Source organism: Streptomyces sp. NPDC002265, assembly GCF_040296125.1.
Taxonomy (GTDB): domain Bacteria; phylum Actinomycetota; class Actinomycetes; order Streptomycetales; family Streptomycetaceae; genus Streptomyces.
In genome coordinates this window covers 1-40,679 of sequence record NZ_JBEOWS010000046.1, presented here as the reverse complement: position 1 = coordinate 40,679, position 40,679 = coordinate 1, and the positions used below count along the sequence as shown (strand labels likewise).

46 protein-coding genes are annotated in these 40,679 nt (G+C 71.3%); 14 read left to right on the top strand and 32 right to left on the bottom strand.

Features of this window, described 5'->3' with window-relative positions; genetic code table 11:
- The first annotated feature begins 616 nt into the window (after positions 1-616).
- The 3 genes from ABT085_RS11510 to ABT085_RS11500 all read left to right on the top strand — a co-directional run bounded on the left by ABT085_RS11510 (position 617) and on the right by ABT085_RS11500 (position 4,466).
- A complete protein-coding gene (locus ABT085_RS11510; RefSeq protein WP_351604755.1) occupies positions 617-2,254 on the top strand; it encodes an AICE element replication initiation protein in 1,638 nt (545 codons plus the stop codon).
- 251 nt (positions 2,255-2,505) lie between these two features.
- Positions 2,506-2,745, top strand: coding sequence for a helix-turn-helix domain-containing protein (locus ABT085_RS11505; protein ID WP_351604753.1), 240 nt, complete (start codon positions 2,506-2,508; stop codon positions 2,743-2,745).
- A gap of 485 nt (positions 2,746-3,230) precedes the next feature.
- The gene (locus ABT085_RS11500; RefSeq protein WP_351604751.1) at positions 3,231-4,466 is read left to right on the top strand and encodes a tyrosine-type recombinase/integrase; all 1,236 of its coding nucleotides are present in this window, start codon (positions 3,231-3,233) and stop codon (positions 4,464-4,466) included.
- Between the two features lie 67 nt (positions 4,467-4,533).
- Here ABT085_RS11500 and ABT085_RS11495 read toward each other — a convergent pair whose 3' ends face one another.
- Positions 4,534-5,295: a phosphoglyceromutase gene (locus ABT085_RS11495; protein ID WP_351604749.1), complete on the bottom strand. Its 762-nt coding sequence runs from the start codon at positions 5,293-5,295 to the stop codon at positions 4,534-4,536.
- 219 nt (positions 5,296-5,514) lie between these two features.
- On the opposite strand from ABT085_RS11495, the gene ABT085_RS11490 reads away from it, so the two are divergent.
- A complete protein-coding gene (locus tag ABT085_RS11490) occupies positions 5,515-6,855 on the top strand; it encodes an MDR family MFS transporter (RefSeq protein ID WP_351604747.1) in 1,341 nt (446 codons plus the stop codon).
- A 9-nt stretch (positions 6,856-6,864) separates the two neighbouring features.
- Here the strand turns inward: ABT085_RS11490 and ABT085_RS11485 are convergent, their stop codons facing one another.
- Entirely contained in the window at positions 6,865-7,338 is a 474-nt protein-coding gene (locus ABT085_RS11485; RefSeq protein WP_351604745.1) for a DUF2000 family protein, read from the bottom strand.
- Here ABT085_RS11485 and ABT085_RS11480 point away from each other — a divergent pair.
- Complete coding sequence (locus tag ABT085_RS11480; protein ID WP_351604744.1) at positions 7,337-8,170, top strand: AraC family transcriptional regulator; 834 nt, start codon at positions 7,337-7,339, stop codon at positions 8,168-8,170. The genes ABT085_RS11485 and ABT085_RS11480 overlap by 2 nt on opposite strands.
- A 58-nt stretch (positions 8,171-8,228) precedes the next feature.
- Here the strand turns inward: ABT085_RS11480 and ABT085_RS11475 are convergent, their stop codons facing one another.
- Entirely contained in the window at positions 8,229-8,756 is a 528-nt protein-coding gene (locus ABT085_RS11475) for a type III secretion system chaperone family protein (RefSeq protein ID WP_351604743.1), read from the bottom strand.
- The gene (gene mshA, locus ABT085_RS11470) at positions 8,749-10,089 is read right to left on the bottom strand and encodes a D-inositol-3-phosphate glycosyltransferase (RefSeq protein WP_351604741.1); all 1,341 of its coding nucleotides are present in this window, start codon (positions 10,087-10,089) and stop codon (positions 8,749-8,751) included. Before mshA ends, ABT085_RS11475 begins: the two co-directional genes overlap by 8 nt.
- A gap of 192 nt (positions 10,090-10,281) precedes the next feature.
- Here mshA and ABT085_RS11465 point away from each other — a divergent pair, with 192 nt between their 5' ends.
- The 3 genes from ABT085_RS11465 to ABT085_RS11455 all read left to right on the top strand — a co-directional run bounded on the left by ABT085_RS11465 (position 10,282) and on the right by ABT085_RS11455 (position 14,123).
- Entirely contained in the window at positions 10,282-11,094 is an 813-nt protein-coding gene (locus tag ABT085_RS11465) for a class I SAM-dependent methyltransferase (RefSeq protein WP_351604739.1), read from the top strand.
- A gap of 201 nt (positions 11,095-11,295) precedes the next feature.
- Positions 11,296-12,393: a C40 family peptidase gene (locus ABT085_RS11460; RefSeq protein ID WP_351604737.1), complete on the top strand. Its 1,098-nt coding sequence runs from the start codon at positions 11,296-11,298 to the stop codon at positions 12,391-12,393.
- Between the two features lie 401 nt (positions 12,394-12,794).
- Positions 12,795-14,123 (top strand): PP2C family protein-serine/threonine phosphatase, encoded by a 1,329-nt coding sequence (locus ABT085_RS11455; protein ID WP_351604735.1) that lies wholly within the window; start codon positions 12,795-12,797, stop codon positions 14,121-14,123.
- A 50-nt stretch (positions 14,124-14,173) separates the two neighbouring features.
- Here ABT085_RS11455 and ABT085_RS11450 read toward each other — a convergent pair whose 3' ends face one another.
- From ABT085_RS11450 to ABT085_RS11440, 3 genes are all read right to left on the bottom strand, one after another.
- Positions 14,174-14,524 (bottom strand): DUF2516 family protein, encoded by a 351-nt coding sequence (locus tag ABT085_RS11450; RefSeq protein WP_351604734.1) that lies wholly within the window; start codon positions 14,522-14,524, stop codon positions 14,174-14,176.
- A gap of 123 nt (positions 14,525-14,647) precedes the next feature.
- Entirely contained in the window at positions 14,648-15,298 is a 651-nt protein-coding gene (locus tag ABT085_RS11445; RefSeq protein ID WP_351604732.1) for a hypothetical protein, read from the bottom strand.
- 77 nt (positions 15,299-15,375) lie between these two features.
- Positions 15,376-15,894, bottom strand: a complete 519-nt coding sequence (locus tag ABT085_RS11440) for a helix-turn-helix domain-containing protein (RefSeq protein WP_351604730.1) — start codon at positions 15,892-15,894, stop codon at positions 15,376-15,378.
- A 127-nt stretch (positions 15,895-16,021) separates the two neighbouring features.
- Between ABT085_RS11440 and ABT085_RS11435 the strand changes: the two genes are divergently transcribed.
- A complete protein-coding gene (locus ABT085_RS11435; protein WP_351604728.1) occupies positions 16,022-16,882 on the top strand; it encodes a GNAT family N-acetyltransferase in 861 nt (286 codons plus the stop codon).
- A gap of 48 nt (positions 16,883-16,930) precedes the next feature.
- Here ABT085_RS11435 and ABT085_RS11430 read toward each other — a convergent pair whose 3' ends face one another.
- From ABT085_RS11430 to ABT085_RS11400, 7 genes are all read right to left on the bottom strand, one after another.
- Positions 16,931-17,428, bottom strand: a complete 498-nt coding sequence (locus ABT085_RS11430) for an HAD domain-containing protein (protein WP_351604758.1) — start codon at positions 17,426-17,428, stop codon at positions 16,931-16,933.
- A 178-nt stretch (positions 17,429-17,606) separates the two neighbouring features.
- Positions 17,607-19,646, bottom strand: coding sequence for a HelD family protein (locus tag ABT085_RS11425; RefSeq protein ID WP_351604726.1), 2,040 nt, complete (start codon positions 19,644-19,646; stop codon positions 17,607-17,609).
- Positions 19,647-19,814: 168 nt separating this feature from the next.
- Positions 19,815-20,426: a TetR family transcriptional regulator gene (locus ABT085_RS11420; RefSeq protein ID WP_351604724.1), complete on the bottom strand. Its 612-nt coding sequence runs from the start codon at positions 20,424-20,426 to the stop codon at positions 19,815-19,817.
- A gap of 51 nt (positions 20,427-20,477) precedes the next feature.
- Positions 20,478-21,554, bottom strand: a complete 1,077-nt coding sequence (locus ABT085_RS11415) for a phosphotransferase (RefSeq protein ID WP_351604722.1) — start codon at positions 21,552-21,554, stop codon at positions 20,478-20,480.
- On the bottom strand, positions 21,544-22,269 hold the full coding sequence (locus ABT085_RS11410; RefSeq protein WP_351604720.1) for an HAD family hydrolase: 726 nt from the start codon (positions 22,267-22,269) through the stop codon (positions 21,544-21,546). Before ABT085_RS11410 ends, ABT085_RS11415 begins: the two co-directional genes overlap by 11 nt.
- The gene (locus ABT085_RS11405; RefSeq protein ID WP_351604718.1) at positions 22,259-23,578 is read right to left on the bottom strand and encodes a phosphotransferase family protein; all 1,320 of its coding nucleotides are present in this window, start codon (positions 23,576-23,578) and stop codon (positions 22,259-22,261) included. Before ABT085_RS11405 ends, ABT085_RS11410 begins: the two co-directional genes overlap by 11 nt.
- 64 nt (positions 23,579-23,642) lie before the next feature.
- Positions 23,643-24,503: a GntR family transcriptional regulator gene (locus tag ABT085_RS11400; protein ID WP_351604716.1), complete on the bottom strand. Its 861-nt coding sequence runs from the start codon at positions 24,501-24,503 to the stop codon at positions 23,643-23,645.
- Between the two features lie 175 nt (positions 24,504-24,678).
- Here ABT085_RS11400 and ABT085_RS11395 point away from each other — a divergent pair, with 175 nt between their 5' ends.
- Positions 24,679-24,870 carry a hypothetical protein gene (locus ABT085_RS11395; protein ID WP_351604714.1) on the top strand — a complete coding sequence of 64 codons (192 nt, stop codon included), beginning with the start codon at positions 24,679-24,681 and terminating at the stop codon, positions 24,868-24,870.
- Positions 24,871-24,892: 22 nt separating this feature from the next.
- Here ABT085_RS11395 and ABT085_RS11390 read toward each other — a convergent pair whose 3' ends face one another.
- The 3 genes from ABT085_RS11390 to ABT085_RS11380 are packed head-to-tail and all read right to left on the bottom strand — an operon-like array spanning position 24,893 to position 27,435.
- Complete coding sequence (locus tag ABT085_RS11390) at positions 24,893-25,639, bottom strand: HAD family hydrolase (RefSeq protein WP_351604712.1); 747 nt, start codon at positions 25,637-25,639, stop codon at positions 24,893-24,895.
- Entirely contained in the window at positions 25,636-26,499 is an 864-nt protein-coding gene (locus ABT085_RS11385) for a GntR family transcriptional regulator (RefSeq protein WP_351604710.1), read from the bottom strand. Before ABT085_RS11385 ends, ABT085_RS11390 begins: the two co-directional genes overlap by 4 nt.
- A 60-nt stretch (positions 26,500-26,559) precedes the next feature.
- Positions 26,560-27,435 carry a GntR family transcriptional regulator gene (locus ABT085_RS11380; protein WP_351604708.1) on the bottom strand — a complete coding sequence of 292 codons (876 nt, stop codon included), beginning with the start codon at positions 27,433-27,435 and terminating at the stop codon, positions 26,560-26,562.
- A gap of 277 nt (positions 27,436-27,712) precedes the next feature.
- Between ABT085_RS11380 and ABT085_RS11375 the strand changes: the two genes are divergently transcribed.
- Positions 27,713-27,904 carry a hypothetical protein gene (locus tag ABT085_RS11375; RefSeq protein ID WP_351604706.1) on the top strand — a complete coding sequence of 64 codons (192 nt, stop codon included), beginning with the start codon at positions 27,713-27,715 and terminating at the stop codon, positions 27,902-27,904.
- Positions 27,905-27,939: 35 nt separating this feature from the next.
- On the opposite strand, the gene ABT085_RS11370 is transcribed toward ABT085_RS11375, so the two are convergent.
- Positions 27,940-28,854 carry a winged helix-turn-helix domain-containing protein gene (locus ABT085_RS11370; RefSeq protein WP_351604704.1) on the bottom strand — a complete coding sequence of 305 codons (915 nt, stop codon included), beginning with the start codon at positions 28,852-28,854 and terminating at the stop codon, positions 27,940-27,942.
- A 156-nt stretch (positions 28,855-29,010) separates the two neighbouring features.
- Between ABT085_RS11370 and ABT085_RS11365 the strand changes: the two genes are divergently transcribed.
- Positions 29,011-29,196, top strand: a complete 186-nt coding sequence (locus ABT085_RS11365; RefSeq protein ID WP_351604702.1) for a hypothetical protein — start codon at positions 29,011-29,013, stop codon at positions 29,194-29,196.
- 147 nt (positions 29,197-29,343) lie between these two features.
- Here ABT085_RS11365 and ABT085_RS11360 read toward each other — a convergent pair whose 3' ends face one another.
- Entirely contained in the window at positions 29,344-30,600 is a 1,257-nt protein-coding gene (locus tag ABT085_RS11360) for a GNAT family N-acetyltransferase (protein WP_351604700.1), read from the bottom strand.
- Between the two features lie 54 nt (positions 30,601-30,654).
- Complete coding sequence (locus ABT085_RS11355; RefSeq protein ID WP_351604698.1) at positions 30,655-31,245, bottom strand: RsiG family protein; 591 nt, start codon at positions 31,243-31,245, stop codon at positions 30,655-30,657.
- A 207-nt stretch (positions 31,246-31,452) separates the two neighbouring features.
- On the opposite strand from ABT085_RS11355, the gene dtd reads away from it, so the two are divergent.
- Positions 31,453-31,878 (top strand): D-aminoacyl-tRNA deacylase, encoded by a 426-nt coding sequence (dtd, locus tag ABT085_RS11350; RefSeq protein ID WP_351604696.1) that lies wholly within the window; start codon positions 31,453-31,455, stop codon positions 31,876-31,878.
- A gap of 6 nt (positions 31,879-31,884) precedes the next feature.
- Here the strand turns inward: dtd and ygfZ are convergent, their stop codons facing one another.
- The 6 genes from ygfZ to ABT085_RS11320 form a co-directional block, all read right to left on the bottom strand.
- Positions 31,885-32,850: a CAF17-like 4Fe-4S cluster assembly/insertion protein YgfZ gene (gene ygfZ, locus ABT085_RS11345; RefSeq protein WP_351604694.1), complete on the bottom strand. Its 966-nt coding sequence runs from the start codon at positions 32,848-32,850 to the stop codon at positions 31,885-31,887.
- Positions 32,851-32,860: 10 nt separating this feature from the next.
- A complete protein-coding gene (locus ABT085_RS11340) occupies positions 32,861-33,307 on the bottom strand; it encodes a Fur family transcriptional regulator (RefSeq protein WP_351604692.1) in 447 nt (148 codons plus the stop codon).
- Positions 33,308-33,325: 18 nt separating this feature from the next.
- Positions 33,326-33,901: a heme-binding beta-barrel domain-containing protein gene (locus ABT085_RS11335; protein WP_351604690.1), complete on the bottom strand. Its 576-nt coding sequence runs from the start codon at positions 33,899-33,901 to the stop codon at positions 33,326-33,328.
- A 222-nt stretch (positions 33,902-34,123) separates the two neighbouring features.
- Positions 34,124-35,071 (bottom strand): hypothetical protein, encoded by a 948-nt coding sequence (locus ABT085_RS11330; RefSeq protein WP_351604688.1) that lies wholly within the window; start codon positions 35,069-35,071, stop codon positions 34,124-34,126.
- Positions 35,068-35,934 (bottom strand): hypothetical protein, encoded by an 867-nt coding sequence (locus tag ABT085_RS11325; RefSeq protein WP_351604686.1) that lies wholly within the window; start codon positions 35,932-35,934, stop codon positions 35,068-35,070. The genes ABT085_RS11330 and ABT085_RS11325 overlap by 4 nt, the downstream gene beginning before the upstream one ends.
- Positions 35,931-36,821 (bottom strand): hypothetical protein, encoded by an 891-nt coding sequence (locus ABT085_RS11320; RefSeq protein WP_351604684.1) that lies wholly within the window; start codon positions 36,819-36,821, stop codon positions 35,931-35,933. The genes ABT085_RS11325 and ABT085_RS11320 overlap by 4 nt, the downstream gene beginning before the upstream one ends.
- A gap of 132 nt (positions 36,822-36,953) precedes the next feature.
- Between ABT085_RS11320 and ABT085_RS11315 the strand changes: the two genes are divergently transcribed.
- On the top strand, positions 36,954-37,316 hold the full coding sequence (locus ABT085_RS11315; RefSeq protein WP_351604682.1) for a DsrE family protein: 363 nt from the start codon (positions 36,954-36,956) through the stop codon (positions 37,314-37,316).
- Between the two features lie 40 nt (positions 37,317-37,356).
- Here ABT085_RS11315 and ABT085_RS11310 read toward each other — a convergent pair whose 3' ends face one another.
- The 6 genes from ABT085_RS11310 to ABT085_RS11285 all read right to left on the bottom strand — a co-directional run bounded on the left by ABT085_RS11310 (position 37,357) and on the right by ABT085_RS11285 (position 40,464).
- Entirely contained in the window at positions 37,357-37,734 is a 378-nt protein-coding gene (locus tag ABT085_RS11310; RefSeq protein ID WP_351604680.1) for a VOC family protein, read from the bottom strand.
- 37 nt (positions 37,735-37,771) lie between these two features.
- Positions 37,772-38,032 (bottom strand): DUF3099 domain-containing protein, encoded by a 261-nt coding sequence (locus ABT085_RS11305; RefSeq protein ID WP_351604678.1) that lies wholly within the window; start codon positions 38,030-38,032, stop codon positions 37,772-37,774.
- 103 nt (positions 38,033-38,135) lie between these two features.
- The gene (locus tag ABT085_RS11300) at positions 38,136-38,423 is read right to left on the bottom strand and encodes a DUF1416 domain-containing protein (RefSeq protein WP_152885624.1); all 288 of its coding nucleotides are present in this window, start codon (positions 38,421-38,423) and stop codon (positions 38,136-38,138) included.
- A 42-nt stretch (positions 38,424-38,465) separates the two neighbouring features.
- A complete protein-coding gene (locus tag ABT085_RS11295) occupies positions 38,466-39,308 on the bottom strand; it encodes a sulfurtransferase (protein ID WP_351604676.1) in 843 nt (280 codons plus the stop codon).
- A 117-nt stretch (positions 39,309-39,425) separates the two neighbouring features.
- Positions 39,426-39,506, bottom strand: a complete 81-nt coding sequence (locus ABT085_RS11290; RefSeq protein ID WP_350751515.1) for an Ms5788A family Cys-rich leader peptide — start codon at positions 39,504-39,506, stop codon at positions 39,426-39,428.
- Between the two features lie 220 nt (positions 39,507-39,726).
- Positions 39,727-40,464 (bottom strand): LmeA family phospholipid-binding protein, encoded by a 738-nt coding sequence (locus ABT085_RS11285; protein WP_351604674.1) that lies wholly within the window; start codon positions 40,462-40,464, stop codon positions 39,727-39,729.
- Between the last annotated feature and the right edge of the window lie 215 nt (positions 40,465-40,679).

Sequence of the window (40,679 nt, the reverse complement as noted above, 5' to 3'; positions counted from 1 at the left end):
GCTTCCGGCGAGTCGGGCAGTCTGTGGACCTGCCCGTTAAAGCACGACGTTGGGGCCATGATCTTCGAGGCTCGCCCCATGGTGGCTGCCTAAAGTCTCGGAGCCAACCGGCCCCGCCGGCGTCTGTGCGGGAGCTCCCTCGTGCCTCCGGACTTCTCCACGTGGGCGCGCGTTGGCGCAGCCCGCCGGAGCGGAGCGGAGCCAGGAGCGCGCCCGGCGGAGCGGAGCGCAGCCGGGGCTTGATGAGGTAGAGAACCACCTGTGTGACGACCTGCGTCACGCCCGCCGTCACACTCCGCGTCGACGCTGGATCGACGCCCGTCAACCCGACCCTCGACGCGGAGTCGACGCCCGTCAACCCGACCGTCGTGAACACCTTCCTGTTCACGTGTGCCCCTGGCATCTGGCGCCTACTGGCTCGACTTGCTCATGCCCACCACCCGGTGTTCACCGCCGTGTGGTCAGCCGACTCCGACGGCGGACAGTCGACCTCTGAGCTGCATGAATCGACCCGTCCCGCCTGCCCGGCGCGGCGGCCGTCGGCCCGACCCGACTGCCTACGAGCGTCCCGCCCCGTGCGGCTGTGTTCAGGGTCGACCGGAAAGGCGGTCCCCGCGTGAACACCCGCGTGAACGGATCGACCCGACCGGTGAACACCACGCCCGTACACCCGTCCGCCCGGACGGATCGGGCACCCGCACGTGCGGACCGCGCGCCCGCACGGCCGCCGCACGGCGGCTCAGGAGAGGACAAGAAGCCGCCCGCTGCGGCCCGGATCGTCGCCATCGCCCGCGAGCAGTACCGGTTCGTGATGTCCACCGACGCCCGTCCTTACGCGGTCGCCCTGGACGGCCCGAACATCGTGCTCCCGCTGCGAGGCAAGGCGGGCCTGCGGCAGCGTCTGGCCCGTGTGTTCGCGGACGAGTACCCGGGCGAGGTGGCCTCCCAGTCCGCCCTCGCGGACGCCATGACCGTCCTCGAAGGGATTGCGGAGGACACCGACCCCGTCACAGTGAATCTTCGGGTGGGCCGTGACCCGGCCGGCGCGATCGTGGTCGACCTCGGCAGCACGGACGGCCGCGCGGTCGTCGTCTCCGGTCTCGGCTGGCAGATCGTCGACCGGGCCCCGGTGCTCTTCCGCCGCTCCGGCGCCATGGCACCGATGCCCGAACCGGTGCTGGACGGGGACGGGCTGGCCAAGCTGCACGCGCTGCTCAACATGGACCAGTCAGCGTTCCGCCAACTCGTCGCATGGCTGGTCGCAGCCTGGATTCCGGAGATCCCGCACCCGGCGCTGGTCTGCAAGGGCGAGCAGGGCACGGGCAAGTCGAAGGCCGCGCAGATGTTCATCAACCTGGTCGACCCGTCCCCGGCTGCCAAACGGAGCCAGCCGCGCGACGAGAAGGCGTGGTCGCGGCAGGCGTTCAGCTCGTGGGCGCTGTGCCTGGACAACGTCAGCACGATCCCGCCGTGGCTGTCAGACACCCTATGCAAGGCCGTGACCGGCGACGGCGTGGTCGACCGCGCTCTGTACACCGACGACGACGTTGTCGTGCTCACCTTCAAACGGGTGCTGGCCATGACCACCATCGACGCCGGAGCTCTCGCAGGCGACCTCGCGGAGCGCGTGCTGATGCTGGACCTGCAGCTCATCGACTCCAACCGGCGCCGCTCCGAAGAGGAACTAGACGCTACCTTCGCGGCGGTCCGCCCAGCCGTGCTCGGGGCGCTGTTCGACGTGCTGGCCTGCGCGCTGGCCGTGCTCCCGTCGGTGCGGCTTCAGTCCATGCCGCGCATGGCCGACTTCGCCCGCGTCCTCGCCGCGGTCGACCAGACCCAGGGCTGGAACACCCTAGGCGACTACCTGGCCACGTCCGCGAACGTCGCCATCGATGCGATGGAAGGCGACCCGTTCGCGATGGCCATCGCCCGCCTGGTCGACCAGGTCGGGTTCTGGCAGGGCACGGCCGGGCAGTTGCTCGAAGTGCTGCCCGTGCCGTTGATGAGGCCGAAGAACTGGCCCGTGGACCCCACCCGCGCGGGCGGCAGGGTTAAGCGGCTCGCCCCGCTGCTGCGGTCGATCGGCATCACGGTGGACGACACGCAGCGTAGCCGGGACCGGGACCGGCATCGGCTCCTCACGCTCGCCCGCGCGGCGCCGGAGGACGAGTCAGTGTCCGCACCCGAACAGGCCTCTCTCTGGCCGGAGGTGGCCCCGCTCGGGGTGGGAAGAAACCGTCCTGAACAGCACTGACGTAGCCGGAATGCCTGCCGGGCCGGGCCGCACACCAGCGGCCCGGACACGTCGAAGCTGCGGACGCTACGGCCGTCCAGCGTCCACAGCGTCCGCGCAAGCGTCCACAGCCCTAACCCATGCTGACCTGGGCAGACTCAATCGTGCGGACGCTGGGACGCTGCGGACGCTGCGCTGCACCAACTCTCTGGGACGGCGACCGGCACCACTCCCACGCACCGCCACCACGGACACGAGGAGTCACCACCTCCATGACCAACACCGAGACCAGCGACGCGCGCCCCGCCCTGCGCGGTGGCCTCCCGGACCGCTACCTCACCCCGGAAGACCTGGTCACCATGTTCAGCCTCCCGAGCGTCGAAACGGTCTACCAGTGGCGCCGTAAGCGCATCGGACCGCCCGGCTTCCGCGTCGGCCGATACCTCCGCTTCAACCCGGCCTCCGTCCGCGGCTGGGTAGCCGAACAAACCAACCTTGACGACGCGGCCTGAGCCTCGCTTGCGCAAGCGACCCCGCTAGCGACCCGATCCGCCTCTGTTCAGCAGTGAAGCAGCAAGCAACCCGTCCACCGGTGCCCCAGAAACCGGGCCGGAAGAGCGGGGAGGCAGGGAGGCACGCCCCGCCGGCCAAGGGAGGGAGGGAGAACTCCCTGCTCCCCTCCCTTACTCACCTCCCTCTGTCTGATCAGCGCAGATGGCCTCTCAGGGAGGCAGGGAGGCACGCCTCAGGTGCACCCGAAACCCCCCTCTGGAAGGCACCTGAGACCCCCTGTCTCAGCCTCCCTGAACCCCTGCCGGGCCCTGCCACCGGTAGCACCCGCACCCGCTACCGGTAGCAACCCCGCTAAGCACCCCGAACCCCAAGTGATCAGGCCTGTAGCGAGTAGCAGGCCTGGCTCAGCACACCCCAGAACCGCCCGGACAGCCGCTCCCTTGGCTCTCCCCGTCCCTGCTACCGACCGAAGGAGACAGCCCTCATGGCTGGCCACATCTTCGACCGCTGGATCAAGACCACCACCGACGCCGAGGGCAAGGCCATCCGCGTCAGGACCGACCGTTACGGCACCGGGATGCGTTACCAAGCCCGCTGCGTCACGCCCGATGGCAAGCGGAAGAACAAGTCCTTCCCCGACGGACAGAAGCGCATCGCCGAGCAGTGGCTGAGCGGCATGCAGGCAGACGTGGCCCGCGGCGACTTCATCGACCCGAACGCGTCCCGTGTGACGTTCCAGGAGTTCGCGGAGCAGTGGCTCGCGAGCCAGAGCGGCGACCCCAACACCCGTGCATCGATGGAGTCTCAGCTCAAGCTGCACGCCTTCCCGCGCATCGGGTCGCGTCAGCTTGGGTCGTTCCAACCGAGTCACATCCGCGAGTTCGTGACACAGCTCGAAGAGACCGGCATGTCCGGCTCGTACGCCCGCGTCATCTTCTCCAACGTCCGCGCCGTACTCTCCGCCGCCGTAGAGGACGGATGCCTACGCCGGAACCCCTGCCACTCGCGCACGGTGGCCCCGCCGGCCATGGGCGCGCGTCGCGTCGTCCCCTGGGAGCCTGAGCGCATCTTCGACGTCCGCGCCGCCATGGTCGAGCGCTTCCGGCCGATGGTCGACGTGGGCGCCGGATGCGGATTACGGCAAGGGGAGATCCTCGGGCTGTCGGTCGATGACATCGACTTCGCCAGCGGCACCCTGCACGTGGTGCAGCAACTCAAGCTGAGCCTGAGCAAGGCCGTGTTCGCGCCCCCGAAGGGCGGCAAGCTCCGTGACGTACCGCTGCCCGACCCCGTGGCAGAGGCACTGCAGGAGCGCATCAAGCGGTTCCCGCCCGTGGAGATCACACTCCCGTGGATGCGAGCGAATGGCCAGCCGGTGACCCGGCGGCTCATCTTCACGGGCCCCAACGGTGGGCACGTCTGGCGTACGTCGCTGAACGAGGACCACTGGAAGCCCGCGCTCGCGAAGGCGGGCGTCATCCCCAGGGCCAGGAGCCGCGAGCACGCCGCAGCCCGCGAGCACGGCATGCACGCCCTCCGGCACTTCTACGCGTCCGTGCTCCTGGACGCCGGAGAGAGCATCAAGGCACTCGCGGAGTACCTCGGCCACTCCGACCCGGGCCTGACGCTGAAGGTGTACGCGCACCTCATGCCGAGCAGCCGGGACCGGGCTCGGAGGGCTCTCGGGCAGGCTCTCCGGCCGCAAGATCACACGGGCTGAGGTTCCAGAGCACGAAAACGCCTCCCATCCGCGCCGTATGCGCAGGTGGGAGGCGTGATCGCTATCTCTACTTCTTCTTGCCCTGGTTCTTGACCGCCTCGATGGCTGCTGCGGCCGCTTCCGGGTCGAGGTACTTTCCGCCCGGGTTGACCGGCTTGAAGTCGGCGTCGAGTTCGTAGTACAGGGGGATGCCCGTGGGGATGTTCAGGCCCGCGATGTCGGCGTCGGAGATGCCGTCGAGGTGCTTGACCAGGGCGCGCAGGCTGTTGCCGTGGGCGGCGACGAGGACCGTGCGGCCGGTCAGGAGGTCGGGGACGATGCCGTCGAACCAGTACGGGAGCATGCGGACGACGACGTCCTTGAGGCACTCCGTCTGCGGGCGCAGCTCCGGCGGCAGCGTCGCGTAGCGCGCGTCGTCGAACTGGGAGTACTCGGCGTCGCGGTCGAGCGGCGGGGGCGGGGTGTCGTACGAGCGGCGCCAGAGCATGAACTGCTCCTCGCCGAACTCCGCGAGGGTCTGCGCCTTGTCCTTGCCCTGGAGGGCGCCGTAGTGACGCTCGTTCAGGCGCCACGAACGGTGGACCGGGATCCAGTGGCGGTCCGCCGACTCCAGGGCCAGCTGCGCGGTGCGGATCGCGCGCTTCTGGAGGGACGTGTGGACCACGTCGGGCAGCAGGCCGGCGTCCTTCAGCAGCTCACCGCCGCGGACCGCCTCCTTCTCACCCTTCTCGTTGAGGTTGACGTCCACCCAGCCGGTGAACAGGTTCTTCGCGTTCCACTCGCTCTCGCCGTGGCGGAGGAGGATCAGCTTGTACGGTGCGTCGGCCATGCGTATGAGCCTAATCGAAGGCCTTGAGGCGGGGCGTTCCTGCCCACGGAACGGACTCCGGACAGGGGACCGGACGTACAGCGAACGGGGAGGAGTGGGTGGAGGCGGGCGCGGGGCGGCGACAGTTGACTGGATCTGTTAATTGAGTGGTCTGCCCGAGGCCCGCGATCGTAAGTTGTGCCCACCGCCTGAGCCGCTTACAACCGTGGGAGTACCTCCATGTCCGTCACCGCTCTGAGGCGCACCGCCCGCGAGACCCTCTCCGGGCTGCCCCGCGAGTTCTGGTGGCTGTGGACCAGCACTCTCGTCAACCGGCTCGGGGCGTTCGTCGCCACCTTCATGGCGCTGTACCTGACGCTCGACCGCGGCTACTCCGCCTCGTACGCGGGTCTGGTCGCCTCGTTGCACGGGCTCGGCGGTGTCATCTCCTCCCTGGGCGGGGGCGTGATGACCGACCGGCTCGGGCGGCGGCCCACGATGCTGATCGCCCAGGTGTCCACAGCCCTGTCGGTGGCGCTGCTCGGGTTCATGCACGATCCCGTCGCCATCGCCGGCGTCGCCTTCCTCGTCGGCATGGCCAGCAACGCCTCCCGGCCGGCCGTGCAGGCGATGATGGCCGACATCGTGCGGCCCGAGGACCGGGTGCGGGCCTTCTCGCTCAACTACTGGGCCATCAACCTCGGCTTCGCCGTCTCCTCCATGGCGGCCGGCTTCATCGCCGAGTTCAGCTACCTCGCCGGGTTCCTGATCGAGGCGGGGATGACCCTGGCCTGCGCGGTCGTCGTCTTCCTGAAGGTCCCGGAGTCCCGGCCGCAGCGCACGGCGGCGGAGAAGAAGGCCGCGGACGAGGTCGGGCTCGGGACCGTGCTGCGCGACCGGCGTTTCATGAGCGTGGTCGGACTGTCCTTCCTGGTCGCGGTGATCTTCCAGCAGGGGTCGGTCGGACTGCCCGTCGCCATGGGCGCGGCCGGGTTCACCCCGGCCGACTACGGCCTGGCGGTCGCCGTCAACGGTTTCCTCATCGTCGCTCTCCAGATCCCCGTCACCCGGTTCATCGAGCACCGGGATCCGCGACGGCTGCTGGTCGTCTCCTCGATGCTCGCGGGGTACGGCTTCGGGCTCACCGCCTTCGCCGGGTCCGTCGGCGTCTTCGCCCTCACGGTGTGCGTGTGGACGCTCGCCGAGATCGTCAACGCGCCGACGCAGACCGGCCTCGTCGTCCGGCTCTCCCCGGTCCACGGACGCGGGCGCTACCAGGGCATGTACACCATGTCGTGGTCGGTGGCAGCCCTGGTGGCCCCGCTGATGTCCGGTTTCGTCATCGACCGGTTCGGCGCGGAGTGGCTGTGGGGGCTCTGCGCGGTCGTCGGAACGGGGGCCGCGGCCGGGTACGCGGCGCTGATGCGGACGCTCGCCGCGGACGAACGAACGGCCAACGAGCAGGCGGCCGGCGAGCAGGCGGCGGACGGACGGGCGGCGGACGGACGGGCCAAGGCTTCGTCCGACACCTCGGCCACTGCCTCGGCCGCTACCTCGCCCGAGGCTGCCGCCAAGCCGTGAACCTCGGGCTCAGGGGTGCATACGGGCACCCTTGAGCACCTTGTCCACCGCGTTGCGCGGGCCGTACACCGCGAGTCCCACCAGGTCCAGCGCCGCCGTCGGCACCGCGCGTACGGCCGCCCGGTTGTCGTGGTCGTTGCCGGTGGCGAAGAGGTCGGAGGTGAAGAGCGCGCGGGGCAGGGCGCGGGACAGCGCCCGGGTGTGGGCCGCCGTGAGCGTCTCCTTCGTGCCTTCGAGGACCAGTACCGGCTGGCGGAACATCGGCAGGTGGACGACGCCGTCCGCGTCCTCGTAAAGGTCGCCGATCACCTCGGGTACGACCGTGCCGAGGCCGCTGGTGAGGAACGCGGTGACGTTCAGGCGCTGCCAGGTCTCCAGATCCTCCCGCAGCAGGACGGCGATCTTGGTGTCGAATCGGGGCTGCTCGCTCATGCCTCGAGACTGCCGAACGCCGCCCGGCGTCGTCTTGTACGTTCTTTGCATGGCCACCTCGCGCGACGACGGCAACCACGTCTCCGCCTGGCGCCCGCGCGTGCCCGGTGTCGTGGAGGTCCTCCATGCGCGTTTCACCGAGTACGCCTATCCGATGCACGTGCACCAGGCGTGGACGGTGCTCATCGTCGACGCCGGGGCCGTACGGTACGACCTCGACCGGAACGCGCACGGCACCCCGCACGACACCGTCTCGCTGCTGCCGCCGCACGTTCCCCACAACGGCTCCCCCGCCACCTCGGACGGCTTCCGCAAACGGGTCCTCTATCTGGACAGCTCACGGCTGGGCGAGCATCTGATCGGGGCGGCGGTCGACGGGCCCGATCTGCGTGATCCGGTGCTGCGGCTGCGGGTCGGGCAGCTGCACACCGCGCTGACGCGTCCCGGCGACGAACTGGAGGCCGAGAGCAGGCTGACGTTCCTCGGAGAGCGGCTGCGGACGCTGCTGCGGCCCCGGGACGCCGTGCGGGTCCCGCGCCGGGACCCCGACGTCGCCCGCAGGCTGCGCGAACTGCTCGACGAGCGCGTGGCCGATGGCCTCACCCTGGACGAGGCCGGCGGGCTCCTGGCCGCCCATCCCGCCCATCTGGTGCGGGCGTTCAGCGGCGCGTACGGCATCGCCCCGCACCAGTACCTGATGTCCCGCCGGGTCGAACTCGCCCGCGGTCTGCTCCTGGAGGGACAGCCGCCGGGTGAGGTGGCGGCTGTGGCCGGCTTCTACGACCAGGCCCATCTGACCAGGCACTTCAAGCGGCTGGTGGGGGTGACGCCGGGCCGCTACCGGGCCGGGGCGTCGTCCCCGTACGGACGCAGCGCTTCCTGAACCGGCGCCGTCCGCCGCGGCTGCCCGCCCCCGGCCGTCCGCCGGACCGGTCGACCGGTCAGTCGCCCTGGCGCCGCGTCAGGTGTGCGAACGCGTCCAGGTTGCCGGTCGGCTCGCCGCGGGAGACGCGCCAGGCGTACTCCTTGCGGATCGCCGAGGCGAAGCCCAGTTCCAGCAGGGTGTTGAAGGCGCCGTCGGCGGCCTCCAGGACCTGGCCGAGGATGCGGTCGGTCTCGTCGGCGGTGACCGTGGCGAGCGGGAGGCGGGCCGTGACGTAGACGTCGCCGAGCGGATCGACGGCGTAACTCACGCCGTACAGCTTGAGGTTGCGTTCCAGCAGCCAGCGGTGGACGCCCGCCTCGTTCTCGTCGGGGTGGCGGATGACGAAGGCGTTGAGGGAGAGGGAGTGGCGGCCGACGACGAGCGAGACGGTCGTCCTCAGTTTCCGGGTGCCGGGCAGCTGCACGACGAAGGAGCGGGGTGCGGGGCTCTCCCACTCCAGTCCGGCGTCCGCCAGGAAGCCCTCGACGGCCCGGGTGGCCCGCTCCGCTTCGGTCCGGTGAGCGATGTCAGCCTTGTCAGCCATGGTGGGAGCGTACGCGACGCCGGTGCGACTGCACCGCGGCCGTGTACACGTCCGCGGTGGCCGCGGCCGCGGTGTCCCAGCCGAAGGACCGGGCGTGCCGGGCGGCGGCGGGTCCCATCCGGGACAGCAGTTCGGGGCGGTCGGCGAACTCGGCCAGCACACGCGCGTAGGCGGCCGGTTCGTGGCCCCGCACCAGCACGCCGGTCTCGCCGTCGCGCACGGCCACCGGCAGGCCGCCGACCGCGGCGGCGAGCACCGGGGTGCCGACCGCCTGCGCCTCGATCGCGACCAGACCGAAGGACTCGCTGTAGGAGGGGACGACGAGCACGGACGCGGCCCGGAACCAGTCGGCGAGCCGGTCCTGGCCGACCGGCGGGCGGAACCGTACGACATCGGTGACGCCCAGGCGCGCGGCCAGTTTCTGCAGGCCCTCCGGCTTGGCCAGACCGCTGCCGCTGGGGCCGCCCACGATCGGTACGACGAGGTTTCTGCGCAGGTCGGGGCGCTCGTCGAGGAGTACGGCGACGGCGCGCAGCAGGACGTCGGGGGCTTTCAGGGGCTGTATGCGGCCCGCGAAAAGGGGGATCAGGGCGTCCTGCGGGAGGCCCAGGCGGGCGCGCGCGGCGGCGCGGCCGTCCGCGGGACGGAAGCGGTCGAGGTTCACCCCGGGGTGGACGACGGCGACCTTGTCGCGGTCGGCGGCGTAGTGCCGTACCAGTTCGGCGGCTTCCTCCGTGGTGTTGGCGATCAGGCGGTCGGCGGCGCTGACGATCTGCGTCTCGCCGATCACCCGGGCCGCGGGCTCGGGCGTGTCGCCCTCGGCCAGGCTGGCGTTCTTGACCTTGGCCATGGTGTGCATGGCGTGCACCAAGGGGGCGCCCCAGCGCTGGGCGGCGAGCCAGCCGACGTGCCCGGAGAGCCAGTAGTGCGAGTGGACCAGGTCGTAGTAGCCGGGGCGGTGGCCGGCCCAGGCCTGCATCACGCCGTGCGTGAAGGCGCACAGCTGGGCGGGCAGCTCCTCCTTGGCGAGACCCTCGTACGGGCCCGCGTCGACGTGCCGGACGAGGACGCCGGGGGCCAGCTCGACGGCCGGCGGGAGGGCGCCGGTGGTGGCGCGGGTGAAGATCTCGACCTCGATGTTGATCGCGGCCAGACGCTGCGCGAGCTCCACGATGTAGACGTTCATGCCGCCGGCGTCGCCGGTGCCGGGCTGGTGCAGCGGCGAGGTGTGCACGGAGAGCATGGCCACCCTGCGAGGCCTGCGGTGCGGCAGCCTGAGCCGGGACGGCGCTGCCCCCGAGCGCCGCCCGAGCCTGCTGACGTACTGGCTCACGTGGCGTTCCTCCTCGCTTCGGGCATGCCGTGCGGGGACGCAGCGCGCCCTCCAAGGGGGTGAAACACCGGAGGAAGGCATTCCCATTCCGCGCGGGGTGGTTTTTGCCGAGTCATTACCGAGTGTCGCTCAACCGTTCGAGCGCAGACCGCGTGCGCCTGAGGGCGGACACGGGCGCATACCCTCATAGGCATGACATCCCGCGCCTCCGCCCGCCCCGTGGGCACGGTCACCCGCGGGACCACCAACCCCAACCGGCTGCGCCGCATGGACCGCTGGATCGTGGCCGCGTACGGCGACCGGCTGCGCCGCGCCGCCGACCCGGTGGCGGTCGACCTCGGATACGGGGCCGCCCCCTGGACCGCCGTCGAACTGCTTCAGCGCCTGCGCTCGGCCGTGCCCCACGCACGCGTGGTGGGCGTCGAGATCGATCCGGCCCGGGTGGCCGCGGCCCGGCCCTACGAGCGTGAGGGTCTGGTCTTCCGGCACGGCGGTTTCGAGATCCCCCTCCCCCAGCGGCCGCACCTCGTACGGGCCGCCAACGTCCTGCGCCAGTACGACGAGAACGAGGTCGCCGCGGTCTGGCAGCGGCTGTGCTCCCGCCTCGCCCCCGCGACCGCCGACTCGCCCGGCGGACTGCTCGTCGAGGGGACCTGCGACGAGATCGGCCGTCGGCACGTCTGGGTCGCGCTCGGCCCGGAGGGGCCGCGCACGGTCACCTTCGCGACCCGGCTGGGCTCCTTGGAGCGCCCGTCGGACCTGGCCGAGCGGCTGCCCAAGGCGCTGATCCACCGCAATGTCCCCGGCGAGCCCGTGCACGCCTTCCTGCGCGACTTCGACCGCGCCTGGGCCGCCGCCGCCCCCTACGCCTCCTACGGCGCCCGGCAGCGCTGGATCCGGGCGGTCCGGGACCTGACCGCGGACTGGCCGGTGACGGACGGACCCGTGAGGTGGCGGCAGGGTGAAGTCACGGTGAAGTGGGAGGCGTTGGCGCCGCGAGGCTGATCCGGGGCCGCCCGATCCGCTTCCACCTGCACGGAACGATCCTTGTGAGTCGTTCGTCACAGAGGCGGGGAGATCGTCATGCCGGGCCGGGATGAGGGGGAGTGAGGGGGAAGCAGTTGCTCTGTCGTTTTGCGCGTCGCCGTGGCACGATCCCCCGGAAGCCGTAAGTTACTGACGGGAAATCAACTTGGGGGACGGCGTATGGGTACGGGCAAGCGCACGCTGATCGCGGCGGCCGTCACGGTGGTCTGCGCGCTCACCGTCCTGGCGGTGCCGTGCACGGCGTTCGCGGCCCCCAGCCCCACACCGACCCCGGCCACCACACCGCCCGCCGCCGCGACCGGCACCGTGACGCCTCCGCCCGACAAGGACCTGGAGGCCGTCCGCGAGCAGCTCGACCGGCTCTACCACGCGGCCTCCGTGGCCACCGACGCGTACAACGCCGCCGAGGAGAAGTCGCAGCAGCAGTCCGCTGAGATCGTCCAGTTGGCCCGGAAGATCGTCGATGGGCAGGAGCGGCTCGACGACCTCAAGGACCGGGCGGGCGCCGCGGCCCGCGCCCAGTACCGCGGCGGCGGCCTGCCGGACGAGGCCCGGCTGATGCTGAGCGACAACCCGCAGCAGTTCCTCGACGGAGCGGGCCGGGTGATCCAGGGCGAGCGGGCGACCAAGGGCCTGCTCGGCGAAATGACCCGCACCCAGCAGGACTTGAAGCAGTACGCCGCGGACGCCTCCGCCCAGTGGCGGAAGCTGGAGGCGAACCGCCGGGCCAAGGCGGCCGCCCAGAAGGACATCGAACGGCAGATCAAGGCGGCCAAGACCCTGGAGTCCCGGCTGGAGAAGAGGCAGAAGGAGCGCCTCGCCAAGCTGGAGGAGGAGGCCGCGCTCCGGGCGCAGACCGCCTGGCTGGACTCCGGCATCCTCGACGAGATCGACGGCAAGGCCTCCGCGCAGGGCAAGAAGGCCGTGGCGTTCGCGACGGCCCAGATCGGAAAGCCGTACGTGTGGGGCGCCGAGGGGCCCGATTCGTACGACTGCTCGGGGCTGACCTCGCAGGCCTGGGCGAACGCCGGCCACGGCATCCCGCGCACCTCGCAGGAGCAGTGGAAGCAGCTCGAGCACGTCGACATCAAGGACATGCGCCCCGGCGACCTCATCATCTACTTCGGCGACGCCAGCCATGTCGCGATGTACGTGGGCGACGGCGCGATCATCCACGCCCCGCGGCCGGGCCGCACGGTGACCCTGGCGGGCGCCGGGACGATGCCGATCCTCGGGGTGGTCCGGCCGGACGCATGACCGGGACCACGCGACCGCGGACGGACATCCGGGGACGCATGACCGGGTCTCCATGCCCCCGTACGCACGACCGCGGGCGCATGACCGGGGTCACGTGACCGCAGCCACGTGATGGCGGGCACGTGACCGCACCCACGTGGCACGGCACACCAACTGCGGTCACGCGGGCCGTCGTACCCGCGGCGGCCGCCGAACTCCCCGTGGACGTGACGTTCGTCATCCCCGCTGCACACCCCGCCTGCCCAACTGCGGTAGGTAAAGCGGCATATGCCAGAGGCCTCGGACCAACCTGGGTGTCGTACACCATTCCGCTGCGGCGCCGACACCCGCTATGGTCCCCGTCGGTGGATGGAGTCCCTCTGTCCGCCGTGCCCTCGGGGGGAGGGAAGGAACCCGACACGATGCCCGTACCCGTGCCCCGGCAGAGAGCAATCCCGGCCGTGGAGTGTGGTCAGGCGCAGGCCGCGCCCCAGGCCGGCCCCTCGAAGGAAGAGACCCCGCGCAAGGAAGCCACGGTCGTCGACGCCACTGCCGCCACGCACCCGAACGCCACCGCTCACGCCCCTCTCACACTCCTGCTGATCGAGGACGATCCGGCGGGTTCAGCGATCGTGCCCGACCTGCTCGACTCGGCCGGCAACCCGATCCGGGTGCGCACCGCCCGCAACCTCACCGAGGCCGAGCGGCTGCTCACCGACGACGTCCAGTGCATCCTGCTGGACCTGGCGCTGCCGGCGTCCGGCCGCTCGTCCGGCGAGGACGAGCTCGCCGTGCTCAAGCACGTGCTGCGGCTCGCGCCCCGGCACGCCGTGCTCGCGCTCACCGCGTCCGGCGACGCCGAGCGCGGCGCGGAGGCGGTACGGGTCGGTGCCCAGGACTATCTCTTCCGGGACGAGCTGGACGGACGGCTGCTCAGCCGCGCGATCCGGTACGCCGTGGAGCGCAAGCGTTCCGACACCGCCGAGCGACGGCTCGCCGAGGGCAGACTGCGTGCCCAGGAGAACGCCCGGCTGGAACGCGGCCTGCTGCCGACCCCCCTGCTGGAGGGCTCGACGCTCCGCTTCGCCGCGCGCTACCGCCCCGGCCGCTCCCGAGCACTGCTCGGCGGCGACTTCTACGACACCGTCCGCATGCCCGACGGCACCGTGCACGCCATGATCGGTGACGTCTGCGGGCACGGTCCGGACGCGGCGGCGCTGGGCGTGGAGCTGCGGATCGCCTGGCGTGCGCTGACCCTGGCGGGCCTGTCGGGCGACGAGCTGCTCGGCACGCTCCAGCAGGTGCTGGAGCACGAGCGCGACGACGACGAGATCTTCGCGACGCTGTGCACGGTGGACATCGCCCCGGACGGCCGCCGGGCCGGTCTGTGCCTGGCGGGCCACCCGTCCCCGCTGATCGCCCGGCCGGGCGAGCCCGCGGAGCTGCTGCCGTACGACGACAACGGCCCCGCCCTCGGGCTGCTGCCCGGCGCGCGCTGGCCGCGTATGCAGGTGGAGCTGGGCGCCGAGTGGAGCCTGATGCTCTACACCGACGGCCTGATCGAGGGCCACGTCGGCCAGGGCCGGGAGCGGCTCGGGCAGGACGGCATGGTGGAGATGGTCCGCCGCCAGCTCGCCTCGGGCCTGTACGGCGAGCAGCTGCTGCGCGCCGCGGTCAGCGAGGTCCGCGAGCTGAACGGGGGCGAGCTGACGGACGACGTCGCGGTGGTGCTGCTGGACCGGGTTCTCTGAGGAACCCCGCTGCCGGGCGGTGGAACCCGGCAGCGTTCAGCAATGAGCGGTCAGCGGCCGCCGTTGTACGGGCCGTAGGGGCCGTCGCTGCTGCTTCCGCCGCCGCGGCGGCCCCAGCCGCCGCCACCGCCGGAGACCTGCTTCAGCGCGGGCCGTACGTCCACCAGGTAGACGATGCTGGCGACCGCGGCCGCGACCGGCAGTATCGCGAGGATCGAGAACAGGTAGCTCACCACGAGCGAGATACCGAGGATGATCAGCCAGAAGACCTTGTTCTGCTTGTCGGCCGCACGGAAGGCGTCCTCGCGCCGGAAGGCCGCGTCGGCCAGCCCGAACGCCGCCAGGGCCATCAGAAGGATCTTCAGCAGTCCCAGGAACCCCGCGAAACCCAACGCCAGCATGCTGCCCACCGCCTGTTCTCGCCGACCTGTCCGACACGTCCGACCATGACCCCTACCCGGCCACCGTACCCGTAGAACGGGCCGGACACCCCGGAGGTGCCCGGCCCGGACGACTGCCGTCCCTTACTTGGCGGGCGGGGTCGGCTTCTTGCCGGTGGCCTTGCGGGGGGCCGGGGCCTTCTTCGCCGCAACCTTCTTCTCCGTGGCGGACTCGGCGCCGGTCCCGGCCTGCTGCGGCTCCTCCTTGACCACCTCGACCGGCTCGGCCTTCGGCTCGATGACGATCGCCAGTTCCTCGATCTCCTCGGCGGTCTCGCCGCGCCAGGTCCGCACGGCCTGCTCGCCGTGCTCGGCGACCTTCTCGTAGGTCTCGCGGGCCTTCACGGCGTACTCGGCGGCGACGCCGACCCCGCGCAGCGCGAGGTCCTGGGCGTTCTCGCCGAGCTTCTTCAGGTCGGCGTCGAGCGAGCTGCCGAACTTCTTCAGGTCACCGTCGAGGGCGCTGATGAATTCGCCGACCTTCGCCTGGAGGGTCTCCTGAGCCTCCTTGGCCCTGGCCCCGGCCTCCTTGGCGCGGGCCGCGGCCTTCTCCTGCACGGCCTTCGTGTCGGTGCCGCGGACGGCCTCGAACCGGGCGGGCGCCTCGGCCCGCAGCTGCTCCACCAGACCGGGCACCTTCTTGGCCTGCTGCAGGGCGAGGTCGGCGGTGCCGGCGGCGAAGTAGAGCGGAGTGGGGTCGCTGAAGGTCTTGCGCAGGTCGTCGGTGATGGCCATGGTGAGGGTCCTCCCGGATTCGCGTTCGGCTGAGGGTGGTGTGGGTCCGCAGTCAGGCAGCCGGTCCCCTGGTCCGGTCAACTGGCCGTCTGCTGCGGGTCTGCGCCGGAACCGCCGTCGGGGCGGTCACGGCGTACGGCGCTTTGCGTACCGCTGTCGTCGGCATCGGCGACCTGCGCCCCATCGGACTCGCCCCGGGGCTCCGCGGCATCCGCGGGATCCGCCGGGTCCGCCGCGGGGACGGACTCGAATCCGTTCTGCTTGCGGAACGACTCGTAGATCTGGAGCAGTGCCTGCTTCTGCCCCTCGGTCAGCGTGGGATCGGCGAGGATGACCGCGCGGGTCTCCACCTCGTCCCGGTCCCGCTCGGCGTCGAGGATCCCGGCACGGACGTACAGCGTCTCGGCGGAGATCCGCAGCGCCTTCGCGACCTGCTGCAACACCTCCGCGCTCGGCTTGCGCAGGCCGCGCTCGATCTGGCTGAGATACGGATTGGACACCCCGGCGGCATCGGCGAGCTGCCGCAGCGACAGCTGCGCGTTGCGCCGCTGCTCGCGCAGATAGTCACCGAGATTGCCGACGTTGAGCGATGCCATGCGTCCACCTTGCCGCACCTTCGCTAACTTTTGCAAGCAGCCGCTTGCAAAAGTGTGCCGCCGGTGATGGCGCCGTCTCCGGCGAAAAACCCTGGAGTGCGGCTCCGGCATGGGAAATCATGCAGCCATGCGACCGGACGGCTGGCACCTCACCGAAGACGTCGACGACTTCCTCGCCCGCGCCGGGGACTTCCTGCGCTCCCGGCCCGGCCCGCACGTCATGGCGCTGACCTGGGCCGAGCGGGTGCGGACCCGTGGGGCGGACGCGTTCGGCACCGGGGTCCCCGTCTTCGGCGTGCTGGAGTCGGCGGGCGAGGTACGGGCGACCTTCCACCGCCTTCCGCCCCGCGCGCTGACCCCCACCCCGCTCACGCCCGGGCAGGCCGACTCCCTCGCCGCCCACCTGGCCGCCCTCGGGCACCCCCTGCCCTCCGTCAGCGCGGACGAGCAGACCGCCACCGCCTTCGCCGAGGCCTGGCAGCGGCACACCGGCGCGACGCCGAAGGCCCGGCAGACGCGGGTCCGGCTGTACCGCCTCGGCACGCTGATCCCGCCGGAGCCGATGCCGGCCGGCCGCGGTCGGCTGCTGGGCGAGCGGGACCTCGAAGAGACCATGTTCTGGTGCGGCGAGTTCGCCAGGGCCGTCGGGGAGGACGTGTCCATCGACGCCCGCACCTGGGCCGGCACCCGCTTCGCCGACAAGCGCTACACGCTCTGGGAGACCCCGGACGGCACCCCCGTCTCCGTCGCGGGCATGAATCCGCTGATCGGCGGCCAGATCCAGGTGGACGTCGTCTACACCCCGGCCCAGCTGCGCGGTCGCGGCTACGCGGCCGCCGTGGCGACGGAGGTGAGCCGGGCGGCGCTGGCCGCGGGGGCGGAGGAGGTCGTGCTGTTCGCGGACGTGGCCAACCCCACCAGCAACGCCCTCTACCGGCGCCTCGGCTATCACGCGCTCACCGACTGGGCGGCGTACGACTTCTCGTGACGCCGGAACGTGACGCCGGAACGCGGCGCCGGAACGCCGGTGGCGCGACTACGACCGCTGCGGTTCCGGTCGGCCGATCCACTGCTCCAGCACCGAGAAGTCCGCGCCCGTCAGCCCGTACCGGTGGTCCACCCGGTGGAGCAGCGCCCGGCCGGGGTGGTGGGCGGCCACCCAGATGCGGTCGGCGGCGGTGATCTCGTCGTCGACCCAGACGAAGGGCCGGCCCGCGGCGAGGGCGACGAGCGGCCGGGTCTTCCAGTGCAGGGCCCCCGGCGGACACTCCTCGTCCGGCCACTCCACCACCGGCAGCGGGGGCAGCCCCAGCCAGGGCGCCACACAGACGTTGGCCTCGTCCATCCAGGTCGTGGCCCACACCAGCTCGCAGCCCAGCGCCACCAGCCGGGGGCCGAGCCTCGGGTCGATCCGGGTCAGCAGCGGATTGCCGACGGACCGGGCACAGGTGCCGAAGCCCGTCTCGTACACCGGGTACGGACCGCTCGCCCCGAAGGGGAGCAGCGTCCCGTCGACGTCCAGGAAGAGGAGCACGGCGGCCGGGGAGGACGGCGAGGCGGACGAATCAGCGACCGTGGCGGCCGAAGCAGGAGAGGAATGCATCGGTGACCACGTTGCCCTTCTTGTCGCCCCGGCGCCACCCACCCGCACAAGGCCGGCAGGCCACTGCTCTCCTGCGGCCCGATCCGCCGGACTGACCCCAGGACCTGCCCTAGAACGGCAGGGGGCGCGCGTGCACCACGTCCAGTCGTGACACCGCGCGGGTGAGGACGACGTACAGCCGGTGCAGACCGCGTTCCTCCGCCTCCGCGATCGCCGCCGGTTCGACGGCGACGACATGGTCGTACTCCAGGCCCTTGACGACGCTCGCCGGGACCACCGCGACCCGGGCGGCCGGCTCGTCGGCCGTGGCCGCCCCGATCCCGGCCGCGCCGAGCGCGTCCCGCAGCCGCGGTACGTCGGCGTCCGCGGCGACGACGCCGACGGAACCCTCGCGGAGGAGCGCGTGCCGTACGCAGTCCACGGCCGTGGCGAGGACGTCGTCCGTCGGGCGCAGCCGCAGTTCGCCGTCCGTACGCAGGGAGCGGGCGGCCGGCACCTCGACGTCCAGCCGCTCCAGCAGCCGGTTGGCGAGCGCGACGACCTCGACCGGCACCCGGAACCCGCTGGTCAGCGGCACCACGGCCGCGTCCGGCTTGCCCAGGTGGCCCAGCAGCGCGGCCCAGCTCCGGGCCGCCCACGGGGTGGTCCCCTGCGCCAGGTCGCCGAGCACCGTCAGCGAGCCGAAGGCCGCCCGGCGGGCGATGGCCCGGCACTCCATCGGGGAGAGGTCCTGGGCCTCGTCGACGACGACATGGCCGTAGCTCCCGGGATGTTCGACGAGCCCGGCGAGCTCGTCGAGCAGGACGAGGTCGGCGGCCGACCAGCGGGCCGACTTCCACGAGCGCGGCGGCCGCACCCAGCGCAGGGCCCGCCGTTCCTCCTCGTCGAACAGCCCGTCGGCGGCCCGCGCCAGCTCGTCCGGGTCGGTGAGGAGCGCGGTGAGGACCTCCTCGGGCCGGACCCGCGGCCACGCGGCGTCGAGGTACGCACTCACCGGCCGGGCCCGCTCGATCCGGCGGACCCAGGCGCTCGGCGGCGGCCCGTACCGCAGCTCGGCCTGTTCCTGGAGCCGGCGCACGATCCGGCTGCGCACCCGCTCCCGCCCGACGGCGTACGGCGGCTGCTCGGCGAGCACGCCCGACACGATCGCCGTCAGCCTGGCGGCGGTGACGCGCCAGCGGTAGGTGCCGTCGGGGATGTCGAGGCTGTCCCGGGTCTCCACCGTCACGCGCGCGTAGAGCGCCCGGCGCAGCACCTCGGCCATCCGGGGGTCGTGCTTGAGGGCCGCGGTCCGCTCGTCGTCGGTCCCGGTCACGGGGTGCCGGGCGATCTCCTCGCCGAGCGTGGACTGCCGTACGCCCGTCTCGCCGAGCGCGGGCAGCACCTCGGCGATGTACGACAGGAAGGTCCGGTTGGGGCCGAGGATCAGCAGGCCGGAGCGTCTGATGCGCTGGGGGTGGGTGTAGAGGAGGTAGGCGGCGCGGTGCAGGCCGACCGCGGTCTTCCCGGTCCCCGGCGCCCCCTGCACGCACACCGACAGCGCCAGGTCGCCGCGTACGAGGTCGTCCTGTTCGGGCTGGATGGTCGCGGCGATGTCGCGCATCGGACCGACCCGGGGCCGTTCGATCTCGCGGGCGACCAGGTCGCTCACCCCGGCCCCGGCGTCCTCGCCCCGTCCGAGGTGCTCGTCCTCCAGGGCGGTCAGGTCGGCGGAGTCGCCGCGGCTGCCGGGGGCCCAGCCGAAACGGCGGCGGACGGCGACGCCCTGCGGGTCGCGGGCGCTCGCCTGATAGAAGGCGCGGGAGACGGGGGCCCGCCAGTCGACGACCAGGGGCGGTGCGGCCGGGGCGGTGCTGATCCGCAGCCGTCCGAGGTGGTAGCGCTGGCCGGCGTGGTCGCCCGGACCGGGCGCGAAGTCCAGCCGGCCGAAGAACAACGGCCCCTCGGGCAGCTCGCGCATCTCCTTGGCCTTGCTGCGCAGCTGGTATCCGAGCACTTCGGCGTCGGCTCCGGAGGCGGAGACGTCCTCGCCCCTGACGACCTGCTCCTGGGCGCCCTCGACCATGGCGGCGAGGGCGGTGCGGCAGGCGTCGTGGTGGGTGCGTTCGCGGCGGAGATCCCGGTCGAGGCCGGGTCCGGTGGACGTCATGCGCCGAGCGTACGTGAAAAACGTAACCGAGTTAAATATTCTGCCGCGGCCGCCCGACCGCCTGGCCGCCGGTCCGCCTCGCCGACCCCCGCCCTCCGTACGCCCTTCCCGTACGCCGTTCCCCGCCCCCGTACGCCGTGCCCCGTACGCCGTTCCCCGTCCGCCCGCTCAGGCGAGCCGCGGCAACCCCGCCGCCAGTGCGCCGAACGCCCGCTCGGCCGCGGCCACCGCGTCCGGCCGCACCCGTGCCACCGGCTCCCCCTCGGCGATACGCCGCCAGTTGTCCTGCGCGAGGATCCGCTGGACGGCGATGATCTGCCCGGCGGCCAGCCGCGCCTCGAGGCCGCCGCCGAGCGCACCGGCCAGTGCCGCCTCCGACCGCTCCAGGTACGGGTACAGCCGGGCGACCAGCGCGGGAGTCCCGTACAGCAGCCGGTGGAAGGCCAGGACCGCGGGATGGTCGTTGAGCCCGGTGATCGGATCGCACCGCTCCAGCCCGTCGAGGAAGTGCCGGCGCAGCGCGGCCAGCGGTGTCGGTCCCGCGGTCACCACCCGCGCCGCCTCGTCCTCGTGATCGGCGAACCGGTGCAGGACCAGGTCCTCCTTGGTCGGGAAGTACCGGAAGAGGGTCGGCTTCGAGATCCCCGCCGCGGCGGCGACCTCGGCGACCGACACGGCGTCGAACCCTCTCTCCAGGAAGAGGCCGACGGCGGTGTCCGACACGTCCTGGTACATCCGCTGCCGCTTGCGCTCGCGCAGTCCCCCGTTGCCCCTGCTCATGGCTACGAAGCGTAGCCCCGGCGCGGGCGCGTCAGGACCTGCGGCGAGGTCCTACGGTGCGTAGCCCCGGCGCCAGCGGGACAGGGCCGTCGCGGTCCGTACCGGCGACGGCACCGAGGCCAGCCCCAGGGGCTCCGCGCCCGCGCGCAGCACCGCGCACAGCCGGGGCACGACGACCCGCAGCGGCGCGCCGCCGTGCAGTTCGAGCGCGGCCCTGATGACGTCGGTGAACAAGGACTGCGCGCGTTTGAAGCCGAGGATGCGCGGCAGGTCCTGCGGCCAGTGCCGGGCGGCTCCGGGCCGGGCGTGCTCCAGCGCGGCCGTCCAGCGTTCGGCGACCCGGCGGGCCTGGCGGCCGGGGTAGCGCATCAGGTGCAGATGGGTCGCGAGGTCGTAGAGGGGATCGCCGAAGGTGGCGAGTTCCCAGTCGATGGCCCAGAGGCGGCCGGCCGGGTCGAGGATCAGGTTCTCGCGGTGCAGGTCGCCGTGGAGGAGGTGGAAGGGGCGTTCCGCGATCCCGTCCAGCCGCTGGCGCAGCCGCTTGAACGCGTGCGCGTCGACGCCGAGGTCCCGGAAGAGGGTGCCGAAGGCGTGCTCGTTGCGGGTGTAGACGTGCTCCTCGGCGAAGAGCGCCAGCCGCTCGACGAACCCTTGGCTGTCGCCCTCGGCCTCCCGCTCCTCGTCGGGCACGCGCGAGAGCAGGGGCAGCGATCCGGCGGGTATCGAGGCCAGGTCCCGCACCAGGTCCAGGAGCTGGTCCACGACGGTGTCGGGGATCGCGGTCCCGGCCCGGAACCGGGAGCCGAGCGTGTGCCCCTCGATGTACCTCTGGAGCGTCACGCCGTCGGCGCGGACCACCTCCGGCACGCTCCTGACCCGTCCGGCCAGGGCGGTCAGCAGTGATTCCTCCCGCAGGAAGGTCCTGCGCTCGAACCGGATGACGTCCGCGCGCGGCTCCCTGAGCTTCAGCCGGGCGGTGCCGAACGCTCCGTCGCGCGGCACGAAGGCGTACGTCTCGTGGTAATACCCCGTCAGGGGGCCGTGCAGGGGCTGCTCCCCGGCGATCTCCCGCGCGCGCCGGCGGGTGCCGCCCGACGACGGGTCAGGTGCCTTGTCCTCAGGCCTCATCAAGGAAGAGAGCATACGAGTCGACGACGAGGGCGGCTCCCGCCCCACGCAATTCCGACTCCTTGCGCAGGTCGCGCCCGAACCCGATGAACGCCACGCCCGCGGCCCGCGCGGCGATCGCGTCCGCCGGGGAGTCGCCGATCATGACGGCGTCCTCGCGGCGCAGCCGCAGACTGCCCAGGGCCCGGTCGACGACGTACGGGTCCGGTTTCATCCGCTCGACCTCGCGGGGGCGTCCGTGCACGGCGTCGAAGCAGTCCCGCAGCCCCTCCCGCTCCAGGTAGTACGCGGCCGCCCGCGCCGCGTTGTTGGTCACCACGGCCAGCCGCGCGCCCCGTGCGGAGAGCCGGCGGATGAGCTCGGCGGCGCCCTGGGTGGGCCACGCCCCGCGCCGTACGGCGGCCAGCTCGCCCTCCGTCACCCGGTCCTCCAGGGCCCGGACCAGGTCTCCGGCGCGCCGGGGCAGACGGCGGTCGCGCTGCGCCCGGTGCACGGCCCGCAGCACGGCGTGCGGATCCTTGCCGGCCGCCTCCTCGGGGGTCAGCACATGCGCGGCGCCGGCCTCGGCCACCAGGGTGCGCAGTTCGTCGGCGACGGGCCGGGAGGAGCCGCCGGGAAAGAGCCGGCAGACCGGCCCGTCGAAGTCGAAGAGGACTCCGCGGGCCCCCGCGAGCAACGAGCGGACGTCGGTCGTGTCCTCGACTTCAACAGCCATGCGGTTCCAGGCCCTCCAGCGGCTCCACCAGTTCGGCACACCTCTCCCGGTCCGGGCCGGACCGCGGTTCCCGCCGCAGCGTCGGCGGCCAGGTCCGCGTCCCGTGCCGTATGCCGTCGCTCCGGTCGGCGCCGCGGGGCCGGTCCGCGTCCCGGCACGCCTCGGCGCCGCCCTTCCCGGGCCGCTCGGCGCGGTGCGCGGCGGACTGCCGGGCCCGGTCCGCGCTGTGCCACCGGCGCAGCGCCCGCACCAGGGCCGGCCGGTCCTGGGGCTCGCCCGGCATCCACAGCGGCCCGCGGGCCCGGTCCAGCGCACGGTGCACCCGGTCCGCGGACCGGCCGAGGTCCTCGGGCGTCGGTTCGGCGGGCAGGTCGAGGGCGGCGCGCATCACGTCCGGGAACACCGACTGGACGTGCTCGAATCCCAGATAGGTGCCGAGGTCGGGGTCCAGGCCCTCGGTCAGGTCGGCGCGGCCCGCCTTCCGCATCGCCTCGGCCCACAGCTCCGTCATGAGCTTGCGCTCCGCGGGGTCGTACTCCATGCGCACCAGATGGGTCGCCAGGTCGTGCAACACGTCCCCGTACAGGCTGAGTTCCCAGTCGAGGACGGTGAGCCGATCGCCGCCGCCGGGCTCCGGCGTCACCACGATGTTGGCGCGGTGTACGTCCGTGTGCAGCAGGCCGAACGGACGCCGGACCGGGTCGGGCACGGTCCGCAGGAAGCGGCTCACGAGGTCCGCCGGAATGCCCACGGAGTCGAAGAGGCTCCCGAACCGGGGCCGGTTGGCCCGGTGGACCCGCTGTTCCGTGAAGCGGGCCAGCCGGTGCAGGAAGGCCCGGCTGTCGTCGCCGCGCGGCCAGTCGTCCGCGGGCCGGGGCAGCGCCTGCGGGGGGATACCGGCCAGCTGTGCGAAGAAGTCGGCGAGCGCCTCCATCCGCGGTTCGCCGACCGGCGTCCCGGGCGGCTCCTCGGACAGCGCGTGACCGGGCACGTAGGCGTGCAGCGACCAGGCCCCGAAGTCCGCGAGGCAGCGCGGCACGCCGGCCAGCCGCTCGCTCACCACGTCCAGCACCTCGGACTCGCGCCAGATGCGCGGCACCACCTCGACGGTCGCCAGGGGCACCCGGAACTTGGCGCGCACCTGCCCGGACCCCATCCCGAGGAGGGAGGCCAGCGGCAGGCCGAGCGGAAGGATGTGGTTCCGGTTGTGGTGCCCGACGACGATCGGGCCGCATGCCCGGCGCCGGCGCGCCTCCGCGAGGACCCGGACCAGTGCGGTGCGGGCGCGGTGGGGCAGGTGGTGCAGCATGGGCGGAGAGTACAGGCTGCGGAGTGACGCTTCTCACGTTTGGCCACCATATGGACATCCGCCCTCAGCTCTTGCCCAGCGCCTCGCGCTCCTTGTCGACCATCGCCCAGAGGTCGTCGAACACTCCTCGCAGGTCGAAGAACTCCGAGTCCGGTCCGGCGTCGGCCGTGAAGTGACGCAGGGTGGCGCCGACGCCCATGACGTCCACCGCGCCCTCGACGGCCGTCCCGTCCTCCAGCTCTATGCCTTGCTCCAGGCGGTAGTAGCCCTTGAGCACGTGGGTGCCGTTGAAGACGCACAGCTTGAACTGCGGGGTCAGCGGGATCCTGCGGACCTCCAGGTCCAGTTCGACCCCGCAGCGCGCGAGCCGGGAACGGCACTGCTCCATGTCGGCCACGTTGCGGCGGGCCATCTCCTGCCAGCGCCGCAGCGGACGGTCGTCCGCGGGATCCCAGGCGCGCGGGTAGTAGAGCGCGGTGTCCTCGGCGGGCAGCAGGAACCGTACGGTCACCTTCCGCAGCTCGGTGAACTCGCCGTCCTCCACACGCTGCACCTGGGTCCGGAACAGCCCGACGACCGACTCACCCGTCAGGACGAAGACGTCGAGCGACGCCTCGGGTGCCGCGAAGAGCCGGGACATGAAGGAGTGCAGCCGGGGCCGGTCCTGCGGACTGCTGTCCGAGGACGGCTTCCTCAGCACGACGGTGCCGCTGCCCTGCTTCAGATCGACCAGGCCGGCGTCGGCCAGCATCCGGGCGGCCTTGCGCACCGTGTCGCGCGAGCAGTTGAGGTTCGGTGCGAGCACACGCTGGGACGGCAGCGTGCCGCCCACCGGGTACGTTCCGTCCGCTATGCGCGACTCCAGCGCGTCGTACACGCGGCTCAGCGTCCGGGGGTTGCTGTCCTCGCCATCCGAAACACTCACAGGCAGAACCTACCGCTTCCATGCAGGTGTGACACCACTTCCAGTCAACAACTCCCCATATTGGACTGTCGGTTAACCGATCTATCAGTCCGGGAACAGTCCAATCAGGATGAGCAGTCCAATTGGCCGACAAGTTGACGACAGTCGACAGCGTCGCAGGACTTCCGGGGGGACCATGAAGACTCAGGAGTGGCCGGAGTTGCTGGCCGGCATGGCACTGATCCTGCTGGAGAGGCTGATGCGGCAGCACTACGGGGTATTCGGGCCGCTCCTCGTCCTCTCTCTGTCAATTGGACTGAGAGCGGTCAAGGCGCCACCCGGCTGGACCCTCTGCCTGGTGTTCGTGTGGCTCTCGATCCAGGCCTAGGGCCGTCGTAGTGGACGGGGCCTCAGGAATGGTTGCGACGCAGGGACGTCAGCAGTGGCTCCAGCGAGCCCATGATGTCGCGGGCCGGCACACCGCCCTCCAGCATCCGCAGCCGGGCCGCGGAGTTGCGCGCGTAGCCGAGGAAGCGGACACCGGCCGCGCGGGCCGCGGCATGGTCGGAGAGGGCGTCGCCGATCATCAGCGAGGCGCCCGGCGCGGCGCCCATCGCCCGCAGGGCGCGGTTCAGCATGTCCGGGTGCGGCTTGAGCAGCCGCAGTTCCTGGGTGCGGCCGTAGATGTGCGGGTCGAAGCAGCCGTACAGGCCGCGCCCGGTCAGGTACGAGGCCACCGTGCGGGCCGAGTTGTTCGTCACGACGGCGAGGCGCGTGCCGACCGCCACCCAGGTCCGGATCAGCGGGTCCGCGTACGCCGTGGGCATCGCCACCCGGGCCGCCCGCAGCTCGTGCCGGGTGAGGTTCTCCTCCAGCCCGGCTATCACGTCGCTTCCCGGATAGCGACCGTGCAGCGAGCTGAGGGTGCCGTGCGGATCCGAACTGAAACGTTCCTCCTTGGTGAGCATCCCGCCCAGTCCGCGGATGTCGAGCCAGCGCACCTGGTCCCGGGCGATGACATCGGCCGGATGACCGGAGAACAGCCGGCAGATCGGTCCGTCGAAATCGAAGAGGACATACCGTGTGCGTGCGACCAGTTCGTGCAGTTCATCGGCTTCACTCGGCACCGGTTCGGCCCGTCCCGTCTCAGCAGTCACTCTGCGAGTGTCTGTCCGGGAGCCTCCGAATCCCAGAGGGCATCGAAGTAATTCTTGGTCGCCCGGACGACCGCCGCCTCCTGTCCGCCCCTGCTCAGCCGGAACTCGAACAGGTCCGAGCTGAACCCGCTGACGTCCAGGACGTCGAACTCGCCGGCCCCGGGCAGCTCGTAGGAGTGCCGGCCGACCGGATAGTCGCCCCGCAGGGCCAGCGTGCCGTTCAGCACGTACTTCTTCTCCGACGGCACGAAGCGCAGCGGCCGGAAGGTCACCCCGGTGTCCACGCCCTGGTAGCGGCGCAGGTTGGACAGATGGATCTCCATGGTCTTCATCTGGGCCCTGATCTGCGCCTTCAGCTGCTCGTGCACCGCTTCCCTGAGGTCCGGCCGGTCCACGGGTTCGGGATAGGGCAGCGGTACGGCGGGCCCCGGCAGCAGACACCGCACGGTGACCGACGCGGGGCGGGCCGCGCCCCTGGCGACCGCCGCGCACATCTCGGCGAGCGCCCACAGCAACGTCTCCGCGGTGAAGCAGACGGCGTCGATGGTCACGTCGTCGGCCCGGAACGCCTCCTCCAGATACCTGATCAGGACCACCCGGGCCGCCCTGGACTCCTGCGGCGGCCCCAGGGGGACGTCGGCCACCCTCGGCGGGCTGCCCTTGGTCACATGGGTCAGCAGTCCGTCGTGCTGGAGCATGCCCAGCGCCTGGCGGACGGTGCCGCGCTCGACCCCGAACTCCTGGGCGAGCACGGCCTGGGTGGGCAGCCGGTCGCCGGCCTCCAGGTCTCCGTCCCTGATCCGCTCCCGCAGGGCGTCGGCGATCTCCTGGGCCGAGGCTCTCCCGCTGCCGTTCACCACCGCGTTCTCCCGGTCGACGTCCGTGCCCCGAGTGACCCCGCGGGGCGCCTGCGACCCCAGTCAGCTGAGGGTCAGGTCCGTAGTGATGGTTTCCCAGAGTGCGTCGAACCATTTCCGGGACTGCTCCACGAACGCGGCGTCCCGCTCCCCCGCGCCCCGCTCGAAGGAGAACAGCACGGACTCGGAGCCCAGCACGTCGTACATGTCCATGGTCCCGCTCTCGGTGGTCTCCTCCCGGAGCTTGATCATGTAGTACGCCATCAGCGCCTCCGTCCCGTTGAGCAGGTACAGCTTCACCGGCGGGGTGAAGGGCAGGGCGCGGAAGGTGACATTCACCTCGATGCCGTGGGAGGAGCGCAGCGAGCGCAGGTTGTGCCGCAGGACCTGTCCCTGGGCGTTGCGCATCGCCAGCCACCGCTGGTGGACCGGGTCGTCGTCCCCGCGCCCGTCGACCGGGATCGGGAAGGCCAGGTCGATGTTCCGGCTCGGCAGCAGGATCCGCACGTCGATCGACTCGGGCCGGACGTGGTCCCCGTGGATCAGGCGCAACGGCTCGCCCAGGGCCATCATCAGGCTCTCGGCCGTGAGGCAGGCCGCGTCGATCCGCACGTGCCTGGCCTTGAACGCCTCCGTGAGCCGGGGGGCCAGGCCGACCATCGTCGGCTGCGGCCGGTGGTCGGCCGGTGCCGGTTCCGCGATCCGCGGCGGGCTGCCCTTGCTCACGTTGCTGAGCAGACCGTCGTCCTGGAGTGCGCGCAGCGCCTGGCGCACGGCGCCGCGCTCGACCTCGAACTCCTCGGCGAGCTCGGCCTGGGTGGGCAGCCGGTCGCCCGCCTTGAGCTCTCCGACGCGGATGCGTTCCCGCAGGACGTCGGCGACGTCCTGCGCCGATCTCCTGCCGCCGTTCACTGCCACGTTCTCCTGAGCCACGACCAAACGCTACAACTTAGATCCATCTACCGGGAGTTGTTTGAGAGTTGTTTACGACTGGCTGCCAAGTGGGGACTAATTCCTTGGAGTTGGCTGCCAACTTATCCGAGTTGGCGGAAGGTTTGCTTCCTCTCGACCAGCCTTCGGCCTCCGGCCGCCCGCGCCTGGCCCGACCCGCACCGTCCCGCCCCGCACCGCAGTGCTCCGACCCGCACCGCCATGTTCCGCACCACCACGTTCCGTCCCGCCCTGTCCCGTCCGGCAGCCCGAAGGGGGAACCACCGTGCCCGCCGCTCTCGCTCTCCTGACCACCGTCCTCGGCGTAGGCCTGGAACAGACCGTCCAGTGGAAATACGGCGCCGCCGGCGTCATCGGCCTGCTGCTGCTCTCCATCGGCATCAGGGCCAGGAACCCGACCGTCAGCTCCATCGGGGCCGTCATGCTCGCCGCCCTGGTCACCAGGCCCGCCGTGTGACGCTGCGCCGCCCTGACCGCCTGTCGTGGGAGACGTCAGTCCGTGAGCTCCAGCTCCGAACTGATCGTCTCCCACAGTGCGTTGAACCACAGGTGCGACTGCTCCACGAACGTCGTGTCCCGCAGCCCCACGCCCCGCTCGAAGCCGAACAGCATCGACCGGGTGCCCTCGGCGTCGTACATCTCCAGCGGCTCGTGGTCGATCTCCTCCTCCCGGCGCACCAGCGTGTAGTAGGCGAACAGGGCCTCCACCCCGTTGAGGAGGTAGAGCTTGACCGGCGGCGTGAAGGGCAGCGCGCGGAAGGTCACCCGGACGTCGATGCCGTGCGTGGAGCGCAGGGCCAGCAGGTTGTGCCGGAGCACCTGCCCCTGCGCGTTGCGCTGGGCCAGCCAGCGGCGTTGCAGGCGCTCGGGCTCCGAGCGGTCGACCGGCGCCGGGAAGGCCAGGTCGATGTTCCGGCTCGGCAGCAGGATCCGCACGTCGACCTTGGCCGGTTCTATACGCCCCTCGTGGATCCGGCGCAGCGGCTCGCTCATGGCGAGGGTGAGGGAGACCGAGGTCAGGCAGAGCGCGTCGATCGAGACGTGCGGGGCCGCGAAGGCGCCCGCGACACGCGGCCCGAGGGCCACCATGGTGGGCTGCGGCGGGACCTCCGGGCCGGTCGGCGCCCTGCCGAGGCCCAGGTCGGAGGCGACGGTCGCCGGACTGCCCTTGGAGATGTTGGTGAGCAGCCGCTCCGTCTGGAGGATCCGCAGCGCCTCCCGCACGGCCCCGCGCTCGACCCCGAACTCCTGGGCCAGCTCGGCCTGGGTGGGCATGCGCTGGCCCGGCCGCAGCACCCCGGACCTGATCCGGGTGCGCAGCACGTCGGCCACCTCGCGGTGTGTCACCTGTGGCCGCTGTGGCCTTTTCCGCCCACTGGCGGAGGCGGGTTCCGGGTCCACGACCAAACCCTACAACTTCCCGCCATCTTTGGGCAGTTCACGGGAAGGTGGTTATGAGCCGCTTCCAAGCGGAGATAACTACAGTGAAGTTGGTCGCCAACTTAAGCAACATGGTCAGACCGATGGCGGGTTGGCCGCCAGGGGGGACAAGGAGAGACCGTCATGCCGCTCGTCGCCGTCGCCGTCGCCGCCCTTGCCATCGGCTTCGAACAGATCGTCCAGTGGAGGTACGGGCCGATGGGACTCATCGCGTTCGTCGCGCTGACCGTCGGACTCAAAGCCAGGAACACCGCGATCAGCGGTGTCGGAGCGGTCATCCTCGTGATGCTGCTCGCCCAGTCCGGCTGACCGGGCTCCCTTCCGGAGGGGAGCCGGGAGCCTGGTCCGTCTGCACCACCGCACAACAACCACAACCGAACAGCACCAGCTACGGATGCGTGGTACCGCACTGCCGCATCACAGCGACACAGCACCGCCGTCGGCCGGAAGGAGGTCTCAGAACATGTCCGGGCACCAGGGCCGCCTGGACGTACGCAGCAGGGCGTCGGCCATCCGGGCGGCGCCCGCTCGTTCTTCCCGGACCCGGCCCAGCGCCGCCAGCCGCACCGCCGACTCGTCGCCCAGCCACAGGGTCGCCAACTCGGCGACGTCCAGGGTGAGATCGGCGTCCGCCCGGGTCGGTGTGCACACCCCGGCCCCGCCCGCCGCGGTCTGCAACCGGTAGCGTCCGCCGGTCAGCCCGGCCCGGTCCACGACCTCCAGCACCAGCTCGCCGGCCCCGTCGTAGGTACGCGCCTCCAGGGCCCGTACGACGTCCAGCAACCGCACCCACAGCCAGTCCGCCTGCCGGGTGATCCGGGCCGACCTGACGTCGGGGAAGAAGAACGGGAGCAGGTCGTCCGGGGCCCGCCAGCCCGTCTTCACCCGCGCCACCCAGTCGATCGAGCACAGGTACCGCCACAGGGCGCGCTCGGCCGCCGGGGTCGAGGCGATCAGCCAGTCCACGCTCGCCGTGACGCGCGGCTGCTTGGCGTCGTCCCACACGGTGTCGCACTCGTAGGACACCAGGCCCTCGACCTCGCCGTCCGCCGAGCGGTACACGGCGTAGAACGGCTCGGTCCACGACGTGTCGAAGCGTACGACGCCGGTGTTCACCCGCCACCACAGGTCGTCGCGGCTGATGGCGCCCGGCTGGCCGCGCCGCACCCGTTCGTGCAGCTCGGGGCCGAACTTGCGCACCTCCTCGCCCTCCACCAGGTCGATGCGGCCACCGTCGTCCGGGACGGTGGCGCGGGGGTCGAGGCCGGTGCGGGCGGTGTCGACGACCCACTCGGCCGTCGAGGTGGCGGGACCGAAGCCGTAGCGGCCGTAGATCCGGTACTCGGCCGCGATGAGGGTGGCCACCACGTCGCCGCGCTCCTTCGCCGCCGCCAGGTCCTGGCTCATCATCCGGGTGAGCAGACCCCGGCGGCGATGGGTGGCGGTGACCGTGACGTTGGAGATGGCGTCGGCCTGGACCGGGGTGCCGCCGACGGCCGTGAGTTCCTGGGCGAAGGAGCGGAAGGTGGCGACGCAGCGGGAGCCGTCGAAGGCGCCGAGCAGCCGGCCCGGCACGAACTGCTGACGGCGGCCCGCGAGTTGTTTGCCCGAACTGACCGGCTCGCGCAGGAAGCCGGTGTTCAGGGCGCGGAGCCAGTCGGCGAGTTCGGGCTCGGTGATCGGACGGACGTCGAGGGCGGGGCGGCTCGTCATGAGGTCACGGTAGGTGGGCGGCACGGGAGTGTCGCGCGCATTTCCCCGGACATGTCAGACGAGCAGGTCGTCGACCTGCGCCTCCCCCTCGCGGTACCGGCGGGCGATCTCCGCACTGCAGTCGTCCGCCGTCCGCTGCCACTGCTGCCGCCGACGGGAGACCTGCTGCTCGTACCGTACGAGCCGGCCCATCCCCTCGCTCAGTTCCGGGTCGGTGCGGGCGCCCAGGTCCGAGAGTTCGACCTCGGCGAGCATCTCCGAGGCGAGCAGCCGGTACTCCTCGCTGTGCGGGGTGCCCAGCGTGACATGGCGGGCGGAGGAACGCTGCCGGGCCGGGGCGTCGGTCAGGATCTCCGGGAGCCGGGCGAAGACGGACGCCCCGTCCGGGGTGTCCACCGGGGACGCCGGACCACGCCGGGCCAGCTCCGCGCGCAGGATGTCGATCCGGCCCTGGAGCAGCCGCCGGATGTAGCTGAGGTCGGCCTCGTCGCGCTGGGCGTCCCGGCGCAGGGTGCGCAGCTCGGCCAGGCTCAGCGCGGCCAGGTCGTGCTCGGCCGGCTGCCACGGGCTGTCGGTGCGCTGTGCGGGCGGCCTGGGGGCAGCCGTGGACGACTGTCCGGTGAGCCCGGTACTCGGTGTGCTCATGTGCCTCTACCCGTCCCCTCGACCGGCGTGTGGCGCCATCGTGCCACCCCAAGTGGCCACTATGGGAACGAGTGCACCCGATCGGCCCCAGATGGGGGTATACGGATCAAAAAAGACCTGGTAGCAACCCTGCGCGAACTGCTCTTCGGACCGCCCGTCCACCGGGCCGTCGGTCGGGCCGTCCGCCGGGCCCGGCATGATGGGCGTATGCGTGCAGTGGTGCAGAGAGTGGACGGCGCGAGCGTCGTCGTCGACGGCAGGACGGTCGGGGAGATCATCGGCGAGGGACTGTGCGTCCTGGTCGGGGTGACCCACGACGACACCCCGGAGAAGGCGGCCCAGCTCGCCCGCAAGCTGTGGTCGATCCGGATGCTCCAGGACGAGAAGTCGTGCAGCGACATCGCCGCGCCGCTCCTGGTGATCAGCCAGTTCACCCTGTACGGCGACGCCCGCAAGGGCCGCCGCCCCACCTGGAACGCGGCCGCCCCCGGCGAGGTCGCCGAGCCGCTCGTCGACGAGGTGGTCGCCCAGCTGCGCTCCCTGGGCGCGACGGTGGAGACGGGCCGGTTCGGCGCGCAGATGCGGGTGTCGCTGACCAACGACGGCCCGTTCACCGTCCTGCTGGAGATCTAGGGCCTTCTACGGCTCGACGACGACTTCCTGCGCCGCCGCCGTCTCCCCCGCCAGCAGCCGCGCGTCCACCGGTACGTTCCGCTTCACCAGCGCGAGGGCGATCGGGCCGAGCTCGTGGTGGCGTACGGACGTCGTGACGAAGCCGATCTTCCGGCCGTCGGGGCCCTCGTCCGCGACCCGCAGCTCCGTGCCGTGGGCGGGCAGGTGGACCTCGCTGCCGTCGAGGTGCAGGAAGACCAGGCGGCGCGGGGGCTTGCCCAGGTTCTGGACCCGGGCGACCGTCTCCTGGCCCCGGTAGCAGCCCTTCTGGAGGTGGACCGCGGTGCCGATCCAGCCCAGCTCGTGCGGGATGGTGCGGTGGTCGGTCTCGAAGCCCAGCCGCGGCTGGTGGTGCTCGACGCGCAGCGCCTCGTAGGCGAGCAGTCCGACCGGCGGGCCGGCCTTCGCCATGTACTCCTCCAGCTGCGCGCGCGGCAGGAAGAGATCACGGCCGTACGCCGTCTCGCGTACGACGACGTCCTGCGGCACCTCGGTGATCGAACCGGCCGGCAGGTGCACGACCGCGAGGTCGGCGGTCCGGTCGGCGACCTCCACCCGGTAGAAGAACTTCATCGACTCCAGGTACGCGATCAGCTCGTCCTGGGTGCCGGGCTCCACATGGGCCCAGGCGGTCGTGCCGTCGTCCACCAGGTACAGGGCGTGTTCGATGTGGCCGTGCGCGGACAGGATCAGCGCCTCGGTGGCCTCGCCGGCCGGCAGCTCGCTGACGTGCTGGGTGAGCAGCAGGTGCAGCCAGCTCAGCCGGTCCTCGCCGGTGACGGCGACGACCCCGCGGTGCGAGAGGTCGACGCATCCGGTGCCGTCGGCGAGGGCGCGCTGCTCGCGGAACAGGTCGCCGTAGTGGGCGGCGACGCCTTCGTCCACACCCTCGGCGGGGACCGCGCCGGGCAGGGACAGCAGAGGGCTCTTCATGGGCACAAGCCTACGACTTGGTAATTGAACTCTTGAGCGTGCAGTCCTTGCACCGGCCGAAGATCGCGAAGTGCTTCATGTCGGTGTCGAACCCGAAGGTGTCGCGCAGTTTGGCGGTGAAGTCGGCGGCCACCTCGACGTCCGCCTCGATGACGTTCTGGCAGTCACGGCAGACCAGGTGGATGTGGTGGTGCCGGTCGGCGAGGTGGTACGTCGGCGCGCCGTGCCCGAGATGCGCGTGGCTGACCAGCTCGAGCTCCTCCAGGAGCTCCAGGGTCCGGTAGACCGTGGAAATGTTGACCCCCGACGCCGTCTTCCTCACTTCCACGAGGATTTCGTCGGGGGTCGCGTGCTCCAGGGTGTCCACGGCTTCGAGCACGAGCTGCCGCTGCGGCGTCAGCCGGTAGCCACGCTGCCTGAGGTCGCTCTTCCAGTCCGTACTTCCGGTGCTCACCACACAGGAAAGTCTAGGAGACTACTTGAAGAAGGCGATCCCGTCGTCCGGCATGTCGTCCGGCAGGGCCTTGGCCCAGCGTTCGACCTCCTCCGGGGTGACGGCCTTCTTCAGGTGGGCGGACATGTAGGGGCGCAGCTCGACCTCGGGGGTCTGCTTCTCGCCGACCCACATGAGGTCGCTCTTGACGTAGCCGTACAGGCGCTTGCCGCCGGTGTACGGACGGGAGGCGGCGGTCCGCGCCACCGCGTCCGTGACCAGGTCGATCTGCGGCTTCTTGTCGGCGAGTTCGCCGTACCAGATCTCGATGACGCCGTCGTCGCGGGTCATCGTGACCTCGACCTTGCGGTCGGCGTCGATACGCCAGAAGCCGGACTCCGACTCCAGGGGGCTGACCTTGTTCCCGTCGTTGTCCAGGACCCACGTGTGGGAGTGGTACTCCAGGAAGTCCCGGCCGTCGTGCGTGAAGGTGACCTCCTGGCCGAAGTTGCACTTCTCGGAACCGGGGAAGTCGTGCACGCCCGCACCGGCCCAGGAGCCGAGCAGGAAGGCGAGCGGGACGAGGTCCTTGTGCAGGTCGGACGGGATCTCGATCATGAGTGGCAGTCCCTAGAGGTTGATCAGCGCTGGCCCTGGTACAGCTTCTTCACGGTCAGCCCCGCGAAGGCGAGGACGCCGAGGCAGACCAGGACCAGCAGGGTTTCGAAGAAGATCTCCACGGATGCTCCTTGGGATGAGCGTGGTTGCGCACGTAGACAAGGCCGGGACCCAGCTTACGCGGCTGGGCCCCGGCCCTCTCCGTGAGGTACGCCCTGCGGGTCAGCCGAGCAGTTCGCTCTGCAGGGCGACGGTCTGCTGGAAGGGGACGGCGGCGGCGGTTCCCTTGCGGGACTGGACGATCACTGCGATGACGTCCCCTACGCTCAGGTAGGCCTGCCGTACCTGCTCCGCGCCGTAGGGCTTGACCTCGTCGTAGACGTTGCGCGAGACGCCGGTGATGTAGGCGGCCTCCGGGTAGGCCCCGTCGAACTGCACCTTTTCGGTGCCGCGGGCGGCGAACCGGGGGCCGTCGTACTCGGTGAACCTCCCGGAGACGGTGTCAGCCGTCGTACCCGTGTCGAACTGGAGCAGGTAGACGGCGGTGTGTGTGCCGTCCTCAGTGGTCCAGCCGCGGGCAGCCACGTGCCGCAGTCCGTTGTCGGTCAGCAACTGACCGGCCTCGTCGCGGTCCTTGCTCGCCCCGAACACCGCCAGGAAGTCCTTCGTCGGCAGCCAGCCGTCGGTGCCGCGCAGGGCCTTGTCCTCCGTCGCCCCCGCGGGTGCGGGCAGCACCAGACCCCGCAGGTCCGCGTAGTGGGCACGGGCCCAGTTCTTGGGGTCCTCCGGGTGCGGACTGCCCGACGGCAGCGGTGGCCGGGTGATCTCGGGGTATGCCCAGCGGCCGTCCGACGCGGTGGCGAGACCGGGTACGTCGGTGCGCTCCATGCTCGTGATCCCGTACGCCGTGCCCGCTCCGAACGCCGCGAAGACCGTGATCACGGCGGTCCAGCGCAGGACGGCCCGCAGTACACGGCGGTCCTTCGGGACGGCGGGCAGGTCGGCGACCGGCACGGCGGCCGGGGATTCCTCCGCGGGGGACGCCTCGGTGACGTCCTGCCGGACCGGGACCTGCTCTGCGGTCGCCTCGGGGGTGACCTCGGCCGACGTCCCGGCGGCCACGGCGGCCTGCTCGTCGGTCGCCTCGGGAGCCTGCGGTTGCTCGGTCATACGGCCTGTCCCGGGTCGTCGATACGGTCGAGTTGCGCGGTGAAGAACTCGGCGACGGGCTTCCCCGGGATCGGGTCCTGGCTGACCACGGTGGCGTTGACCACCACGTCTCCCACGTACCCGGCGCAGAACGCGCGCCCCAGGTCCTCGCCCTTGCCCTTGGGGGTCAGGTAGCACCCCGCGTCCTTGTGACCCGCGATCTTGGGGCCCTTGCGGAAGACGTCCGTGGCGCCGAGGAAGGTGTTGAAGGAAGTCACCTGCCGGCGTACGGCGTCAGGGTTCGCCAGCCGCGACAGGGTGACGTCGATCGTGAACGTGTGCCAGTCGCTGGAAAAGGCCCGCAGGCGGACATAGCTCCGCATCGCCGTGCCCTGGATCCGCTCCCTGTCGATCGCCTTCTCCAGCTCCCGGCGGGTGGCGCTGGGCAGACCCTTGATCGACTCCTTGCGCAGGGCGTTGGCCTGCGCCTCGCCGAACTCGGCGTCGTAACCGAACTTCCCGTTGTCGGGTCCGGGCTGGTAGTCGTCGGTTCCGAAGGGCAGGAACAGAGCACTCAGCCCCGCCCCGGACTTGCCGCTCCCGCCGCCCTTGGCGTCCTTGTCGTCGCCCGCGGCCGGCGCCGGGTTCTTCCAGGTGGGCTTGCCGGGGTCGCGGTCGGCGTCCTGGACGGTCACCACGGTGTACCCGACCCCGCCGACGAGCGCGCAGGCCAGCAGCACTGAGCCGGCGACGGCGGCGATGCGGCCGGGGCGGACCCTGCGAGCGGCCTTCCCGGCCACGGAGCCGACGGCCGTCTCGCCGAGAGTGCCTTCGACCGCCTCGGAGGTCTCAGGAGTGCCGGACTTCTCGGGGTTCTCGCTCACAGCTTGCCCACCTGCCGCTCGGCCAGGTCCATGATCTTCGCCTTGGGGATCGGCTTGCTGTCGTTGATCCAGATCTCCATGTAGACGTCGCCGCGCCAGGCATGCGCTTCCGCCGTGTAGAACGGGAGGTAGCCGGGCTTCCGGTCGGGTGTGTCATGGACGTACACCGTGCCGTTCCCGTCCCCGGTACCGGGGATGGGCCAGTCACGGGTGTGGCCTTCCTTCTCGGCCCAGTAGTGGCCGTTGTCGGACCACTCGGACGCCGCCGCCTTGCTCTCCTGCCGGAACTGCGTGAGCACGATCTCGACGTTGTACGTACTGCCCGACCGCCAGGAGATCCCGGCCGAGCGCCGGAACTCGTCCTCGGCGAGATTGCTGAACGCGTTGGCCGGCTTGTCGTACCGCTCCGCGTACTCGGCCAGGCTCTCCCAGCCCTCATCGCCCATCGGGATCTCCTTCGTCCCCTTGGGCCGGTCGAGCAGCAGCTTGCGCAGGTCTCCGTCCATCTTCACCTTGCGGTCCTGCGCCGCGGACAGCGGTTCGACCTCGCCCCCGGCCTGCTTGACCACGGCCTGGGAGAGCGAGGGCAGCGCGGTGGGGGCGCGGTCCGCCTGGACGAGATAACCCACGCAGGTACCGGCGACGGTACCGAGCACCGCGGCCCCGGCGATCATCGCCGTCGTGCGCCCACGACGGCGGGGACGAGGCGATCCGGCGTCCGCCACAGCTTCCGCCGCGTCCGCCGCGTCCGCCTCCCCCGCGGCTTCCGCGGCTTCCGTCTCTTCTGCTGCCTCTGCCGCCTCTGCTGCTTCCGTCTCTTCGGCCGTCCCGGCCGTCGTCTCCGCCACTGCCGTCTCCGCCACCCCGGCGGCCCCTGCACCGCTCACTGCCTCTTCGGCTCTTTCGGGATCTTCCACAACATCCCCTTCAGCGCATGAAGCGCGAATTCCACATACGCGCTCCACAGGAGACTCATGGTGAATGCAGGCAGTTGTAAGGAAGTTGATTACGATTCAGCCATGGCGAAGAAGCTCGTGATCAAGGTGACGGCGGGTGCCGACGCGCCCGAACGCTGCTCTCAGGCGTTCACGGTCGCGGCGGTGGCCGTGGCCAGCGGGGTCGAGGTCTCCCTGTGGCTGACCGGCGAGTCCTCGTGGTTCGCGCTGCCCGGGCGGGCGGCCGAGTTCGAGCTGCCGCACGCGGCGCCGCTGCCGGACCTGATCGACGCGATCCTGGTCGGCGGCCGGCTGACCCTGTGCACCCAGTGCGCGGCCCGCCGGGACATCACGGAGAAGGACGTCGTCGAGGGCGTACGGATCGCGGGCGCACAGGTGTTCGTGCAGGAGGCGCTGGGCGACGAGACACAGGCGCTCGTCTACTGACGTACCGGGGGCTGTACCGGGGGCGGCGGACGGACAGGCCCTACGCCACCCACAGGCAGAACGGGTGTCCTGCCGGGTCGAGGAGCACCCGTACGTCGTCCTGCGGCTGGTACGCGGCGGGCGTGGCCCCCGCCGCGACGGCCCGTGCCGTCTCGGCCTCCAGGTCGTCGACCTCGATGTCCAGGTGCAGCATCATCTGCTGCTCGCCGGGCGCGCGCGTGGGCCAGGCGGGCGGTACGTACGCCGGCTCGGTCTGGAAGGACAGGGCGAGACCCGGCAGACCCGGCGGCGGGCCGATGAGCACCCAGTCGGGTTCGTCGGCGCGCACCTCGTAGCCGAGCAGGCCCAGATAGAAGGCGGCCAGTTCGTGCGCGTCGGGCGCGTCCAGGACGACGGTCGACAGCCTCGCGGGTGACATGCCCGTCTTCCTACCGGGGCGGCATCCTCCCGTCCAGCTACCGGGGCCGCTTCTTCCCGTCCAGCTCGTCCCACCACTCGTCGGACTCGCGGTCGCCCGAGGGGTCGTCCCACCAGCGGTCCTCGGGTCCGCGGCGGTTCGCCACCATCGCGGCGACCGGCGGGATGACCATGGCGACCACGCACATGCCCACGGCCGCCGGGATCGACCACAGGCGCACGACCGCCCACGCCAGGACGAAGAGGCCGATGCAGAACCCCATCATGGCGAAGTAGACGTGCCGCCGGCGCGCGTACATACCTCCAGCGTAGGACCGCGCCCGTGGGACCGCGCATGCCGAAGGGCCGCATCCCAGGCGTCCAACCCGCGGGATGCGGCCCTTCGGTGGTCCACCGCGTCGCTCAGACCGCGATCGCGACCTCGGCGAGGCCGCCCTGCTCGGCGACGACCGTGCGGTCGGCGCTGGCGCCGGGAACGAGGGCGCGCAGCGTCCAGGTGCCCTCGGCCGCGTAGAAACGGAACTGGCCCGTGGCCGAGGTGGGGACCTCGGCGGTGAACTCACCGGTCGAGTCCAGCAGACGGACGTAGCCGACCACGGGCTCGCCGTCCTTCGTCACCTGACCCTGGATCGTGGTCTCACCGGGCTTGATCGTCGAGGCGTCCGGGCCGCCGGCCTTCGCTCCACACATGTCGTACTCCTGAAGGGGGTGATGAACGGTCGGGCGGATTGCTTACTTGTTGGCGCCGAGCTCGATCGGCACACCCACGAGGGAGCCGTACTCGGTCCACGAGCCGTCGTAGTTCTTGACGTTCTCGACACCGAGCAGCTCGTGCAGGACGAACCAGGTCAGGGCCGAGCGCTCACCGATCCGGCAGTAGGCGATGGTGTCCTTGGCCAGGTCCACCTGCTCGTCGGCGTACAGCTCCTTGAGGGCGTCGTCCGACTTGAAGGTGCCGTCGTCGTTGGCGTTCTTCGACCACGGGATGTTGCGGGCGGTCGGGACGTGGCCCGGGCGCTGCGACTGCTCCTGCGGCAGGTGCGCCGGGGCGAGCAGCTTGCCGGAGAACTCGTCGGGCGAGCGGACGTCGACCAGGTTCTGCGTGCCGATGGCAGCCACGACGTCGTCGCGGAAGGCGCGGATGGCCTTGTTCTGGGGCTTGGCCTGGTAGGAGGTCTCGGTGCGCTCGGGCACCTCCGAGACCAGCTCGCGGGCGTCCAGCTCCCACTTCTTGCGGCCGCCGTCGAGGAGCTTGACGTTCTCGTGGCCGTACAGCTTGAAGTACCAGTAGGCGTAGGACGCGAACCAGTTGTTGTTGCCGCCGTAGAGGATCACCAGCGTGTCGTTGGCGATGCCCTTGGCCGACAGGAGCTTCTCGAAGCCGTCCTGGTCGACGAAGTCACGGCGGACCGGGTCCTGGAGGTCCTTGGTCCAGTCGATCCGGATCGCGTTCCTGATGTGGTTCTTCTCGTACGCGGACGTGTCCTCGTCGACCTCGACGATGGCGATGCTCGGGTCGTCCAGGTGTTCCTGGACCCAGTCGGCGTCGACCAGGACCTCGCTGCGGCGGCTCATGCTCTTTCTCCTCCGGGCAGTTGCGGCGGGCGTGCAAGTGAGAGGGGTGCGCACACACGGATGGGGCGCACGGATGCCCAGGCCAGGGCAGGGGGATGTGGAAGTCGGTGCTTCCGCTCAGAAGGGGCGACAGAGCATGGCGGCGACGCGGCACAGGTCTACTGCCCGCCGCTTCGTGAGGTCCGCCTGTCGCTTCATGGACTCGATCGTAGGGACGGACGGCCCGGCATGTCACCGGCGTGTCGTATTTTGAGACGCGATCGTCCACATTGTAGGACGAGAAAGGCGCCCGGACCGCCGTGACACGGCTTCCGGGCGCCTGCGTGTGCTGCCGCGCCTACCCCGCGGACCGAGGCGTCTCGCCTGTCGGACCGCTGACGTCCGCCTGACGTCCGGCTGACGCCTGACTGACGTCGTCCTACCCGGCCAGCCTGACGTTCGAACCCTGCACCGAGATCTCCACCCCTTCGCCCGTCGGCTCGACCTTGTCCAGCCGGACACCGCCCGGCAGGTCCTGGATGGCCTGCTGGAAGTCGGTGATCGAGCGGACCGACTTCTCGGCGACACCGGCGCCGAGCTGGCCGGGCATCGAGTCCGCGCGCACCTGCACGCTGTCGCCCTTGACCGTGACCGTGCTGAGCACGGGCACCGGGCGGGGCAGCTTGACGCCGAGGACGGTCGCGTCGACCATCACCTTGATCTTGCCGTTGCCGCCGTCGGACAGGCCCACGACCTGGGCGCTCACCCCGGGCCCCACGTCGGTGGGCTCGGACTTGGCGGCCTTGAGCAGCTCCTCGTAGGAGATCGTCGCGGTGCCGGTGGCGGTGGCCGCGGTGGCGGAGCTGTAGTCGCCCGAGAAGGCGACACCCTTCATGTGTGCCTTCAGATCGTCGATACGGATCTTCCCGGCGCCGTTGCCCGCGGCCGCGTCGTAGTCCTTGATGCCGATCTCGACATCGTCCAGCTCACCGCCCGCGACCTGGGTGAGGAACGGGAAGCCCTTGATGGAGACGTCCGGGGTGCCGGCCAGTCCCTCGCTCGTTCTCAGCTTGTCCGCCACCTCGCCCTCGGCGAAGTGCGCGGCGACCCGGTCCACGACGACGAAGAGCACGCCCAGGATCACGACGAGGATCAGAAGTATTCGCAGCGCACGCATTCGGTGTTCTCCCCCACCTTGACGGTCGGTCAGCCAGGACGACAGTCACGGTAGCCCCGGCACGTGGGACCGTCGCGGAATTGTCGATCACCTGTGACATGCCACGGGCACCGCAGCTTCCTGCGGAAACGGCCCGGGGGCGGCCGGGAGACAGCCTGACCCGCGGGCTCGACGGTCCGTCATCTGCTCGCCCACACCTCGGGGCTGGCGTTCGA

Excerpts from the sequence above, each read along its gene's own strand:
- ABT085_RS11445 (WP_351604732.1), bottom strand. The coding sequence starts at position 15,298 with ATGGCCATCACCGACGACCTGCGCAAGACCTTCAGCGACCCCACTCCG.
- ABT085_RS11360 (WP_351604700.1), bottom strand. The coding sequence starts at position 30,600 with ATGACGAGCCGCCCCGCCCTCGACGTCCGTCCGATCACCGAGCCCGAA.
- ABT085_RS11490 (WP_351604747.1), top strand. The coding sequence starts at position 5,515 with ATGTCCGTCACCGCTCTGAGGCGCACCGCCCGCGAGACCCTCTCCGGG.
- ABT085_RS11355 (WP_351604698.1), bottom strand. The coding sequence starts at position 31,245 with ATGAGCACACCGAGTACCGGGCTCACCGGACAGTCGTCCACGGCTGCC.
- ABT085_RS11465 (WP_351604739.1), top strand. The coding sequence starts at position 10,282 with ATGACATCCCGCGCCTCCGCCCGCCCCGTGGGCACGGTCACCCGCGGG.
- ABT085_RS11305 (WP_351604678.1), bottom strand. The coding sequence starts at position 38,032 with ATGTACGCGCGCCGGCGGCACGTCTACTTCGCCATGATGGGGTTCTGC.
- ABT085_RS11440 (WP_351604730.1), bottom strand. The coding sequence starts at position 15,894 with ATGGCATCGCTCAACGTCGGCAATCTCGGTGACTATCTGCGCGAGCAG.
- ABT085_RS11315 (WP_351604682.1), top strand. The coding sequence starts at position 36,954 with ATGGCGAAGAAGCTCGTGATCAAGGTGACGGCGGGTGCCGACGCGCCC.
- ABT085_RS11415 (WP_351604722.1), bottom strand. The coding sequence starts at position 21,554 with ATGAGGCCTGAGGACAAGGCACCTGACCCGTCGTCGGGCGGCACCCGC.
- ABT085_RS11290 (WP_350751515.1), bottom strand. The coding sequence starts at position 39,506 with ATGAAGCGACAGGCGGACCTCACGAAGCGGCGGGCAGTAGACCTGTGC.
- ygfZ (WP_351604694.1), bottom strand. The coding sequence starts at position 32,850 with ATGAAGAGCCCTCTGCTGTCCCTGCCCGGCGCGGTCCCCGCCGAGGGT.
- ABT085_RS11405 (WP_351604718.1), bottom strand. The coding sequence starts at position 23,578 with ATGCTGCACCACCTGCCCCACCGCGCCCGCACCGCACTGGTCCGGGTC.
- ABT085_RS11365 (WP_351604702.1), top strand. The coding sequence starts at position 29,011 with ATGCCGCTCGTCGCCGTCGCCGTCGCCGCCCTTGCCATCGGCTTCGAA.
- ABT085_RS11500 (WP_351604751.1), top strand. The coding sequence starts at position 3,231 with ATGGCTGGCCACATCTTCGACCGCTGGATCAAGACCACCACCGACGCC.
- ABT085_RS11330 (WP_351604688.1), bottom strand. The coding sequence starts at position 35,071 with ATGACCGAGCAACCGCAGGCTCCCGAGGCGACCGACGAGCAGGCCGCC.
- ABT085_RS11295 (WP_351604676.1), bottom strand. The coding sequence starts at position 39,308 with ATGAGCCGCCGCAGCGAGGTCCTGGTCGACGCCGACTGGGTCCAGGAA.
- ABT085_RS11480 (WP_351604744.1), top strand. The coding sequence starts at position 7,337 with ATGGCCACCTCGCGCGACGACGGCAACCACGTCTCCGCCTGGCGCCCG.
- ABT085_RS11435 (WP_351604728.1), top strand. The coding sequence starts at position 16,022 with ATGCGACCGGACGGCTGGCACCTCACCGAAGACGTCGACGACTTCCTC.
- ABT085_RS11460 (WP_351604737.1), top strand. The coding sequence starts at position 11,296 with ATGGGTACGGGCAAGCGCACGCTGATCGCGGCGGCCGTCACGGTGGTC.
- ABT085_RS11335 (WP_351604690.1), bottom strand. The coding sequence starts at position 33,901 with ATGATCGAGATCCCGTCCGACCTGCACAAGGACCTCGTCCCGCTCGCC.
- ABT085_RS11300 (WP_152885624.1), bottom strand. The coding sequence starts at position 38,423 with ATGTGTGGAGCGAAGGCCGGCGGCCCGGACGCCTCGACGATCAAGCCC.
- ABT085_RS11475 (WP_351604743.1), bottom strand. The coding sequence starts at position 8,756 with ATGGCTGACAAGGCTGACATCGCTCACCGGACCGAAGCGGAGCGGGCC.
- ABT085_RS11505 (WP_351604753.1), top strand. The coding sequence starts at position 2,506 with ATGACCAACACCGAGACCAGCGACGCGCGCCCCGCCCTGCGCGGTGGC.
- ABT085_RS11395 (WP_351604714.1), top strand. The coding sequence starts at position 24,679 with ATGAAGACTCAGGAGTGGCCGGAGTTGCTGGCCGGCATGGCACTGATC.
- ABT085_RS11420 (WP_351604724.1), bottom strand. The coding sequence starts at position 20,426 with ATGAGCAGGGGCAACGGGGGACTGCGCGAGCGCAAGCGGCAGCGGATG.
- ABT085_RS11425 (WP_351604726.1), bottom strand. The coding sequence starts at position 19,646 with ATGACGTCCACCGGACCCGGCCTCGACCGGGATCTCCGCCGCGAACGC.
- ABT085_RS11485 (WP_351604745.1), bottom strand. The coding sequence starts at position 7,338 with ATGCAAAGAACGTACAAGACGACGCCGGGCGGCGTTCGGCAGTCTCGA.
- ABT085_RS11310 (WP_351604680.1), bottom strand. The coding sequence starts at position 37,734 with ATGTCACCCGCGAGGCTGTCGACCGTCGTCCTGGACGCGCCCGACGCG.
- ABT085_RS11285 (WP_351604674.1), bottom strand. The coding sequence starts at position 40,464 with ATGCGTGCGCTGCGAATACTTCTGATCCTCGTCGTGATCCTGGGCGTG.
- dtd (WP_351604696.1), top strand. The coding sequence starts at position 31,453 with ATGCGTGCAGTGGTGCAGAGAGTGGACGGCGCGAGCGTCGTCGTCGAC.
- ABT085_RS11450 (WP_351604734.1), bottom strand. The coding sequence starts at position 14,524 with ATGCTGGCGTTGGGTTTCGCGGGGTTCCTGGGACTGCTGAAGATCCTT.
- ABT085_RS11455 (WP_351604735.1), top strand. The coding sequence starts at position 12,795 with ATGCCCGTACCCGTGCCCCGGCAGAGAGCAATCCCGGCCGTGGAGTGT.
- ABT085_RS11410 (WP_351604720.1), bottom strand. The coding sequence starts at position 22,269 with ATGGCTGTTGAAGTCGAGGACACGACCGACGTCCGCTCGTTGCTCGCG.
- ABT085_RS11495 (WP_351604749.1), bottom strand. The coding sequence starts at position 5,295 with ATGGCCGACGCACCGTACAAGCTGATCCTCCTCCGCCACGGCGAGAGC.